52 protein-coding genes, 3 pseudogenes and 1 riboswitch (2 of these 56 only partly in view) are annotated in these 56,843 nt (G+C 57.2%); of the genes and pseudogenes, 30 read left to right on the plus strand and 25 right to left on the minus strand.

What is annotated here, in order from left to right; all coding sequences use genetic code 11:
* The 3 genes in view from IM313_RS03815 to hldE are tightly spaced (at most 40 nt apart) and all read left to right on the plus strand, a layout consistent with a single transcriptional unit that may run on beyond the window.
* Positions 1-469 carry the 3' end of an inorganic triphosphatase gene (locus tag IM313_RS03815; protein WP_192971903.1) on the plus strand. The gene continues 833 nt to the left of window position 1, outside the view, so the window shows 469 of its 1,302 coding nt (coding positions 834-1,302); the start codon falls outside the window, past its left edge; the stop codon is at positions 467-469.
* A gap of 21 nt (positions 470-490) precedes the next feature.
* Positions 491-3,346, plus strand: coding sequence for a bifunctional [glutamate--ammonia ligase]-adenylyl-L-tyrosine phosphorylase/[glutamate--ammonia-ligase] adenylyltransferase (gene glnE, locus IM313_RS03820; RefSeq protein WP_192971902.1), 2,856 nt, complete (start codon positions 491-493; stop codon positions 3,344-3,346).
* A 40-nt stretch (positions 3,347-3,386) separates the two neighbouring features.
* Positions 3,387-4,817, plus strand: coding sequence for a bifunctional D-glycero-beta-D-manno-heptose-7-phosphate kinase/D-glycero-beta-D-manno-heptose 1-phosphate adenylyltransferase HldE (gene hldE, locus IM313_RS03825; protein WP_003862540.1), 1,431 nt, complete (start codon positions 3,387-3,389; stop codon positions 4,815-4,817).
* Between the two features lie 64 nt (positions 4,818-4,881).
* Here the strand turns inward: hldE and ubiK are convergent, their stop codons facing one another.
* Positions 4,882-5,178: a ubiquinone biosynthesis accessory factor UbiK gene (ubiK, locus tag IM313_RS03830; RefSeq protein ID WP_028014454.1), complete on the minus strand. Its 297-nt coding sequence runs from the start codon at positions 5,176-5,178 to the stop codon at positions 4,882-4,884.
* A 121-nt stretch (positions 5,179-5,299) separates the two neighbouring features.
* Positions 5,300-5,450: riboswitch (FMN riboswitch) on the plus strand.
* Positions 5,451-5,556: 106 nt separating this feature from the next.
* On the opposite strand from ubiK, the gene ribB reads away from it, so the two are divergent.
* Positions 5,557-6,210 carry a 3,4-dihydroxy-2-butanone-4-phosphate synthase gene (gene ribB / locus IM313_RS03835; protein ID WP_028017147.1) on the plus strand — a complete coding sequence of 218 codons (654 nt, stop codon included), beginning with the start codon at positions 5,557-5,559 and terminating at the stop codon, positions 6,208-6,210.
* 44 nt (positions 6,211-6,254) lie between these two features.
* On the opposite strand, the gene IM313_RS03840 is transcribed toward ribB, so the two are convergent.
* The 4 genes and pseudogenes from IM313_RS03840 to IM313_RS03850 form a co-directional block, all read right to left on the minus strand.
* Entirely contained in the window at positions 6,255-7,316 is a 1,062-nt protein-coding gene (locus IM313_RS03840; protein ID WP_063155327.1) for a fimbrial protein, read from the minus strand.
* Positions 7,300-8,061, minus strand: coding sequence for a molecular chaperone (locus IM313_RS03845; protein WP_048959459.1), 762 nt, complete (start codon positions 8,059-8,061; stop codon positions 7,300-7,302). The genes IM313_RS03840 and IM313_RS03845 overlap by 17 nt, the downstream gene beginning before the upstream one ends.
* 9 nt (positions 8,062-8,070) lie before the next feature.
* Positions 8,071-8,340, minus strand: a complete 270-nt coding sequence (locus tag IM313_RS22750) for a FimD/PapC C-terminal domain-containing protein (protein ID WP_369334934.1) — start codon at positions 8,338-8,340, stop codon at positions 8,071-8,073.
* Positions 8,338-9,954 (minus strand): annotated as a pseudogene (locus IM313_RS03850) (fimbria/pilus outer membrane usher protein); the annotation flags it as partial. The pseudogene IM313_RS03850 and the gene IM313_RS22750, both read right to left, overlap by 3 nt.
* On the opposite strand from IM313_RS03850, the pseudogene IM313_RS22755 reads away from it, so the two are divergent.
* Positions 9,904-10,011 (plus strand): annotated as a pseudogene (locus IM313_RS22755) (hypothetical protein); the annotation flags it as partial. The pseudogenes IM313_RS03850 and IM313_RS22755 overlap by 51 nt on opposite strands.
* Before the next feature lie 21 nt (positions 10,012-10,032).
* On the opposite strand, the pseudogene IM313_RS22760 reads toward IM313_RS22755, so the two are convergent.
* The 3 genes and pseudogenes from IM313_RS22760 to zupT form a co-directional block, all read right to left on the minus strand.
* A pseudogene (locus IM313_RS22760) lies at positions 10,033-10,512 on the minus strand (FimD/PapC N-terminal domain-containing protein); the annotation flags it as partial.
* Positions 10,513-10,582: 70 nt separating this feature from the next.
* The gene (locus tag IM313_RS03855; protein ID WP_045261131.1) at positions 10,583-11,143 is read right to left on the minus strand and encodes a fimbrial protein; all 561 of its coding nucleotides are present in this window, start codon (positions 11,141-11,143) and stop codon (positions 10,583-10,585) included.
* A 333-nt stretch (positions 11,144-11,476) separates the two neighbouring features.
* Positions 11,477-12,250, minus strand: a complete 774-nt coding sequence (zupT, locus tag IM313_RS03860) for a zinc transporter ZupT (protein ID WP_028014448.1) — start codon at positions 12,248-12,250, stop codon at positions 11,477-11,479.
* Positions 12,251-12,380: 130 nt separating this feature from the next.
* On the opposite strand from zupT, the gene ygiD reads away from it, so the two are divergent.
* Positions 12,381-13,169 carry a 4,5-DOPA dioxygenase extradiol gene (gene ygiD, locus IM313_RS03865; RefSeq protein ID WP_063943071.1) on the plus strand — a complete coding sequence of 263 codons (789 nt, stop codon included), beginning with the start codon at positions 12,381-12,383 and terminating at the stop codon, positions 13,167-13,169.
* 37 nt (positions 13,170-13,206) lie between these two features.
* Here ygiD and IM313_RS03870 read toward each other — a convergent pair whose 3' ends face one another.
* The 3 genes from IM313_RS03870 to tolC all read right to left on the minus strand — a co-directional run bounded on the left by IM313_RS03870 (position 13,207) and on the right by tolC (position 16,675).
* Positions 13,207-14,367, minus strand: coding sequence for a glutathionylspermidine synthase family protein (locus tag IM313_RS03870; RefSeq protein ID WP_192971901.1), 1,161 nt, complete (start codon positions 14,365-14,367; stop codon positions 13,207-13,209).
* 2 nt (positions 14,368-14,369) lie between these two features.
* Positions 14,370-15,035: a DUF1190 family protein gene (locus IM313_RS03875; RefSeq protein WP_028014445.1), complete on the minus strand. Its 666-nt coding sequence runs from the start codon at positions 15,033-15,035 to the stop codon at positions 14,370-14,372.
* 161 nt (positions 15,036-15,196) lie between these two features.
* Positions 15,197-16,675 (minus strand): outer membrane channel protein TolC, encoded by a 1,479-nt coding sequence (tolC, locus tag IM313_RS03880; protein ID WP_028014444.1) that lies wholly within the window; start codon positions 16,673-16,675, stop codon positions 15,197-15,199.
* A gap of 204 nt (positions 16,676-16,879) precedes the next feature.
* Between tolC and nudF the strand changes: the two genes are divergently transcribed.
* The 5 genes from nudF to parE are packed head-to-tail and all read left to right on the plus strand — an operon-like array spanning position 16,880 to position 21,288.
* Positions 16,880-17,512 carry an ADP-ribose diphosphatase gene (nudF, locus tag IM313_RS03885; RefSeq protein ID WP_028014443.1) on the plus strand — a complete coding sequence of 211 codons (633 nt, stop codon included), beginning with the start codon at positions 16,880-16,882 and terminating at the stop codon, positions 17,510-17,512.
* Complete coding sequence (locus tag IM313_RS03890) at positions 17,509-17,931, plus strand: DUF1249 family protein (protein WP_003862516.1); 423 nt, start codon at positions 17,509-17,511, stop codon at positions 17,929-17,931. The genes nudF and IM313_RS03890 overlap by 4 nt, the downstream gene beginning before the upstream one ends.
* Before the next feature lie 27 nt (positions 17,932-17,958).
* Positions 17,959-18,786, plus strand: coding sequence for a 3',5'-cyclic-AMP phosphodiesterase (gene cpdA, locus IM313_RS03895; RefSeq protein WP_028014441.1), 828 nt, complete (start codon positions 17,959-17,961; stop codon positions 18,784-18,786).
* Entirely contained in the window at positions 18,786-19,367 is a 582-nt protein-coding gene (gene yqiA, locus IM313_RS03900) for an esterase YqiA (RefSeq protein WP_041908103.1), read from the plus strand. Before cpdA ends, yqiA begins: the two co-directional genes overlap by 1 nt.
* Positions 19,368-19,395: 28 nt before the next feature.
* Complete coding sequence (gene parE / locus IM313_RS03905) at positions 19,396-21,288, plus strand: DNA topoisomerase IV subunit B (protein ID WP_192971900.1); 1,893 nt, start codon at positions 19,396-19,398, stop codon at positions 21,286-21,288.
* 83 nt (positions 21,289-21,371) lie between these two features.
* Here the strand turns inward: parE and IM313_RS03910 are convergent, their stop codons facing one another.
* Positions 21,372-23,510: a TonB-dependent siderophore receptor gene (locus IM313_RS03910; RefSeq protein ID WP_047367385.1), complete on the minus strand. Its 2,139-nt coding sequence runs from the start codon at positions 23,508-23,510 to the stop codon at positions 21,372-21,374.
* A 384-nt stretch (positions 23,511-23,894) separates the two neighbouring features.
* Between IM313_RS03910 and IM313_RS03915 the strand changes: the two genes are divergently transcribed.
* From IM313_RS03915 to IM313_RS03935, 5 genes are read left to right on the plus strand one after another with little or no spacing between them, the layout of a single operon-like run.
* On the plus strand, positions 23,895-24,707 hold the full coding sequence (locus tag IM313_RS03915; RefSeq protein WP_126817121.1) for an ABC transporter ATP-binding protein: 813 nt from the start codon (positions 23,895-23,897) through the stop codon (positions 24,705-24,707).
* Positions 24,704-25,687, plus strand: a complete 984-nt coding sequence (locus IM313_RS03920; RefSeq protein ID WP_192971899.1) for an iron ABC transporter permease — start codon at positions 24,704-24,706, stop codon at positions 25,685-25,687. Before IM313_RS03915 ends, IM313_RS03920 begins: the two co-directional genes overlap by 4 nt.
* Positions 25,684-26,724 carry an iron ABC transporter permease gene (locus IM313_RS03925; protein ID WP_192971898.1) on the plus strand — a complete coding sequence of 347 codons (1,041 nt, stop codon included), beginning with the start codon at positions 25,684-25,686 and terminating at the stop codon, positions 26,722-26,724. The genes IM313_RS03920 and IM313_RS03925 overlap by 4 nt, the downstream gene beginning before the upstream one ends.
* 9 nt (positions 26,725-26,733) lie before the next feature.
* Complete coding sequence (locus IM313_RS03930; RefSeq protein ID WP_192971897.1) at positions 26,734-27,684, plus strand: iron-siderophore ABC transporter substrate-binding protein; 951 nt, start codon at positions 26,734-26,736, stop codon at positions 27,682-27,684.
* Entirely contained in the window at positions 27,681-28,556 is an 876-nt protein-coding gene (locus IM313_RS03935) for a MurR/RpiR family transcriptional regulator (RefSeq protein WP_028014433.1), read from the plus strand. Before IM313_RS03930 ends, IM313_RS03935 begins: the two co-directional genes overlap by 4 nt.
* Before the next feature lie 41 nt (positions 28,557-28,597).
* Here IM313_RS03935 and IM313_RS03940 read toward each other — a convergent pair whose 3' ends face one another.
* Positions 28,598-29,437 (minus strand): AraC family transcriptional regulator, encoded by an 840-nt coding sequence (locus IM313_RS03940; protein WP_049138341.1) that lies wholly within the window; start codon positions 29,435-29,437, stop codon positions 28,598-28,600.
* A 166-nt stretch (positions 29,438-29,603) separates the two neighbouring features.
* Here IM313_RS03940 and IM313_RS03945 point away from each other — a divergent pair, with 166 nt between their 5' ends.
* The 3 genes from IM313_RS03945 to IM313_RS03955 are packed head-to-tail and all read left to right on the plus strand — an operon-like array spanning position 29,604 to position 33,921.
* Positions 29,604-31,418, plus strand: coding sequence for a DUF2264 domain-containing protein (locus IM313_RS03945; RefSeq protein WP_192971896.1), 1,815 nt, complete (start codon positions 29,604-29,606; stop codon positions 31,416-31,418).
* A gap of 32 nt (positions 31,419-31,450) precedes the next feature.
* On the plus strand, positions 31,451-32,716 hold the full coding sequence (locus IM313_RS03950; protein WP_028014430.1) for an oligosaccharide MFS transporter: 1,266 nt from the start codon (positions 31,451-31,453) through the stop codon (positions 32,714-32,716).
* Positions 32,717-32,733: 17 nt separating this feature from the next.
* Positions 32,734-33,921: a glycoside hydrolase family 88 protein gene (locus tag IM313_RS03955; RefSeq protein WP_192971895.1), complete on the plus strand. Its 1,188-nt coding sequence runs from the start codon at positions 32,734-32,736 to the stop codon at positions 33,919-33,921.
* A gap of 32 nt (positions 33,922-33,953) precedes the next feature.
* Here IM313_RS03955 and lysM read toward each other — a convergent pair whose 3' ends face one another.
* From lysM to qseB, 5 genes are all read right to left on the minus strand, one after another.
* Entirely contained in the window at positions 33,954-34,394 is a 441-nt protein-coding gene (gene lysM, locus IM313_RS03960) for a peptidoglycan-binding protein LysM (RefSeq protein WP_028014428.1), read from the minus strand.
* A gap of 85 nt (positions 34,395-34,479) precedes the next feature.
* Positions 34,480-34,794: a putative quinol monooxygenase gene (locus IM313_RS03965; protein ID WP_008502984.1), complete on the minus strand. Its 315-nt coding sequence runs from the start codon at positions 34,792-34,794 to the stop codon at positions 34,480-34,482.
* Between the two features lie 31 nt (positions 34,795-34,825).
* Positions 34,826-35,407, minus strand: coding sequence for an NAD(P)H-dependent oxidoreductase (locus IM313_RS03970; protein ID WP_024906501.1), 582 nt, complete (start codon positions 35,405-35,407; stop codon positions 34,826-34,828).
* Between the two features lie 104 nt (positions 35,408-35,511).
* Positions 35,512-36,849, minus strand: coding sequence for a quorum sensing histidine kinase QseC (gene qseC, locus IM313_RS03975; RefSeq protein WP_192971894.1), 1,338 nt, complete (start codon positions 36,847-36,849; stop codon positions 35,512-35,514).
* Positions 36,846-37,505: a quorum sensing response regulator transcription factor QseB gene (qseB, locus tag IM313_RS03980; protein WP_047364588.1), complete on the minus strand. Its 660-nt coding sequence runs from the start codon at positions 37,503-37,505 to the stop codon at positions 36,846-36,848. The genes qseC and qseB overlap by 4 nt, the downstream gene beginning before the upstream one ends.
* A 139-nt stretch (positions 37,506-37,644) precedes the next feature.
* On the opposite strand from qseB, the gene IM313_RS03985 reads away from it, so the two are divergent.
* From IM313_RS03985 to IM313_RS04005, 5 genes are all read left to right on the plus strand, one after another.
* On the plus strand, positions 37,645-38,046 hold the full coding sequence (locus IM313_RS03985) for a YgiW/YdeI family stress tolerance OB fold protein (protein ID WP_023309189.1): 402 nt from the start codon (positions 37,645-37,647) through the stop codon (positions 38,044-38,046).
* Between the two features lie 118 nt (positions 38,047-38,164).
* A complete protein-coding gene (gene parC / locus IM313_RS03990) occupies positions 38,165-40,423 on the plus strand; it encodes a DNA topoisomerase IV subunit A (RefSeq protein WP_192971893.1) in 2,259 nt (752 codons plus the stop codon).
* Positions 40,424-40,585: 162 nt separating this feature from the next.
* On the plus strand, positions 40,586-41,323 hold the full coding sequence (plsC, locus tag IM313_RS03995) for a 1-acylglycerol-3-phosphate O-acyltransferase (RefSeq protein ID WP_028014424.1): 738 nt from the start codon (positions 40,586-40,588) through the stop codon (positions 41,321-41,323).
* Between the two features lie 58 nt (positions 41,324-41,381).
* Positions 41,382-42,794 carry a cell division protein FtsP gene (gene ftsP / locus IM313_RS04000; RefSeq protein ID WP_028014423.1) on the plus strand — a complete coding sequence of 471 codons (1,413 nt, stop codon included), beginning with the start codon at positions 41,382-41,384 and terminating at the stop codon, positions 42,792-42,794.
* A gap of 566 nt (positions 42,795-43,360) precedes the next feature.
* The gene (locus IM313_RS04005; protein ID WP_028014422.1) at positions 43,361-45,532 is read left to right on the plus strand and encodes a YgiQ family radical SAM protein; all 2,172 of its coding nucleotides are present in this window, start codon (positions 43,361-43,363) and stop codon (positions 45,530-45,532) included.
* A gap of 73 nt (positions 45,533-45,605) precedes the next feature.
* On the opposite strand, the gene dkgA is transcribed toward IM313_RS04005, so the two are convergent.
* Complete coding sequence (gene dkgA, locus IM313_RS04010) at positions 45,606-46,433, minus strand: 2,5-didehydrogluconate reductase DkgA (RefSeq protein WP_021242117.1); 828 nt, start codon at positions 46,431-46,433, stop codon at positions 45,606-45,608.
* A 105-nt stretch (positions 46,434-46,538) separates the two neighbouring features.
* On the minus strand, positions 46,539-47,702 hold the full coding sequence (yqhD, locus tag IM313_RS04015; RefSeq protein WP_192971892.1) for an alcohol dehydrogenase: 1,164 nt from the start codon (positions 47,700-47,702) through the stop codon (positions 46,539-46,541).
* Between the two features lie 195 nt (positions 47,703-47,897).
* Here yqhD and IM313_RS04020 point away from each other — a divergent pair, with 195 nt between their 5' ends.
* Positions 47,898-48,797, plus strand: a complete 900-nt coding sequence (locus IM313_RS04020; protein ID WP_192971891.1) for an AraC family transcriptional regulator — start codon at positions 47,898-47,900, stop codon at positions 48,795-48,797.
* 45 nt (positions 48,798-48,842) lie between these two features.
* Here IM313_RS04020 and yghB read toward each other — a convergent pair whose 3' ends face one another.
* Together yghB and metC are read right to left on the minus strand one after the other, a co-directional pair.
* Complete coding sequence (gene yghB, locus IM313_RS04025; RefSeq protein ID WP_028014419.1) at positions 48,843-49,502, minus strand: DedA family general envelope maintenance protein YghB; 660 nt, start codon at positions 49,500-49,502, stop codon at positions 48,843-48,845.
* A gap of 143 nt (positions 49,503-49,645) precedes the next feature.
* The gene (gene metC / locus IM313_RS04030; RefSeq protein ID WP_192971890.1) at positions 49,646-50,833 is read right to left on the minus strand and encodes a cystathionine beta-lyase; all 1,188 of its coding nucleotides are present in this window, start codon (positions 50,831-50,833) and stop codon (positions 49,646-49,648) included.
* A 251-nt stretch (positions 50,834-51,084) separates the two neighbouring features.
* Between metC and exbB the strand changes: the two genes are divergently transcribed.
* Together exbB and exbD are read left to right on the plus strand one after the other, a co-directional pair.
* Positions 51,085-51,816 (plus strand): tol-pal system-associated acyl-CoA thioesterase, encoded by a 732-nt coding sequence (gene exbB / locus IM313_RS04035; RefSeq protein WP_028014417.1) that lies wholly within the window; start codon positions 51,085-51,087, stop codon positions 51,814-51,816.
* A gap of 4 nt (positions 51,817-51,820) precedes the next feature.
* Positions 51,821-52,246: a TonB system transport protein ExbD gene (gene exbD, locus IM313_RS04040; RefSeq protein ID WP_032643392.1), complete on the plus strand. Its 426-nt coding sequence runs from the start codon at positions 51,821-51,823 to the stop codon at positions 52,244-52,246.
* Between the two features lie 42 nt (positions 52,247-52,288).
* Here the strand turns inward: exbD and IM313_RS04045 are convergent, their stop codons facing one another.
* Together IM313_RS04045 and IM313_RS04050 are read right to left on the minus strand one after the other, a co-directional pair.
* Entirely contained in the window at positions 52,289-52,741 is a 453-nt protein-coding gene (locus IM313_RS04045) for a cytoplasmic protein (protein WP_192971889.1), read from the minus strand.
* A 1-nt stretch (position 52,742) separates the two neighbouring features.
* Complete coding sequence (locus IM313_RS04050; RefSeq protein ID WP_100170865.1) at positions 52,743-53,147, minus strand: hypothetical protein; 405 nt, start codon at positions 53,145-53,147, stop codon at positions 52,743-52,745.
* A 103-nt stretch (positions 53,148-53,250) separates the two neighbouring features.
* Between IM313_RS04050 and IM313_RS04055 the strand changes: the two genes are divergently transcribed.
* Complete coding sequence (locus IM313_RS04055) at positions 53,251-53,754, plus strand: ESA_00282 family adhesion-associated protein (RefSeq protein ID WP_041908140.1); 504 nt, start codon at positions 53,251-53,253, stop codon at positions 53,752-53,754.
* Between the two features lie 81 nt (positions 53,755-53,835).
* Positions 53,836-54,324 (plus strand): TIGR00645 family protein, encoded by a 489-nt coding sequence (locus IM313_RS04060; RefSeq protein ID WP_003862473.1) that lies wholly within the window; start codon positions 53,836-53,838, stop codon positions 54,322-54,324.
* Between the two features lie 76 nt (positions 54,325-54,400).
* Here the strand turns inward: IM313_RS04060 and IM313_RS04065 are convergent, their stop codons facing one another.
* A complete protein-coding gene (locus IM313_RS04065) occupies positions 54,401-55,441 on the minus strand; it encodes an aldo/keto reductase (RefSeq protein WP_192971888.1) in 1,041 nt (346 codons plus the stop codon).
* Positions 55,442-55,660: 219 nt separating this feature from the next.
* Here IM313_RS04065 and IM313_RS04070 point away from each other — a divergent pair, with 219 nt between their 5' ends.
* A protein-coding gene (locus IM313_RS04070; RefSeq protein ID WP_048957265.1) for a methyl-accepting chemotaxis protein crosses the window boundary here: on the plus strand, positions 55,661-56,843 show its 5' portion. 365 nt of this gene lie beyond the right edge of the window; only the first 1,183 of its 1,548 coding nucleotides appear in the window; it begins with the start codon at positions 55,661-55,663; the stop codon falls past the right edge of the window.

Below are 56,843 nucleotides of genomic sequence, written 5' to 3' on the forward strand. Positions count from 1 at the left end.
TCACTTACGCGATCTGCTGACCCAGACCGAAACGCTGCTGCTTTCCGACGTGTCGGCGCAAACCGCGCTTTATAGCCCGCAAAATGCCGCGGCAAAACTGGCGCTGACCGAGTTTCTGGTGACGCGCGGCTGGCGCGTCTTCCTCGATGCAAAAGCGCAGACCAAAATCGCAGACAACTTTAAACGCTTCGCGGATATCCATCTTTCCCGCCACGCCGCCGAGCTGAGAACCACCTTCGCGCATCCGCTGGGCGACCAGTATGCCGACCAGCTTCCCCGCCTGGCGCGTAATATCGACAGCATATTGCTTCTGTCGGGAGCGTACGAGGGCGTGAAGGCGCAGGCCTGGCTGGAGAACTGGCAGGGGCTTAAGCATGCCATTGAGACCCGTCAGCAGATTGAGATCGAGCATTTCCGCAACGAAGCCATTTCGCAGGATCCATACTGGCTGCACAGCGGAAAACGTTAATTCTGGCAAGGAACCCCTGATATGCCGCTTTCTTCGCAGTTACAGCAGCACTGGCAAACCGTTTGCGAACGTCTGCCCGAGTCGTTACCCGCGTCATCGTTAAGCGAGCAGGCGAAAAGCGTGCTCACGTTCAGTGATTTTGTGCAGGAGAGCGTCAGCGCCAATCCTGACTGGCTGGCAGAGCTGGAAAGCGCGCCGCCGCAGGCTGACGAGTGGCGGCACTATGCTGGCTGGCTGCAAACCGCGCTGGCAGAGGTGGCGGATGAAGCCACGCTGATGCGCGTTCTGCGTCAGTTCCGCCGCCGGGTGATGGTGCGCATTGCCTGGGCGCAGGCGCTGGAGCTGGTGAGTGAAGAGAGCACCTTGCAGCAGTTGAGCGAGCTGGCGCAGACGCTGATTGTCGCCGCGCGGGACTGGCTCTACGCCGCCTGCTGTAAAGAGTGGGGCACGCCGTGCAGCGAAGAAGGGGTTCCGCAGCCGCTGTTGATTCTGGGGATGGGCAAGCTGGGCGGCTGCGAGCTGAACTTCTCCTCGGATATCGACCTGATCTTTGCCTGGCCGGAGAATGGCGCCACGCGAGGCGGTCGTCGCGAGCTGGATAACGCCCAGTTCTTTACCCGACTCGGGCAGCGTCTGATTAAGGCGCTGGACCAGCCTACGCAGGACGGCTTTGTTTACCGCGTGGACATGCGCCTGCGCCCGTTTGGCGACAGTGGCCCGCTGGTGCTGAGCTTCGCCGCGCTGGAAGATTATTACCAGGAGCAGGGGCGCGACTGGGAGCGTTACGCGATGGTCAAAGCGCGGATCATGGGCGACAGCGACGACGCCTACGCCAATGAGCTGCGTGCCATGCTGCGCCCGTTCGTGTTCCGCCGTTACATCGACTTTAGCGTGATCCAGTCCCTGCGCAATATGAAAGGGATGATCGCCCGCGAGGTGCGCCGTCGCGGTCTGAAGGACAACATCAAGCTTGGCGCGGGCGGCATCCGCGAAATCGAATTTATCGTTCAGGTCTTCCAGCTGATCCGCGGCGGGCGCGAGCCGTCGCTGCAGTCCCGCTCGCTACTGCCGACGCTGAGCGCCATTGAGCAACTGCATTTGCTTCCGTACGGCGACGCGCAAACCCTGCGCGAGGCCTATCTGTTCCTGCGCCGTCTGGAAAACCTGCTGCAAAGCATTAACGACGAACAGACCCAGACCCTGCCGGGCGATGACCTTAACCGGGCGCGCCTGGCCTGGGGCATGCGGGCGGATGACTGGTCAACGTTGACCGAACGGCTGGATGCCCATATGGCAGGCGTGCGCCGCATCTTTAACGATCTTATTGGTGACGACGAAAGTGAATCGCCGGACGATGCGCTCTCCGAGCACTGGCGCGAACTGTGGCAGGACGCGCTCCAGGAAGATGACACCACGCCGGTGCTGGCGCACTTAAGCGACGATGCCCGCCATCGCGTGGTGGCCTTGATTGCCGATTTCCGCCTTGAGCTGAACAAGCGCGCCATTGGCCCGCGCGGTCGGCAGGTGCTGGATCATCTGATGCCGCATCTGCTGAGCGACGTCTGCTCCCGCGAGGATGCGCCGGTGCCGCTGTCGCGCATGATGCCGCTGCTGAGCGGGATTATCACGCGTACCACCTATCTTGAACTGCTGAGCGAGTTTCCGGGGGCGCTGAAACACCTGATTTCCCTCTGCGCCGCGTCGCCGATGGTGGCCAACAAGCTGGCGCGATACCCACTGCTGCTGGACGAACTGCTTGACCCGAACACGCTCTATCAGCCGACGGCGACGGACGCTTACCGCGACGAGCTGCGCCAGTATCTGCTGCGCGTGCCGGAAGAGGACGAAGAGCAGCAGCTGGAGGCGCTGCGTCAGTTTAAGCAGGCGCAGATGCTGCGCGTAGCGGCGGCGGATATCGCGGGTACGCTGCCGGTAATGAAAGTGAGCGATCACTTAACCTGGCTGGCGGAGGCGATCATCGACGCGGTAGTCCACCAGGCGTGGGTGCAGATGGTGGCCCGCTATGGCCAGCCGAAGCATCTTGCTGACCGCGAGGGGCGAGGGTTTGCCGTGGTCGGTTACGGCAAGCTGGGCGGCTGGGAGCTGGGCTACAGCTCCGATCTGGATCTGATTTTCCTGCACGACTGCCCGGTTGACGTGATGACCGACGGCGAACGTGAGATTGACGGGCGGCAGTTCTACCTGCGCCTGGCCCAGCGCATAATGCACCTGTTCAGCACCCGCACTTCGTCGGGCATTCTGTACGAGGTGGACGCGCGTCTGCGCCCGTCCGGCGCGGCAGGCATGCTGGTCACCTCGACGGACGCTTTTGCTGACTATCAGAAGAACGAAGCCTGGACGTGGGAACATCAGGCGTTAGTGCGCGCCCGCGTGGTGTACGGCGATCCGCAGCTCAAAACGCAGTTCGATGCGGTCCGCAAGTCAGTCATGACGACCCCGCGCGAGGGCAGCACCCTGCAAACTGAAGTGCGCGAAATGCGTGAGAAAATGCGCGCGCATTTGGGTAACAAACATCGCGATCGCTTTGATATTAAAGCCGATGAGGGCGGGATTACCGATATTGAGTTCATCACTCAGTACCTGGTGCTACTGCATGCCCACGACAAGCCGAAGTTAACCCGCTGGTCCGATAACGTGCGCATTCTGGAACTGCTGGCGCAAAACGACATTATGGACGAGCAGGAGGCGCAGGCCTTAACCCGCGCCTACACCACGCTGCGCGATGAACTTCATCACCTGGCGTTGCAGGAACAGCCGGGCCACGTGGCGCTGGACTGTTTTACCGCAGAGCGCGCCCAGGTGACGGCAAGCTGGCAGAAATGGCTGGTGGAGCCGTGCGTAACAAAACAAGTGTGATATTATCGCGCGCAAATTGTGAATCTTTCTGGAGTCAGGAATGAAAGTAACACTGCCAGAGTTTGAACGTGCTGGAGTAATGGTTGTCGGGGATGTGATGCTGGATCGCTACTGGTATGGGCCGACCAGCCGCATCTCTCCTGAAGCGCCGGTACCGGTGGTTAAGGTCGACACCATTGAAGAGCGTCCAGGTGGCGCGGCAAACGTGGCGATGAATATAGCCTCGCTGGGCGCGCACTCGCGTCTGGTGGGCCTGACCGGTATCGACGATGCGGCGCGTGCGCTGAGCAAGTCGCTGGCGGACGTGAACGTGAAGTGCGACTTCGTTTCTGTTCCGACACACCCAACCATCACCAAGCTGCGCGTGCTGTCGCGTAACCAGCAGCTGATCCGCCTCGATTTTGAAGAAGGGTTCGAAGGCGTTGATCCCGAGCCGCTGCACGAGCGCATTAACCAGGCGCTGGGCAACATCGGTGCGCTGGTGCTGTCTGACTACGCCAAAGGCGCGCTGGCGAGCGTGCAAACGATGATTCAGCTGGCGCGTAAAGCCAGCGTACCGGTGCTGATCGACCCGAAAGGCACCGATTTTGAGCGCTATCGCGGCGCAACCCTGCTGACGCCAAACCTTTCTGAGTTCGAAGCGGTGGCGGGCAAGTGCAAAACCGAGGAAGAACTGGTTGAGCGCGGCATGAAGATCATTGCTGACTTCGAGCTGTCCGCGCTGCTGGTCACCCGCTCCGAGCAGGGGATGACGCTGCTGCAGCCGGGCAAGGCGCCGCTGCATATGCCAACCCAGGCGCAGGAAGTGTACGACGTGACCGGTGCCGGTGATACGGTGATCGGCGTGCTGGCGGCAACGCTGGCGGCGGGTAACTCCCTGGAAGAGGCGTGCTACTTCGCGAACGCCGCGGCGGGCGTGGTCGTCGGTAAATTGGGTACTTCAACCGTTTCGCCAATCGAGCTGGAAAACGCGGTGCGCGGGCGTGCGGATACCGGTTTTGGCGTCATGACCGAAGACGAGCTGAAGGTGGCCGTTGCCGCCGCGCGCAAGCGCGGTGAAAAGGTGGTGATGACCAACGGCGTGTTCGACATCCTGCACGCGGGCCACGTGTCGTATCTGGCGAATGCGCGCAAGCTGGGCGATCGCCTCATTGTGGCAGTGAACAGCGATGCGTCGACCAAACGTCTGAAGGGCGAAACGCGCCCGGTGAACCCGCTCGAGCAACGTATGATTGTGCTTGGCGCGCTGGAAGCGGTGGACTGGGTGGTGTCGTTTGAAGAAGATACCCCGCAGCGCCTGATTGCCGGGATCCTGCCAGACCTGCTGGTGAAGGGCGGCGATTACAAGCCAGAGCAAATCGCAGGTAGCGAAGAGGTCTGGGCCAACGGCGGTGAGGTGATGGTGCTCAATTTTGAGGACGGGTGTTCAACCACCAACATCATCAAGAAGATCCAGAAAGACAGTCAGTAAAAAACGGGCCAGTTGGCCCGTTTTTTTTCACCCTCTCCCTGTGGGAGAGGGCATCAGGCCGCACTTACTCCTGATCGTCCACCGGTGGAATGGCCGGTGCCGGCTTCACTTCTTCCGGCGCATTGCGGTTTTCCAGCTCGCTCAGACGCTGTTCCAGCAGCGCCAGCTTCTCGCGGGTGCGCAGCAGAACCTGGGTCTGCACGTCAAACTCTTCGCGGCTGACTAAATCAAGGCGAACCAACTGCGCCTGCAGCGTCTGGCGGATTTTCTTCTCAACGTCATCACCAAATTCACGAATGCCCTTTGGCATGGACTCATGAACCTGACGCGCGATCTGCTCAATTTTTTTCGGGTCAATCATAATGGCTTCCCTTGATAAGTCGGTGTTGATGAACATTGTAGCGCGTCATGACCCAGGATAAAGCAGATTTGTTTGAAGCTTATGCATTGCCCAGGTTAATCAATAGCGTTATAGTTATCTCGCTTATTCTCAGGGCGGGGCGAAATTCCCCACCGGCGGTAAATCAGCTTAGCGCTGAAAGCCCGCGAGCGCTTTGGGTGAATTCTCAAAGGTCAGCAGATCCGGTGTAATTCCGGGGCCGACGGTTAGAGTCCGGATGGGAGAGAGTAACGATCCAGTCGGGCATGGGCCCGCTCACGTTATCTTTTTGCCGCTTATACGGCGCTCCTAAGACTGCCCTGATTCTGGTAACCATAATGTTAATGAGGTTTTTTTACCATGAATCAGACGCTACTTTCCTCTTTTGGCACTTCAACTCAACGTGTTGAACATGCACTGGATGCACTGCGCGAAGGCCGCGGTGTGATGGTGCTTGACGATGAAAACCGTGAAAACGAAGGCGACATGATTTTTGCCGCCGAAAACATGACCGTTGAACAGATGGCGCTGACCATCCGTCACGGCAGCGGCATCGTATGCCTGTGTATTACCGAAGATCGTCGTAAGCAGCTCGAGCTGCCGATGATGGTTGAGAACAACACCAGCGCCTTTGGTACCGGCTTTACCGTGACCATTGAAGCGGCGCATGGCGTGACTACCGGTGTATCGGCGGCTGACCGCCTGACCACCGTGCGTGCCGCCATTGCTGACGATGCGAAACCCTCCGATCTGCATCGTCCAGGCCACGTCTTCCCGCTGCGCGCGCAGGCGGGCGGCGTTTTGACCCGCGGTGGTCACACCGAAGCGACGATCGACCTGGTGACACTGGCGGGCTTTAAGCCTGCGGGCGTGCTGTGTGAACTGACCAACGATGACGGCACCATGGCCCGCGCGCCAGAGTGCATCACCTTTGCGCGTCTGCACAACATGCCGGTTGTCACAATTGAAGATCTGGTGGAGTACCGCCAGGCGCACGAGCGCAAGGCCAGCTGAGACAGCTGATGTGAAAAAGCCGGGGAAACCCGGCTTTTTTGTCGCTAGTGGTAGTTAATTTTAAACAGCACTACGGTTTCAAACGGTCCGGACTGGATCGCTTTTCCCTCATCCCACGACAGCTCTGCCGTGTACTTTTGCTCATACTGCAACGTACTCCCGGTGAAATCGGCATACTCCTGGTAGTGGTTGAAGGTAAACGGATCCGTTCCGTTCAGAATACGCAGTTTTAGCCCATTCCCAATCAATAGCGCCGTATCGTCAGCGCTCAGTTTTTCGTTCGTGTAGAATGACGAGTCCATTTTGAATCCATCAGAGCACTGCGCGTCCTGCACCTTGGTGGTTTTGACCGTAAATTCGCGAACGCGCGTTTTCTGGTTCACGATGTCGCGAGCGCTGAAGGTGCCAAAATCGATCTCCTGGTTTTCAGGGTAGATGCTGAAGGTTGCCCCGCAGTCCAGAACGGTAATGTTTTGCAAGCCGTTGATGTGATACTTCAGGTTTTTCGCGTCGGCCATCTGGTTGACCCCGCCTTTACCGTCAAACTGCACCACGATGTAATCGCCGAGGGAACTCACGTAGCCGTGAGGCGGAATCGCCTTAATTTTTACAAACAGGCGAAAGCGGGCAATAAACGTGCGTGTCGGATGAATGTCATCCGGGTTTCCTGAGCAGATCAGGTTTTCCCAGCCCATCTGCCGTATCTGATCCGGGGTATAGATGAGGATATTCTTGTTATCAAGACACTGGCGGGTGTCCACGCCATTCGGCTGGCCCGTGGCATCGTAATCCACCCCTTCGTAGGTTACGCCAAGCTCATAGTAAGGGTCCGTTGCGGCAGGATAAGGGTTAACCCAGGCGAATACGTCTTCCGGCTCAAAGCCGCCGTTGACGTTGTGATCGCAGGTGACCGGGATTTTAATGTCATCTGATTCCCAGATTTTCTGCCCCACCTGCGCGTTGCTGGGGATAGCAAAGGGCGAGATGGTTTTTGTCTCTTCAACCGGCCCGCCTGAAGTACCAAGATAGCAGTCCAGCGCCAGCGCTTCTCTTACGGGCAGAGCGGATATCAGCAGCAGGAACAGCAGATTAGCGAGCTTGCGCATCTTTATCGACCTTATGCTCGCTGAGTGTACATTTCGCCGTACCTGAACATTGCGCGTCGACCTTTTTCAGCGCACCGTAATCATCGATGTAGCCAATGCTGTAGTAGTTGCCGTGATAGTCACCGGTAGAGGTTGTCGCCGTCGCAAACGGGGCGATCATCAGGCTGTCAAAACCGGGCAGCATGGTTTTCGCATTTTTGCTCAGCCACGCCAGCGTGATGTAATAAGGCGTAGGGTTATGCACGGTGAGCCCTTTCGCGTTTGCGGTGACTTCCATACGCATTTCTGCCTGATCGCCTGCCTTTTTGGCGATCGCTTTGGGACGCCAGAACAGTTTGATCCTGCTCTGCATCGCGACCTGCATGACGCTGCGTTCCTCGCTCGCGCTGGAACTTTTCGGCGGCACCTCGCGCAGGTTGAAATAAAACAGCGATTCCCGGTCTTTCGGCAACCGGGCGGTCGCAGCCTGCTTCACAATCCGGACCTGAGACGAGGCGCCCGCTTCAAGACGTTGAATCGGCGGAAGCGCCATAAAATGGCTGTCCTCCTTGCGTCCGTTTTCATCTTCTATCCAGGAGAGCGCCAGATAAGGCAATGTTTTGCTCTGGTTATCAATCTTGAGGCTGCTGGCCTTATCGCTTTCCGGAAACACAATGCGGGTGCGGTCCAGGTTAACGGCGGCGTGGGTGGTAAATGCGGTGCCGATTAACATCAGGCACAGGCTAGTGAATGAGGTCAGTTTCATCATGGTTTCTTACTGGCATGGCAGTATCAACTGCATACTGTTTTCAAGGTGTGAAGGCAGCGAGAAGCGACACTGCTGATTGTCACCCCACGTTACCCGGAATTGTTGTTCAGGCTCTACCGCACCCAGCCAGACGTGGCCTTCGTCGGCGACCATGCCGATTTGCTGGTCACTTTCCAGTAGATGAACAATCGCGCCCAGCGGCGGGGTGCCGGCTGGCGTACGTAGAATGCCGGCAATATCGTTGCCTGCGCGCGTCGCAATCTGGCGATAGCCAATCGCCCCCTCGGTCCAGGTGGTGGTCGTAATGCGGTTGTCCACATCGACGCCGTCAGGCAGGTTATCCAGATTGACCTGTACGCTGGCGGGAGAGTAACTGGAAACCGACGGTAAAACGCCGATACCAAAGCGGTTGGTTTCATCCCGCGACATGTTCAGCGGAATGTTGCCGACGCCGTCGGTGCTGACCATCACGCGCGGTTCGTTACCGTAGCTGCGACGGTGCAGCGCCGCGCCTTTGGCCGTTGAGGTAAACGAGCCATTCCAGCTGGCGCTCAGGGAGTTATATTCATCAGCTTTATAACTTCCGGAGATATTCAGATCGCCAAACGGTGAATAATGCTGATAGTTACCGCTCATCTGTGCGCCCGCGTCCGCGTGTTCACTCTCCGTCCCCGCGGAGACGCCCCAGGTATTATTGCGATCGGACGTGTCGTACCAGGAGACATTTTGGCTCAGGCTATCGCTGTTGTGCAGATCGTAGCTGAGACGATGATCCGGATCGATCGGTACGCTCAGGGAAAGATAAAACTGCGTATCGTCGTCTTCATCTTCGTAATGCGTTTTGCTCCAGGAGAGGGTGACGCCGAGGTTTTTCCAGCGTCCCAGATCAAAGTTATAGCCTGCGGTAATGCTTCCCGTCGTGGACGGGGCTTCATTCCACCAGGTCTGACGCAGTACGTTGACGTAGAGGTTGAGCGATAACGGGCTGATGTACTGGCTGGCCGTTACGCTCAACGTCTGCTTTTCTGTCTGACGATCGTTGTCGTCATAATCAAGGAAGCGGGCATAGCTCAGGAACTTCCGATCGGAGTAGCGGTAGCTGGCAAGCGTAAGCTGGCTGCCGGTGGTATCGAAACGCTTACTGTAGTTAAAACGATAGCTGTAACCCGTCTGGCTATCCTGGAAGGGGAGCTGGCTGGTGGCCTGCGTGACGTCAAAAGAGAGGGCACCCAGATGCGCCATATTTTGCCCGATCCCGGCGGCAACGGAACGGTAATGATCCCCGTCGGCAAGCGTCCCGCCATAGAGCGAGGTGTTTGACAGCATTCCCCATGAGAATTCACCGCTCATAAAACCGGTGTCTTCGACGTCATGAGAGGCGTCTTTACGCGCTTTACCCGCCGCCAGCTTGTAGCGAACCTGCCCTTTACGCGTTAAAAAAGGCACCGATTCCGCCGAGACCTGGAAGGTGCTGACGCGCCCGTCTTCCTCCGTCACTTTTACGTCCAGCGTCCCCTGAACGGACTGGTTAAGATCCTGAATAACAAAGGGGCCAGGCGGAACTTTACTTTGATAAATTACGCGATCGGCCAGGCTGACGGTGACGGTCGCGTTGGTTTGCGCGATACCGGTAATTTGTGGCGCATAGCCACGCAGCGACCAGGGGAGCATGCGCTCATCGCTGATCAGGGAGGCGCCGGTATAGGTAAAAGCGTCAAAGATTGAGGACTGGAAGTCCGTTTCACCCAGCGTCAGCTTAGCACCAAGTGAAGGAAGAGGGCGGAACATGTAGACGCGCGAAAAGCGTCCGTCATGATCCGAACCTGCATCGGTATGCGTTTGGCTGTACTGATAATCACTGCGCAGGCGCCATGCGCCCATATTCGCGCCCGCCGTGCCATAGGTGTTGGCGTTGTTGGTGCTGCTGCCGTCGCTGGGCTGATAGTGGCTGGCGAACAGGTTGTAATCCAGAATCACGCCCGGTACGCCATTGTCCCACGTTGCGGGTGGCATCCAGTCGGCGGCGCGGTACTGCAACCATGCCTGGGGTACGGTGACCTTCAGCGTCTGGGTCGCTTGTTCAAAATTAAAGGTGATATCCGGTCTGGAGGAAAAGTCGACGCATCCCTCTTTTTCGGGTAAGGCGTCGCGGACTTCCTCTTTCAGGGCAAACGTATCCGCCAGTTCAGGAGGAATACACACCTGTACCGTGTTATTTACCTCTTTCCAGCTAAGCTGCCAGCCGTTAGCCAGCGGTGTGTCGTTAATGGATACGGTAACAAAATAGCTGCCAGGGGTAACCGCTATTTCATTTTTAAAAAGGGAGAGATCAACGCTACTCCGCTGGTCTTTATCAATGGCATTGATATTAAACTCGGTGGCAGAGGCAATCTTCGTCATTAACAGGGACGCAATGATGATTTTAGATTGTAATTTATATGTCATCATCCTGTTACCAAAATAATATCACATACCGGCTGGCAAATAATGCCAGCCGGTTTTATCGTGATGCATTGCCTTATTTGTACATCAGCACATAGTTGGCAGTCGCTTCAACCTGACCCGCTGTGGCAGTTTTACCCTGAGCAACTTCCATTAATGCTTTGAAGTGCAGAGTCTGAGTGGTGGAACCCGCCAGCAGATCGACCGTTTGAGCCGAACCCAGGGTGATGTTGGCTTCGTTGTTGTCCAGCAGACGAACACCGACGTTCTGAGCACCGCTTGCATAGGTGTTGCTCATCAGGCTGGTGTCAGTAGCGTCAGTTGCTGCGCTGGTGAAGGTCACGTCAACTTTGGTCACTGGCGTATCCGTTTCGTCCGCCGGATCGTCAAGCTGGCAGTTCTCCAGATTGATATCAACCGGAACAGCGGTAGACTTTTTGTTAGCGTTGATCACGGCAGTGGTAACTTCACCGAGGTCCACTTCTTTATCAACGCTGTCTGGTGCAATGCTGCACGGTGCATCAATGACCACGCCTTTGAATTTGATTTTGCCGGAACCCTGGTCATCAGCAAAAGCAGAACCCGAAACGATGGCAGCCATCGCAACCGCTAACAATACTTTTTTACCCATATACATGAAAATATCCTTTTTCAATTGAATTCATAATCTGAATATTAATTTTCAGAATACTCGCAAAGTATAACGGGATGAGGGAGGCTTTTACGATTAATGAGGCTTAAAGATATTTTTAGAGAAGGTTAATATATAATTTATTACTATCGTAACCGGTTAATATTTCATGCAGCAGCGGTTTTTTAAGCGCAATTTAATTGGAAAATATTGCGCTTAAAAATATCCATAAAAACTCTTGATTTTCCAATTGTAAATACAGAGCCGCAGACAGTGTAAAATGCAACGACTGCGCTGGGGCGCATCAAAGAATTGCCCTCATCGATGAGGGCATCCGTGTCAGCCTATACCTGCCGTTTGCAGCAGCACCAGGCTTAACCCCATCACCGACATGCCGCACAGCACGCCGTAGCTGGGATTATTGTTAGGATCGATCTCTTTCGCCAGCGGCATCAGCTCATCGACAGAGAGCGCAACCATAATCCCGGCCACGGCAGCCATAATCGCCGCCATCACGACAGGGGAGACGAGGCTTCCAAGGATCAGCCACGCCAGCACGCCGCCGAGAATTTCGGCCATCCCGGAAATCCCCGCCCAGAAGACGGCAGTACGTTTTGAACCCGTTGCGGCATAAACCGGCCCGGCCACGGCAAGTCCTTCAGGAATATTGTGTAAGGCTACCGCCAGCGCGACACCAAATCCCATTTCCAGATTGCTGCTGGCCGTGACATACGTGGCGACACCTTCCGGGAAGTTGTGCAGGCTGATACCCAGCGTCAGCAGGATCGCCGTGCGCTTGATGTTGCCGGGGATTGGAGTAACGCTTTTTTGCATCAAATCCTGAGGGTGGGCGTGGGGCAGCATACGGTCGAGCGCAAAATAGCCCAGCAGACCAACGATGAACATGCCGTAGCCCAGAACCGGAGACATTCCCTCGGTGTGAAGCGCTGCTGGCAGCATCTCCATCAGCGAGATAAGCAGCATGATCCCAGCGGCGAAGCCCAGCGAGAACGCCAGAAGACGATTAGACGGTTTTTGCCCGAGCACGCCGAGGAACGCACCGATAAAGGTCGCGGCACCCGCAAGCACGGTCAAAATTAAGGGTACTGACATGCACTCTCCTTAAGGGATATCTTACGTTCAAATTTCCTGATGATGATCTTCACGGTTATCTGCGTTTATCTTCACCTGAATGCGCGTAATGTAGAACCATCAAATTGACACCTTCTCTAAGGATACCACCATGTCTTCTTCTCGTATGCCTGCACTGTTTTTAGGCCACGGCAGCCCAATGAACGTTCTGGAAGACAACGTTTATACCCGCGCCTGGCGTCATCTGGGGGAGACATTGCCGCGTCCGAAGGCGATTGTGGTGGTGTCTGCGCACTGGTTTACCCGTGGTACCGGCGTGACGGCCATGGAAACGCCTAAAACCATTCATGATTTCGGCGGCTTCCCGCAGGCGCTGTATGATACGCATTATCCGGCTCCCGGCTCGCCTGCGCTGGCACAGCGGCTGGTAGAGTTGCTCGCACCTGTTCCAGTGACGCTGGATAAAGAAGCCTGGGGATTTGACCACGGCTCGTGGGGCGTACTGATTAAGATGTACCCTGATGCAGATATTCCGATGGTGCAGTTAAGCATCGACAGCACTAAACCGGCGGCCTGGCATCTGGAAATGGGCCGCAAACTGGCGACCCTGCGTGATGAGGGCATCATGCTGGTGGCAAGCGGCAACGTGGTGCATAACCTGCGTACGGCGCGCTGGCACGGTGAGAACACGCCATACCCGTGGGCGAGCGCTTTTAACGCCTACGTCAAAGCGAACCTGACCTGGCAAGGCCCGGTTGAGAAGCATCCGTTAGTGAACTATCTGGATCACGAAGGCGGTTCGCTCTCTAACCCGACGCCGGAACACTTCCTGCCGCTGCTGTATGTGTTAGGTGCATGGGACGGTCAGGAGCCGGTTACCATTCCGGTTGACGGCATTGAGATGGGCAGTTTGAGTATGCTGTCGGTGCAGGTGGGGTAAAAACATGCCCGGTAAGCGTAGCGCCACCGGGCAAGTTTTATTCAACAAAAATATGCGGATAGAACCGTGACAGATCCTGCGTAATCAACGCGCGATCTTCGCGAATACCAATCCCGGCAGGTTGATCATTAATAAGCCAGCTGCCGATCAGCGTATAGCTGTCGCCAAATTTCGGCAGTTGATAAAACTCCTGGACGATCATCCCTTCTTCACCGTATGGACCTTCAACCGCTTCCAGCGTTTTACCGTTTTCGATAATGGAGACGTTCGCGCCTTCGCGGGAAAAGATAGGCTTAACGACGTATTTCTCCATCGGTGGGAACTCATCTTCGGCAAAGTAAGCTGGCAACAGGTTAGGGTGGTTCGGGAACATCTCCCACAGCATCGGCAGCAGGGCTTTGTTGGAGATAATGCTCTTCCACGCCGGTTCCAGCCAGCGCACGCCCGCGTCTTCCAGCTTGGTGGAGAACATTTCACGCAGCATATATTCCCACGGATAGAGCTTGAACAGGTTGCTGATCACCTGATCCTGCATATCCGTAAACTGACCTTTTTCCCCCAGGCCGATATCCTCGATATAGAGGAATTCATTCGCCACTTCCGCTTCGGCCGCGCAGTCCTGCAGATACTGAACCGTGCCCCTGTCTTCTTCCGTGTCGCGACAGCAGGCAAGATGCAGCAGATTGAAGCCGAACTGCTCCCGCAGTTCGGCGAAACGCTCAATCAGCTTTTCCTGCAGGCTGTTGAACTGGTCGCTACCTTCCGGCAGGTTTCCGGCGTTCATCTGATCTTCCAGCCAAATCCACTGGAAGAATGCCGCTTCGTAAAGAGAGGTCGGCGTATCCGCGTTGTTTTCTAAAAGCTTCGGCTCACCCACGCCATCCCACGCCAGATCGAGGCGAGAGTAAAGCGAAGGCTGATTCGTTTTCCACGACTGACGGACGAAACTCCAGGTGTGCTTCGGAATACGGAATTTAGTCATCAGCTCGTCGCTGTCGATGACTTTATCCACCACCTTCAGGCACATCTGGTGCAGCTCGGCCGTCACCTCTTCCAGTTTTTCCACCTGGTCGAGCGTCAGTTTGTAGTAAGCATCTTCACACCAGTACGGCTCGCCGTACATGGTGTGGAAGTTAAAACCGTATTCAGTGGCTTTTTCGCGCCAGTCCGGGCGCTCGGTAATACCGACTCGTTCCATGATCAGCCGCCCATTGAGCGAGTGGAAGTGCCTGTTGCACTACGCTGCATGCTGGTCTGTTTCGCCACAGACTCACCGAACCCACCGCGGGTGATGGTGCTGGTGGTCGCAGGCTTCGGCGCCATCGCGGTTTTCGGGACGGTCACGGTGCGGCCCGGGGTCGCTGCGCCATAGCCTTTGCCGCTGGCATCGGTATATTGACCATAAGCCGGGCTGGCCGGGTTTTTTGAGCTAAACAGCGGTTGCTGCTGATAGCCCGCACCGCCGCCCATCAGGCGGCCCATCATGTAGCCTGCCATTAATGGCATCCAGAAGCTGCCGCTGGACTGCGCCTGCGCCTGATTTTCCGGCGCAGTACCTGCCTGAGCTGGCGTTTGCTGACACTGTCCTTCACCAAATTCCGCCACGCAGTCTTCGCGTGAGGCGTATTTCGGCGCGGTGCGTTCCGCTTCTTTCAGGGCGTTGGTGTAGGCGGTTTTACATTCTGCTGCCTGGCCGGTTGCGGCGGAGCAGTCGTCCGCGTTTTGATACAGCGAAACCGTTTCGTCGTTTTTCTCACAGCCTGCCAGCATAAAGACAGCGGTTACTGCCAGCGCAACAGGGGTGAGATGACGTGCGTTCCAGCTTTTGCGGAACGACGCGTGGTTAATCGTTTTTGTCCGTTTCATGTTTGTCTTCCAGGACCCAGTGGTAATAACGCTCAGGATAGTGGATGAGTGGTTGAAAATGAAGCGAAGAGGGGCGGAATCAGGGGGATCTTTACGTTGGCTTACGTTCGGGTGTGATTCAGCTGCGCCCTCTCCCGGTGAGAGAGGGCGTGATAACACTCTTAGTTACGGAACGGGTTAGAACCGCTGCTTGCAGGTGCCGTGCTACGCGCGGCCGCTGGCTGTGCGGCAGGGGCGCTGCCGTTAGCGTTGAAGTTATCAACGGCGGCAACCTGCTCCGGGTTCTCCGGTGCAACGCTGTCCGGCGAGGTAGAGACCGGTTTGCCCAGCGCGCTGTTCAGCATCTGCAGATCCTGCTCGTTCAGCGTACCCAGAGCCTGCTTAATGTTCAGCTGGTTAATCAGGTACTGATAACGCGCGCTGGAGAGCTGCTGTTTCGCGTTGTACAGCGTGGTGGTCGCGTCGAGCACGTCAACGATAGTACGTGTACCGACCGAGTAACCCGCTTCCATCGCGTCCAGGGAGCTCTGTGCAGACACAACGGCCTGTTTATAGGCGTTGATGCTACTGATAGACGCGTTCACGTTGTTGAAGGACGAACGCACGGTCTGCACCACGTTGCGGTGCGCGCTTTCCAGCTGCTCGCTCGCGCCAACAAAGTTGTACTGCGCCTGTTTCACCTGAGAGTTTACCTGACCGCCCTGGTACAGTGGCAGAGAGAAGCTCAGGCCCACTTTGTTCTGACCCATATTGCTGTCGTCATACTGGGCAGAATTGGTTTTAGAGCCGCTGTAGGTCGTGTCAGAAACGCCGGTGGACGCGCTCAGGCTCAGGGTTGGCAGATGGCCGTCCTGCGCCTGACGAATTTGCTCGCGGGCCAGGTCCTGGCTCAGACGCGCCTGCAGCAACGTCAGGTTGCGGTTTTCCGCCTCTTTCAGCAGGGCGTTAACGGCCTGCGGCTTATCCGTTTTGAAGCTGTCGACGTTCAGGGAAGCCAGCTCAGGATAGTAATTCCCGGTCACCTGGCGCAGGGATTCCAGCGCGTTGTCGAGGTTGTTACGCGCGGTCACTTCGTTGGCCAGCACGGTGTCGTACTGTGAACGGGCGTTCTGCACGTCGGTGATCGCCACCAGACCCACGTTGAAGCGCTGGGTGGTTTGATCTAACTGACGGTAGATCGCCTGTTTCTGCGCTTCGGTGTAGGAGAGCGCGTCAATGGCGCTCAGCACGTTGAAGTACGCGGTGGCAGTATTCAGGATCAGCGTTTGCTGGTCGGTCTGATAGGTCACATCCTGGATGCCCGCGCTCTTTTCCTGCAGGGTCAGGGCGCGCCATTTGGACATATCAAACAGCGTCTGTGTTAATTGCAGTGAGGCGCTGGTAGCATTGGAGTTAACGCCGTTAGCGTCGCGGAAACCGTTGCTGTAGGTATAATCTGCACCTAAACCTAACTGCGGCAGCAGTGGGCTACGCGCTTCGTTAATCTTTTCAAACGCAGCATCACGATCGGCCGCTGATTTACGTAAATCAGGGTTGCCCAGACGTGCCTGCTGGTAGACCTGTAACAGGTTTTCCGCCTGGCTCATTGCACTGAAGCCCGTCAGGCTCAGGCCGATAAGGATGGGGAGCAATTTCTTCATTTGCATTCCTTGTTGTGAAGCAGTATTAGCGCTGATCTAATTAAAAAATAATTGCCGATTCTAACAGAATCATCCACACCAAAAGGTTGGCGTTACGTGCCATCTGGCGGTAATTTGCACCAATCTACCATATAGCCTTACAAACGGCAGCCAAACAGCCTTGAAATTCACAATTTCATCACCATTGCTACCAGGACTCGACTCATGCAAAAACCAGAAAAGTTGCCCGTGACATTCGCCAAAAACGATGTAGAAATTATTGCACGAGAAACGCTTTATAGCGGTTTTTTTTCGATGGATCTTTACCGTTTCAGGCATCGCCTGTTCAACGGTGAAATGAGCGGCGAAATCAGACGTGAAATTTTTGAGCGCGGGCATGCGGCTGTCTTGCTACCCTTTGACCCAGTGCGTGACGAAGTCGTGCTGGTGGAGCAGATCCGCATTGCCGCGTATGACACCAGTGAAAGCCCGTGGCTGCTGGAGATGGTGGCAGGGATGATCGAAGAGGGCGAGTCGGTTGAAGACGTCGCCCGTCGCGAGGCGCTGGAAGAGGCCGGGCTGGTGGTAGGCCGCACTAAACCGGTGTTGAGCTATCTGGCGAGTCCGGGTGGCACCAGCGAACGCTTATCCATTATGGTGGGCGAAGTGGACGCCACGACCGCAGAAGGTATTCACGGTCTGGCTGATGAAAACGAAGATATTCGGGTTCATGTGGTGAGCCGGGAACAGGCTTATCAGTGGGTAGAAGAGGGGAAAATCGACAACGCAGCGTCTGTCATCGCCCTGCAATGGCTGCAGCTGCATTATCAGACATTACGAAACGAGTGGAAAAAATGAAGCGCTATACCCCTGACTTCCCAGAAATGATGCGCCTGTGCGAAACCAATTTCGCACAGCTGCGCCGCCTGCTGCCGAGAAACGACGCACCCGGCGAAACGGTAAGCTATCAGGTGAGCAACGCGCAGTATCGGTTAACGATAACAGAATCAACGCGCTACACTACGCTGGTGGAAATAGAACAAACAGCGCCCAGCATCAGCTACTGGAGCCTGCCGTCAATGACGGTGCGTCTCTATCATGACGCGATGGTCGCTGAAGTGTGTTCAAGTCAGCAGATCTTTCGCTTCAAGGCGCGGTATGATTATCCGAATAAAAAGTTGCATCAACGCGACGAAAAGCATCAAATTAACCAGTTTTTAGCCGACTGGCTAAGATATTGTTTAGCACATGGAGCAATGGCGATTCCGGTTTGTTAGCGTCATAAACCTACCTAAGGACACCATTTGGAAAGCCTGTTGAACCTGACTGTTGCTGGTGGGGCGCCAGTCAGGATATTACAAATCACCGATACCCACCTTTTTGCCGAAAAGCATGAAACTTTGCTGGGGGTTAATACCTGGGAGAGTTATCAGGCGGTACTGAGCGCCATTCACGCTGAACATCGCGACTGCGACCTGATTGTCGCAACGGGCGATCTGGCGCAGGACCAGTCCTCCGCGGCCTACCAGCATTTTGCTGAAGGCATCGCGAGCTTTAGCGTGCCTTGCGTCTGGCTGCCCGGAAACCACGATTTCCAGCCCGCAATGTACAGCTCCCTTCAGGATGCGGGGATTTCTCCGGCGAAGTGCGTATTTGCGGGTGAACAGTGGCAGATCCTGCTGCTGGACAGCCAGGTATTTGGCGTCCCGCACGGTGAATTAAGCGAGTTTCAACTCGACTGGCTGGAGACCAAACTGGCTGCCGAACCTGAACGTCATACGCTGCTGTTGCTCCATCATCATCCGCTGCCGGCGGGCTGCAGCTGGCTGGATCAGCACAGCCTGCGTAACTCCGCGGCGCTGGATAGTGTGCTGGCGAAATACCCGCGCGTGAAACACCTGCTGTGCGGACACATCCATCAGGAACAGGATCTCGACTGGAACGGACGCCGCATGCTGGCGACGCCGTCAACCTGTGTGCAGTTTAAGCCGCACTGCGCCAACTTTACGCTGGATACCATTGCGCCAGGCTGGCGCTGGCTGGAACTGCATGCCGACGGCACGCTGACCACGGAAGTCTGCCGTCTGGCAGGCGCAGAGTTCCGCCCGGATACCGCTTCAGAAGGCTACTGATGTCTACGCTCCTTTATCTGCACGGATTCAACAGCTCGCCGCGCTCCGCAAAAGCGACGCAGTTTCGCCAGTGGCTGAGCGAGCATCACCCCCACGTTGAGATGATTATCCCGCAGCTGCCGCCGTACCCGGCGGAGGCGGCGGAAATGCTCGAATCGATCGTGCTTGAACACGGCGGTGAATCCTTTGGCGTAGTCGGCTCATCGCTGGGCGGGTACTATGCCACCTGGCTCTCACAATGCTTTATGCTGCCCGCCGTTGTGGTTAATCCGGCGGTACGGCCATTTGAGCTGCTGAGGGACTTTCTTGGCGAAAACGAGAACCCCTACACCGGGCAGCAATATGTGCTAGAGTCACGCCATATTTACGATCTCAAAGTTATGCAGGTCGACCCGCTTGAAGCGCCGGATCTCATCTGGCTGCTGCAGCAGACGGGTGATGAAGTGCTGGATTACCGCCAGGCAGTGGCGTATTACGCCTCCTGCCGCCAGACTATAGAAGAGGGCGGAAACCATGCTTTCACGGGCTTTGAGGATCATTTCACCCAGATTGTCGATTTTCTTGGACTGCACAGCCACTGACAATCAATGCGAATTGCTAGTTTAAATCATGACGCAAACCTATAACGCTGATGCCATTGAGGTACTCACCGGGCTTGAGCCGGTTCGCCGCCGCCCGGGGATGTATACCGATACGACGCGCCCGAACCATCTGGGCCAGGAAGTTATTGATAACAGTGTGGACGAAGCGCTGGCGGGCCATGCCAAACGCGTTGACGTCATCCTGCACGCCGATCAGTCGCTGGAGGTCATCGACGACGGTCGCGGCATGCCGGTGGACATCCACCCGGAAGAGGGCGTGCCTGCCGTTGAGCTGATTCTCTGCCGACTGCACGCGGGCGGTAAGTTCTCCAACAAGAACTATCAGTTCTCCGGTGGTCTGCACGGCGTGGGGATTTCCGTGGTGAACGCCCTGTCCAAACGCGTGGAAGTGAACGTCCGTCGCGACGGCCAGGTCTACAACATCGCGTTTGAAAACGGCGAGAAGGTGCAGGATCTGCAGGTTGTCGGCACGTGCGCTAAACGCAACACCGGCACAACCGTCCACTTCTGGCCTGACGAAAGCTTCTTCGACAGCCCGCGTTTTTCCGTTTCTCGCCTGACGCACCTGCTGAAAGCCAAAGCGGTACTGTGCCCGGGCGTGGAAATTACCTTTAAAGATCACGTCAACAACACCGAGCAGACCTGGTGCTACGCCGATGGCCTGAACGACTACCTGTGCGAAGCGGTAAACGGCCTGCCAACGCTGCCGGAAAAACCGTTCGTCGGTAACTTTAGCGGTGATACCGAAGCGGTGGACTGGGCGCTGCTGTGGCTGCCGGAAGGCGGTGAGCTGCTGACCGAAAGCTACGTCAACCTGATCCCAACCATGCTCGGCGGTACCCACGTCAACGGCCTGCGTCAGGGACTGCTGGACGCGATGCGTGAGTTCTGCGAATACCGCAACATTCTGCCGCGCGGCGTGAAGCTCTCGGCGGAAGATATCTGGGACCGCTGCGCCTACGTGCTCTCCGTGAAGATGCAGGATCCGCAGTTTGCCGGTCAGACCAAAGAACGTCTGTCATCGCGCCAGTGCGCGGCGTTCGTCTCCGGCGTGGTGAAAGATGCGTTTACCCTGTGGCTGAACCAGAACGTTCAGGCGGCTGAGATGCTGGCTGAAATGGCCATCTCCAGCGCCCAGCGTCGTCTGCGTGCCGCGAAGAAAGTGGTGCGTAAAAAGCTGACCAGCGGCCCTGCGCTGCCGGGCAAGCTGGCGGACTGCACCGCGCAGGATCTCAACCGCACCGAGCTGTTCCTCGTGGAAGGGGATTCGGCGGGTGGGTCGGCCAAACAGGCGCGCGATCGTGAATATCAGGCGATCATGCCACTCAAGGGTAAGATCCTGAACACCTGGGAAGTCTCTTCAGACGAAGTGCTGGCCTCGCAGGAAGTGCACGACATCTCCGTTGCGATCGGCATCGATCCGGACAGCGAGGATCTGAGCCAGCTGCGCTACGGCAAGATCTGCATTCTCGCGGATGCGGACTCCGATGGTCTGCACATCGCCACGCTGCTGTGCGCGCTGTTTGTGAAGCACTTCCGCACGCTGGTGAAAAACGGTCACGTCCACGTGGCGCTGCCGCCGCTCTACCGTATCGACCTCGGCAAAGAGGTGTACTACGCGCTGACGGAAGAAGAGAAGGCGGGCGTGCTGGAGCAGCTTAAGCGTAAGAAGGGCAAACCAAATGTGCAGCGCTTTAAAGGGCTGGGCGAAATGAACCCGATGCAACTGCGCGAAACGACGCTGGATCCGAACACGCGCCGCCTGGTGCAGCTGACGATCAGCGACGAAGACGAACAGCAAACCAACGCCGTGATGGATATGCTCCTCGCCAAGAAACGTTCGGAAGACCGACGTAACTGGCTGCAGGAGAAAGGGGATATGGCGGATATTGAGGCCTGATACCCTCACCCTAACCCTCTCCCACAGGGAGAGGGAATGGATCGTAGGCCCGGTAAGCATTAGCGCCACCGGGCTTTTTTACATCAAAACTCCATCTTCACCGTAAACTGCACTTCGCGCGGGTCGCCAATCTGGTTGCCCAGGTTGTTGGTCGCAATCGACGACGTGTAGTAGGTCTTATCAAACAGGTTCTTCACGTTCACCTGCAGCGTCACCGGATACTGCAGCTTCATCTTATACGCCGCAAACGCATCCGCCACGAAATAGCCCGGCAGATAATAATCCGCACCGTTGGTCGCCGAGCGGCGGCTTACGCCGTGCCCGCCGCCGCCGAGCGTCAGGGTATTCCCGGCAAACGCATTATGAATGTCGTACGTCAGGAACAGGGAGCCGGTGTGGCGCGGCACGTTCGGCAGCGGTTTGCCCGCGTAGTCCGGGTCCTCCAGTACCTTCGCGTCGGTATAGCCGTAGCTGGCGATAATATTGGTGTTCTCGGTCAGCGAGCCTGCGAGATCCACCTCCACGCCCTGAGAGCGCACGCGGCCCGCGGTTTTGGCGATGGTTTCGCCCCCGATGCTTTCGGTATACAGCACGTTGCGCTTGTGAATATCAAACAGCGCGATATTGGCGGTTATGCCGTCGAACAGATCGAACTTTGCCCCTACTTCGTACGCGTTTGAGGTTTCCGGCGGCAGGTCGCCAATGTAGCTCGCAATGGACGACTGCGGCATAAACGTCTGCGAATAGTTGGCAAACAGCGAGACTGCTGGCGTCAGTTTGTAAACCAGCCCCAGCTTCGGCGTCCACTGCTCGTCGCGGCTATCGGTATTGACGTTAAAGGGACGACCTTTGCCCGCGTACTGGGTGTAATACTGGTAGCGCAGCCCGGCGACGGCGATCCATTTATCCGTCAGGTACAGGGCATCCTGGGCGTAGGCCGAGTAGCTCTCCTGCTTGAGCGTCTGGTCGCTGTCAGCGGCGGAGACGGTTGTACACTCGTCGAGTTTGCCGTAAACCGGATTATAGATATTGAAACCTTTGACGTTCTTACAGCGCATCATGTCCGTGCGCAGCAGATCGTAATTTTCATACGACACGCCGGTGAGGATCTCATTATAAAAGCCCGCGATATCCACGTTGCCCTGCAGATCCGCACGGGTGCTGTGCATGCGCTGGGTTGAGCCCTGGGTTGCATCCACCCGGCGGGTCAGGGTGCCGGTTTTTGAATCGTAGGCCATTACGCGGGCCTGGTTGTCGCTGTATTTATCCTGGCTGTAGCTGTAGTCGAACTTCGCGGTCCACTGGCTGTTGAGGCGGTATTCCGCGTTAAGCTGAGCGAGATCGGACTGCCCGTCAGTCACGTTGAAGGGCTCGTCAAAGCGGGTTTTGCGATCGACGTCGACGGCCTTTTTAGTGTTGAGATCGAAGATCGTTCCGCGATCGAACGGCGTCTTATAGTCGCGATGCGAATAGAGCACGGTCACGGTGGCATCGTCGCCGAACCAGGTGAGCGACGGGGCGATAAAGGTGCTGCGTTCGTTGCCGAAGTTGCGCCAGTAATCCTCGTCCTGATACTCGCCCGTGAGGCGATACGCCAGGCGCGTGCCCTCAATCGGACCAGTGACATCGACCTGTCCGGTGCCGCCGCCAAAGCTGGAAGAGGTGGCAGAAATCGAGCCACCGAAGATTTTCTCCGGGCGCTTCGTGACGACGTTAATCAGGCCGCCCGGATCGAGAATGCCGTACAGCGTTGAGGCCGGGCCTTTCAGCACTTCCACGCGTTCGGTTGCGGCGTTAAAGCTGCGCGGCAGCACGGTGCGCAGGCCGTTGGTCATGATCGAGCCGTCGCGGTTTGCGCCAAACCCGCGGCGCACGAAGGCATCCTGCGTACCGCCCAGGGTGTTGGTCTGCACCACGTTGCTGACGTTATAGAGCGCTTCATCGAGCGTGGTGGCGTGCTGATCCGCCAGCACCTTATCGCTGACGGTATTCACCACCTGCGGGATATCCAGCATCGGCATGTTGGTCAGCGTGGCGGTGGAGGTATTCAGCGGCTGGTAGCCGTTGGTGGCCTCCGCCGTAGCATTTGGATCGGCGGTGACGGTAAGCGTTTCGCCGTCTTTAGCCGTGGTGTCTGCTGCCTGCGACAGCGGCGCCATAAACAGCAGTGAAAAGAGCGCGCGCCCTTTTATCCCAGAGAGTGAAGGTGTGAACGTAGCCATTACAACTGTTATCCCAAAATATCCGTGAAGGTGCTTTACGGAAGAACCTGTGAGTCATTGCCCTTTATGGTCTGCCCGTTAGCCAGAACTGGCATCGAACATGTAATTGAGAATCATTCAATCATGCGGAAATGTAGTAGTAAATGAAAAAAGCCAAAAATCGACTACATCTCTGAAACGCAACGGAAAAGCGCAGTGGTAGCCTGTTAATTAATTGAAAATTAAGTCTTTATTGTTTTACCGACCAGTGTAGTAGCACACCGTTATCCCTGGTTTTTTCAGGGTGTTTCTTCCCTTGACTACTACATTGCGCGGCCTCAAACTCTCAAAAGAGAATGATTTTTATTTATATTTGTTTCCCTTTTTTATTACGTTGGCATGCACGTGGCTCACAACACGACAAAACCGGGTCTGGTTCTGGAGAATCTTTCTGCCGGTTATCAGAAAAAAATCATCGTTGATGATATTTCCCTTGCGGTCCCCCAGCAGAAAATCACCGTTCTGGTGGGGGCGAACGGCTGCGGAAAATCCACGCTGCTGAGTACCATCGCGCGTTTGCTTCAGCCGCTTGGCGGCGCGGCGGTTCTCGACGGCAAGGCGATCCACGCGCAGCCGACGAAAGCCGTCGCCCGCCAGCTTGGCATCCTGCCGCAGTCTCCGCTGCTGCCGGAAGGGTTAACCGTCTTTGAGCTGGTCTCGCGCGGGCGTTTTCCCTGGCAGAACGTTATGCGCCAGTGGAGCGACGAGGATGAGCAGGCGGTGGAGGAGGCCCTGCGCCTGACCGGCACGGCCGAGTTTGCCCACATGCCCGTCGAAAGCCTGTCCGGCGGCCAGCGTCAGCGCTGCTGGATCGCCATGGCGCTGGCGCAGCAAACGCCCTATATCCTGCTGGATGAACCCACCACGTTCCTCGATCTCCGGTATCAGGTGGAGATCCTCGAACTGCTGCATACGCTGACGCGCGAGCACGGACGTACCGTGGTGGTGGTGCTGCACGATCTCAACTTCGCCGTGAGCTACGGCGATTCGCTGGTCTTTTTACGCCAGGGAAAAGTCGAGGGCGTACTGCATGAAGGGGACGCCTGCACGCCGGAGCTGATTAAAGCGGTGTTTGATGTCGACGTGCATATGTCCATCAATCCGCTGACCGGTAAACCGTTCTTTATGCCGTTTCGCCAGGTCGCAAAACAGCCATGATGCGCACCTCTCTGGCTTTCCTGATGTTCGCCGTGCTGCTGGCAACGGGTGCGATTGCCCATCTGGGGATCGGTGCCCGCTTTATCGCCCCGCAAACGGTGGTGGAGGCCATCCTCCACTTCGATCCGCGCAATTTCGACCATAACATCATCATCAAGCTCAGACTGCTGCGCCTCTGCGCCGCGATGGTGGCGGGGGCCGCGCTCGGCGTGGCGGGCGTGCTGCTGCAATCCACGATCCGCAACCCGCTCGGCGAACCGCATATTCTGGGGCTCAACGCCGGGGCGGCGCTCGCGGTGGTGCTGACGAGCGCGCTGGGGATGACGCTGCCGTTTGGGCGCCCGCTGATTGCCGCCGCCGGAGCCGCGGCGCTGTTTCTGCTGGTGCTCACGTTCTCCTCGTCCGGACGCACCGGGCTTACACCGATGAAGGTCACGCTGTGCGGCGTGGCGATGTCGGCGTTTGCCTCGTCGATTACCGCCACGGTGCTCATCCTCGATGAACAGACGCTGCTCGCCATGCGCACCTGGCTGGCGGGGGATTTAGCGGGGGTCAGCGGTGAAACGATTGCCGCCGCCCTGTGGGTGGCTGGCGTGGGCTTTGCGCTGGCGCTCTGGCTGTCGCCCTCGCTCAACATGCTGGCGCTGGGCGACAGAATGGCGCAGGGGCTTGGCGTATCGCTGCTGAAAACCCGGCTGCTTGCCCTGATGGCCATCGCGCTGCTCTGCGGTGCGGCGGTCTCCCTCGCCGGGCCGATCGGCTTTATTGGGCTCGTGGTGCCTCAGCTCGTTCGCCGTCTGGTGTCGGTCGATCTGCGCGTGATGGTGCCGCTGTCCGCCCTGTGCGGGGCGCTGGTTCTGCTGCTGGCGGATATCGCTGCCCGCACGCTGTTTTCGCCCTGGGAGCTGGCAACCGGCATTATGACCGCGCTGGTTGGCGCCCTGGTCTTTATCTTCATGGCCTCGAGGATGTTTAAATGAACCGCGCCGGACTGCGTGCGCTACGCGTTGGCACCTTCTCGGCGCTGGTCCGCCCAAAGACGCTGGTATGTCTGGTCATCCTGACGCTGGCCGCCTGCCTGCTGACGGGGTTTGGCCTGACGCACGGCTCTCTGCCCATCCCCACTTCCGCCATCGGGCGCGCGCTGTTTTATCCAGAAACCCTGACGTCAGAGACGCGCTACATCGTGATGGATATCCGCCTGCCGCGCCTGCTGATGGCGGCGCTGTGCGGTGGGATGCTCGGCATGGCGGGGGCAGCAATGCAGTCCATTACCCGCAATGGCCTGGCCGATCCGGGGCTTATCGGGGTGAAAGAGGGCTGTAGCGCGGCGGTACTGCTGCTGATATTTCAGTTCCCGGCGCTGGGCCTGGCCTGGCGGCCGCTGGTTGGCATGGCCGGGGGGCTGCTCACCGCGCTGCTGGTGGTGGCCCTGGCGCGCGATATCTCACGTCCGCGATTCATCCTGATCGGCATCGGCGTGTCGTGGGTCTTTGCCGCCGCAATGGGCGTCTTTATGACCACGGCGGACGTGCGCGACGTGCAGACGGCGATGCTATGGCTGGCGGGCAGCCTCCACGCGGCAAACTGGACGCTGGTCTGCATTGCCGCAGCCTGGGCGCTTCCGGCGTTTGCGCTGCTGCTGGTTACCGCCCGCGCTGCGGACGTGGCGCTGCTTGGTAACCACACCGCAGCGGGCCTTGGCGTGCGCACAAACCGGCTGGCGCTTCTAAGGGTTCTCGCCCCGGTAGTGCTGACGGCGGCCTGCGTCTCCTGCGTGGGCAGCATTGGTTTTGTCGGGCTGATTGCGCCGCACATGGCGCGCCTGCTGCTCCGCGGCGGGCAAACGGCGCTCCTGACGGGTAGCGCCGTGCTGGGGGCGCTGCTTGTGCTACTGGCGGATAACGTCGGGCGGCTGGCATTCCTCCCGCTGCAGCTGCCGGCGGGAATTGTGATTTCACTGATTGGCGGACCGTTTTTCCTGCTGCTGCTCTGGCAGCGTCGGGACAGATTTTAGGGGATTAACATGCGCATACTGTTTTCATTGCTGTTGCTGGTGGGGTTTGCGGCGAGCGCGACCGAGCCGACGCAGATGTTTACTGACGATCTGAACCGTAAGGTGGCGGTGCCGGTGCATCCGAAACGGATCGTCTCGCTACACGACCTGGACATTACTATTCCGCTGATTGAGCTTGGCGTGCCGCCGGTGGCGAGCCATGGCCGCACCCGGCCGGACGGCAGCCATTTTCTGCGCTCCAGCGGCATGTTGACCGGCGTCGATTTCGATAATTCCGACATCAAGTTTATCGGCACTGCGGATATCGACATTGAAGCCATCGCCGCCGCAAAGCCTGACCTGATCATTACCGAGCCGACGCGAAATACCCCGGTGGAACAGCTGGAGAAAATTGCCCCGACGGTGAGTATCGATCATCTCGACGGCGGCGCGCCGGAGATCTACCGCAAGCTGGCGCAGCTGACGGGCACACAGGCGCGGCTCAAGATTCTGGAGCGGCGCTATCAGGAGCAAATTAAGGCGCTGAAAGCGACTATTGATACCCGCAAAGTGAGCGTGTCGGTGATTCAGGCCAATCAGGGGAAAATCAACGCCATGCACAGCTATCACTCGCTGGGCCGCGTGCTGCGTGATGCCGGGTTCACCTTCCCGCCGCTGATTGAGTCCATCCCGGAAGGGGGACGCATTGACGTCAGCGCCGAGCGGCTGCCGGAGCTGGATGCGGATTTCGTTTTCGCCACCTGGCGCGGGGATACGGGCGGCAAACCGCAGGATGAGCTGGCGGCGATGGATGCGGTTATGCCGGGCTGGTGTCAGTTCCTGAATGCCTGTCGGACCGGACATTACGTGCTTATCTCGCGTGAAGAGGCCATCTCGAACTCGTTCGCCTCTTTAGGGCTGATGGCCGCGCAGGTCCAGTCGCAGATTGCCGGACGTCCGCTGCCGGAGGCGTCACGATGAGCCGTAAAGTTGATCTCTTCGGCGACCGCCTCCGCTCCCGGTCGCACCAGCTCACGCCGCGCCTGCTGCAGGTGGCGCGCTATATCAATGAAAATCGTGAAGCGGTGATGGAGCAGACGGCAATGGAGATCGCGACGCTGCTGAAAACGTCGGACGCTACCGTCGTTCGCGCCATCCAGGCGCTGGGTTTCGCCGGGCTGCGCGATCTCAAGCAGACGCTGGAGCAGTGGTTTGGCCCGGTCGTGACCTCCAGCGAAAAGATCTCCACCACGGTGAATACGCTGACCAGCGACGTCAATGCGAGCATTGATTTCGTGCTGGAGGGGCATCAGCATACGTGTGAAGTGTTGTCTGAACCCCACAACCGCTTCGCGATGGCGCAGGCGGTCTCGCTGCTGGCGCAGGCGAGGCAGGTTGCCATATTTGGGATTGGCGCGTCCGGGATTTTGGCCGACTACACCGCCAGGCTGTTCAGCCGGATGGGGCTACCCGCCACGCCGCTTAACCGCACGGGAATAGGGCTGGCCGAGCAGTTGATAGGTCTCCAGCGCGGGGATGTGCTGATCATGATGGCGCAAAAATCCGCGCATCGGGAAGGGCAGACCACGCTGCGCGAAGCGAAACGGCTGGGGATCCCCACCATTTTGCTCACCAATGCCACCGACTCGCGATTCAGCAAAGAGGCCAGCGTGGTGATCCACGTTCCGCGCGGCGGCGAGAAGGGCAAAATCCCCCTCCACGGCACGGTGCTGCTGTGCCTGGAGATGATTGTTTTATCCGTCGCCTCCACCGAGCCGCAGCGCACCATCAAGTCAATGAAGCGCATCAACGAGCTTCACCGTGGGCTAAAGCCGGGCAAGAAAAGCAGTTGATTGTCTCCCTCTCCTTTGAAGGAGAGGGGCGGGTGAGGGTGTCATACCGCACGATGGTTCTTCCGGTACTGCAGCGGCGTCTCGCCAATCCCCTTCTTAAATGCGCTGATAAACCAGGTCACGTCAGAAAATCCCACCCGCGCGGCAATCTCCCGCACGCTCGCGTCACTGTGCAGCAGGCATTCGCACGCCTTACGCAGGCGGAGCGTGTTCAGGTAGTGGTGGATTTTCTCCCCCGTCTCCACATGAAATTTTCGCGACACGTAGCTGCGCGATCTGCCCAGTTCCGCTGCCAGCGCGTCGAGGCGGAATTTCTCCTGATAATGCTCGTCCAGCCAGAACATCACCTGGCTGGCGATCCCCGTGCTGCTGCCCGGTGCGCCGGTACGATCGTCAGGCAACATAGCAAACAGGCTAATCAGCAGCCCGGCGATGCTTTCGCTGCTCATCGGCGGCGGATAACAGCTGAACAGATGATCGACATGGCTGTGGCAGTGTGCCAGGTCAACCACCCACGCCTCTGAGCCGCGACGCGAGAGTTTCTCCAGCCGCTGCTGCGTGTGCGGAAAATCACGCAGGCACTTCAGCACCGCATGGTGGTCGAGGTGAATAATCGTGCGCCGGTAAATTGCTTCCGCCTGTTCGTCTACCCTGACTTTATGCAGGGTAAACGGCGGAAAGAAAAACAGGCGTCCGGGGCGCATGGTGTAGTGACGGTTATCGACAATCGCGACGCCAAACCCTTCTTCCACATAGAGAATTTCAAGACACTGATGCCAGTGGTGGTAACGCACCGTGTTAGCAAACAGGCGGCTGAACGACGCTACGGTGTCGTTTAAGGTAATGAGCTCAAGACGATCGGTTATGGGCGCGTCATGCATAGTGCAATAAAACTCAACTTTTCCCCGTCAGAAGAGATTTATAAACCACCTTTTTAAATTTTATCAACCGCAGGTTTATCGAACGTTCTCACCTGTGACGTGGCTAACATTTCTCCACCTTACGCATTCACTATGCTTGGCCGCAGTTGATGACGAGGGTGGAACTATGCGGGCGGAAAGCGAAGAAAAATCAAATCTGTTGTCTTCACGCCAGGACGTCGTGGCGTCTCTGAATACTTTACTTGGCGCGCTGGATAAGCAGTTTCCGGTAAATCATTCGCGGTTCTCGCTGGGTGATACCTGCGCGCACTACGCGACGGATATCGCGCAGATGGAGGGTCTCTCCCGCGCGCTATGGGGGCTGTTTCCGCTGTTGGCTTCGGGCGATGCTTCGCCGTTTAGCGAGAAGTACATGCAGGCCATCAGGATCGGCACCGATCCGCAAAGTCCGGGCTACTGGGGCGAAACCGGTCCGTACGATCAGCGTCTGGTTGAGATGGCATCCTACGGTCTGGGGCTTTCCCTGCTGGGGAATAAACTCACCGATTGCTTCAGCGAGCGCGAGGTGATGAACCTGCACGCGTGGCTGAATCAGATTGCCGACGCGCAGATGCCCGACAGCAACTGGAACTACTTTGCCATTATGGTCCAGCTGGGCTTCAAACGCGCCGGGCTGCCGTACGACCAGGCCGCCATCGACCATCGGTTTGCGCTGATGGAGGCCTATTACCTGGGTGACGGCTGGTATTCCGACGGCGCGGGTCGCCCGAAAGATTATTACATCTCCATGGCGTTCCACTTCTACGGCCTGATTTACGCCACTTTAAGCGGCGATGAGGCGAGGGCAGAAGTGCTGCGCGAGCGCTCGCGTCTGTTTGCGGAGGACTTTATCTACTGGTCCGCCGCGGACGGCGCGTCGGTACCGTTTGGCCGCAGCCTGACCTACCGCTTTGCGATGGTCGCCTTCTGGAGCGCGGTTGCCTTCTCTGAACTTGACGTGTTCACGCCGGGTATTGTGAAAGGCATTATTCTGCGCCATCTCCGCTGGTGGCAGCAGCGGACAATTACCGACCGGGACGGCATTCTGACCCTCGGTTTTGCCTGTCCGAACCTCGCCATGTGTGAGGACTATAACTCTCCCGGCTCGCCCTACTGGGCGCTAAAAAGCTACCTGATTCTGGCGCTGCCGGAGACGCATCCGTTCTGGCAGGCAGAAGAACTGCCGCTGCCCACGCTGGCGGAGAAGCACGTCATCCCGCACGCGCAGCAGATCCTGATGCATTCGACGAACTCTCAACACGTCACCATGCTCACCGCCGGTCAGCTAGAGCTGAACAACTACGTCAACACCGAAGCGAAATACACCAAATTTGCCTACTCCAGCCGCTTTGGCTTCACCATTGAGCGCGGGCGCTTTGGCCTGAAGCATGCGGCCTGTGATTCCATGCTGCTGCTGGCGGACGGGGATAACTATTTCCGCGGACGTCGCGAGTGCGACGCGGTGCGGGTGGATGAAAACTACATCTATTCAGGCTGGTCGCCTTGGCACGACGTGCACATCGAGACCTGGCAAATCCCCTTCGGCGAGTGGCATTTGCGCCTGCACCGCATCAACAGCGCGCGCACGCTGCAAACGGCGGAGGGCGGTTTCGCCGTGATGAAAACGGATCACCAAATCCGCGCGCGCGGCAGCTATCTGGCGGTAGAGAACGGCAGCAGTGCGATTGTCGATCTGTCGCCTTTCATTGAACGCACCCCGGACAGCATCGTCACGCCGCCGAACAGCAGCATCATGTTCCCGGAGTGCGCCTCCATTCCGCTTTTAAAAACCGATCTCCATCCGGGAGAGCGCTGGCTCTGCTGCGCCGTCATTGCCAGTGAAAAACAGAACGTTGCGGCCGCGCCGCATCTGGATATGAACCATAACCGGGTCGTAATCCGCGACCCTGGAGGCGAACGTCTGCTGTCGTTCACGTTATAAAAATTCTGACCCTACACCTCGGCGAGGATGGTATGAAAAATACATCGACAACCAACAGAACCGAATATTACAAAATCAGCAGCTTTATTTTTCTCTATTTCTTTACCTGGTCCGCGAGTATTGGCCTGCTGGCGATCTGGCTGGGTCAAAAAGCGAATCTCAGCGGGACGGTAATTGGAACCGTGTTCGCGGTGAACGGAATATTTTCCGTTATTCTCAAACCCATCTACGGCTATATTCTCGATAAAATCGGCATGAGCAAATATCTGCTCTATTTTGTGGTCGCCATGTCGGCCCTGATGGCGCCGTTTTTTATTTACGTCTATCAGCCGCTGTTAATGTCCAGCACCTTGCTGGGGATTATTATCGGCGCGCTCTATTTAAGCTTTGCCTGGTATGCGGGCGTGGCGGCGTGTGAATCCTATTCCGACCGCTTCAGCCGCTTAAACGGCATGGAGTTCGGGCAAATTCGTATGTGGGGCTCGCTCGGCTGGGCGGTGGCATCGTCCTTCTCCGGCCTGCTGTTCAACCTCTCACCGACCTATAACTTCATTATGGGCAGCGTGACGTCGATCGTGATGCTGGTTGTCCTGCTCAGCCTGAAAGTGAACACTAACTCCGTTCATGCCGATGCGGTACTGACCAAAGAGAAAATCGCCCCGGCAGATGTGTACGCCCTGCTGCGTAACCGTAAGTTCTGGGCTTTTTGCCTGTACGTGGCGGGCGTGGCGTGGATGATGTTTATCGCCGAGCAGCAGTTCTCGCGCTATTTCGTTACCTTCTTTGACGATATTCATGAGGGCAACGCAGTGTTTGGCTATCTCGGCACCGTGCAGTCGGGCATAGAATTCGTCATGTATATGGTTGTCCCGCTGTTCGTTAACTTTATTGGCGCCAGGCGCGGGCTATTAATTGTCGGGCTGATCGTCGGGGCGCGTTTGATTATTTCCGGGATGTGCGACTCGCATCTGTTAATTTCCGTGCTCAAGCCGCTATACGGTATAGAAATTTGCCTGCTGCTGGTGTCGGTCTTTAAATATATTGCGGAGCATTTCGACAAGCGCGTGAACGCCACCATGTATTTACTGGGCTATCAGGCGATGCTGTACGTGGGGAACGTGGTGGTTTCCTCGCCTGCCGGATATATGTATGACCGCATCGGCTTTGAACAGACCTATATCATCATGGGGGCGACGGCGCTGATCTTTACCCTTATTTCTGCTTTTACGTTATCCGCCTGCCAGAGTAAATGGCGCGGCCCCCGCCCGCTGAACGTAGCAGAACCTTCATCACGCTGACCACAAGGAACCGAAATATGTTAAGTCGTATCAGAGAGGAACGCCTGTCTGCCATTCCTGCTCCCGTAGACTCGCGCCTGTTTAGCGATGAACTGATCTCTGCGCGTAGCCACGTCCTCGAATTGATTAGCCGTCATTTAACGGCATTCGGAGAGCAGTTCCCGGCGGAAACCTGCCGGAACGGTTATTACCCGCTGACCGACAACGTAGAGTGGACAACCAGTTTCTGGACCGGCCAGCTGTGGCTGGCGTGGGAGATGAGCGGCGAGGAGAAATTCCGCTCGATGGCGGAAAAACACGTGCGCTCCTTCGGCCTGCGCATCGCCGGGCGCAGCGACACCAACACTCACGATCTGGGCTTCCTGTACACGCTCTCCTGTGTGGCGGCCTGGAGACTTACCGGCAGCCGCGAGGCGCGCGGTTTCTCCCTGCTGGCGGCTGAAGCCCTGCTGGAGCGCTTTCATGAGAAGGCGAAAATCATTCAGGCGTGGGGCGATCTTTCAGACCCGGAGCAGGCCGGACGGATGATCATCGACTGCAACATGAACCTGCCGCTGCTCTACTGGGCGACGGAGCAGACGGGGGATCCGCGCTTTGCTGACGCCGCAAAAGCGCACGTCATGCAGGCGGCAAACTATCTCATCCGCGACGATGCCTCCACGTTCCACACCTATTATATGGACGTACAAACCGGCGCGCCGCGCTACGGCAATACCCAGCAGGGCTATGCCGATGACTCCTGCTGGTCGCGCGGGCAGGCGTGGGGGATTTACGGCTTCCTGCTGAGTTATATCTATACCGGCGACGAGACGATGATCGCCCTGTCGAAGCGGCTGGCGAACTACTTCCTCAACCGCCTCCCGGAAGACTACGTCTGCCACTGGGATCTGGCGCTGGTGGGGACCGACGCGCTGCGCGATTCGTCCTCGGCGGCGATTGCGGTGTGCGGGCTGCTGGAGCTGGTGAAGCAACTGCCCGTGACGGATCCGGACCGGGAGCGTTATCTGGAATGGGCCAAAGGCATTATGTCGTCACTGACGAAGCACTACCTGATGGGCAAAGAGGAGAAGGGCACCGGGCTGCTGAAGCACTCGGTCTATCACCTGGCGAACAACAAAGGGGTGGACGAGTGTGCGAGCTGGGGAGATTACTTCTACGTGGAGGCGCTGGTGCGCTTTACGCAGAGCTGGAAACTGTACTGGTAAAAACGGTCGGGGGGCGACCCCCGACTCGCGGATCACGCTTTAGGAATACGTAGCGTCTGGCCGGGGTAGATTTTATCCGGGCTGGAGAGCATCGGGCGGTTAGCCTCAAAAATCTTATTGTACTGGTTGGCATCGCCGTACACGGTTTTGGAGATAGCGCTCAGGGTGTCGCCGGATTTTACCGTGTAGTAGGTGGCTTCATCTTTGGCATCGGTCGTGGTGATGTTGTTCTCCACCTCGCTGACGCCGGCGATGTTGCCGACGGCGACCTGGATTTTTTCTTTCTGCTCCTGGGTCAGCCCGTCACCCGTCACGCTGGCCTTGCCGTCGGTAACGTTAACCTGAACTTTGTCTGAACCGGGAATGTTGAGTTTCTTGAGGTGCTCGGTGATTTTGTCGCTCTGACCTTTGTGGTCGGTCAGGTTATCCCATAGCTTTTCGCCTGCTTCTTTCACGAAGTTAAAAAGACCCATTCCATCCTCCTGTTAATCATGAAGTCAGAATAAGCATAGCAGGTCAGAGAGAATTCCCTCCCCGGAAGGAGAGGGAAGGCAGGTTTTAAACCCCTTGCTCCAGAATACGGATGTGGGTCTCCAGCACGTCACCCTTCACCGCATCGCTCCACGCTTTCATGTGCGCGGTCTGCAGGTGTGCTTCGAGGTGCGCGACGGTTTCCCACTGCTCAACCATGATAATGGAGTCTGGCGCAGTGGCCTGGAAGCTTGCGTCGGTAGCGGCGTCCACCATCGGCGCGTAGCCGTGGCAGCCTTCTTCTTTCAGTACGGTTGGGATGATTTTCGCGAACTGATCCAGCACCGCCTGGCGGTGATGTTGACCTGGACGAGTACGGATTTCTGCGATTACTGTAAGCATGGTTACTACTCCTTTAATTCCAGGCTACCAGTTAAGCAAAAATTTTCGCGAGATGCTTGCGATATTCTGCGATATAGCTCGGGACGTCAGGCATTTTAATCACGTCGTTGACGATAAACGTCGGCAGCGGATCCATCCCCAGGAACTGGTTCGCCTTGTGGAACGGCAGATACGCGCCGTCTACGCCCACGCCTTCGAAGAACTGATCTTTTTCGGTGAAGGCCTCCAGAGGGGCGTTCCAGGTCAGGGAGAGCATATATTTTTTGCCCTGAATCAGACCGCCGGAGCCGTATTTTTTAGAGGCGTCTGAGCGGGTGCGTCCGTCGCTGGCATACAGCGAACCGTGACCTTCGGTGAAGACGTCGTCCATGTATTTTTTCACGGTCCACGGCGCGCCCATCCACCAGCCCGGCATCTGCCAGATAACCACATCGGCCCACAGGAAGTTCTGCACTTCGGCCTTCACGTCATAGTTGCTGTCCGCGCGCACGACCTTAACATCATGCCCGGCGTCGCGCAGGAAACCGTCCGCGACCTCGGTCAGGGTGTCATTCAACTGGCCTTTAGAGTGCGCGAACTCTTTCGCGCCGTTGATAATCAGAATATTGCTCATTATTTGTCCTCGTGATGAGAGTATGCCGGGTATTCTACGCGCGAGGACGGAGCGGAAAAATAAGCAAAATGTGCAAAGTCTTTTGCGCTAAATGCAATAATCCCTTACCAGTTAACCTTCACTTCAAAGCCGCCTTCTGGCGCATTGCCCAGCGAGACGCGCATGCCGTGCAGCGCGGCAATGCGTTTCACAATGGATAGCCCCAGCCCGCTGCCCGTGGCGTCCTGACCCGGTGGACGATAAAAGCGCTCGCCGAGACGCGCCAGCGCATCGGGCGAAATGCCCGGGCCATTGTCGCGCACGGTCACGCTACGGGTGTTCAACGTCACGTCTACCACGCTGCCGCGCGGGCTGTAGCGGGTGGCGTTATCCAGCAGGTTACGCGCCAGCAGGCTCAGAAGCAGCTGCTGACCCGTGCGGGTCACCTCCGGCGCGTTGATGTGCAGGCGTATATCAATACCCGCCTGCTGTGCAGAAGGATAAATATCCATTACCGCAGACTGCAGCAGGTCGGCCATCGGTATCTGTTCTACGCCGTCCAGGCTGTCCAGCGAGTCCAGGCGCGACAGGGTGAGGAGCTGATCCACCAGCCGGGAGGCGCGGTCGATACCCGCGTGCAGCTGCGCCAGCGCTTTTTCCTGCGCCTGCGGATCGTCCTGAGAAAGCTGCGCCACGTCAGTTTGTACCTTCAGCGCCGCCAGCGGGCTGCGCAGCTCGTGGGCGGCGTCGGAGGTAAAGCGGCGCTCGCGGGTCATCATCTCCTGGGTACGGGTAAAGAGATGGTTCAGCGAGTCGAGCAGGGGGCGCACTTCCGCCGGCACGCCCTGAGTGGGCAGGGCGTCGGTGGCGTCCGGCGAGCGGGAGCGCAGGGTCTGGGCCAGCTTTTTCAGGGGCTTCAGCTCCCGGCTCAGCAGGACGATCAGCAACAGTAGCATCACCGGCAGCGCCACCAGCCACGGCGTCAGCTGCGAGCTGACCACGTCCAGCGCCATATCCTGCCGGTACTCCCACTCCTGGCCGACCACCACGCGGTATTTTCCGTCTGGCGACGTCAGCCATAAAAAGCGCCATTCATCGTTGTCATCCTGAAGCCGTCCGTCATCAAAGCCGTCACGACGATAGTGATACGGGATATCGCGCCCGTTTTCGCCGTCGTTAAGGATCATCGTGCCGTCTGCAGCGTAAATAGCGAAGGCCAGCGCGTCATCGTCCAGATGCCCGTGTTTGGCCTTTTTCGGCACCTCGCGCATGCGCTGTGGCGCGCGGATCTCGTCCAGATCCATCGTCAGCAGCCGTTTGGCAAACAGCATCTGCTGGGTGTCGAACAGCTTATCGAGCTTGTGGGTGGTCTGCTGCCACGCCACCAGGCTGGCGGCAAACCAGGCCGTCAGAGACAGCGCTAAAAAGAGGAGCGTCAGGCGCAGCTTAAGGCTCAGCTTCATGCGTCACCCAGGGTGTAGCCGATGCCGTGCACGGTGCGGATAAACTCGCTCCCGAGCTTGCGGCGTAAATGATGGACATGGACTTCGACGGCGTTGCTGGAGACGTCATCGTCCCAGGTATAAAGCTTTTCCTCGATCAGCTTGCGCGGCAGCACCCGGCCCGCGTTGCGCATCAGCAGCTCCAGCAGGGCGAACTCTTTCGGTTTAAGCGTCAGCGTTTCGCCCTCCAGCGTGGCGACGAGGCTTGCCGGATCGAGCGTCACCTTGCCGTGGCGCAGCTCGCTGCGGGTCTGACCGTGGCTGCGGCGCACCAGCGCTTCCAGACGGGCGGCCACTTCTATCAGCGCGAACGGCTTACAGAGATAATCGTCCGCACCGAGGCGCAGCCCTTCAACGCGCTGGTTCAGCGCATCCCGCGCGGTCAGGATCAGTACCGGCTCGCTGCGGCCGCTTTCGCGCCAGGCGCGCAGGATCTCCAGACCGTCAATTCCCGGTAGGGTCAGGTCAAGCACCACGGCATCATAGGGCGCTGAGGCGAGCGCGGCCTGCCCGGTTTTCCCGTCGGTAAACCAGTCCACGCTAAAGCCCAGTTTGCTTAAGCCTGCTTTGATGCCATCGCCGATTAACCTGTCGTCTTCTACCAGTAAAATGCGCATGTTCCCTCCTTGATGCCGTCAGTAAACCCTCTGCAAGCGCCTGCTGTACAGTAAAAATAAATAAATTTTCCCCTTAAGAAGTTGTTAAGGTTTACCCTGTTTAATGGACTGCGAAACGACATTAAAGGGAGAGATGAAGATGAAAAAATTCGCTGCAATTGCTGCCATCATGATGATGACCACCGCGCCGGTCTTTGCTGCACAGGGCGGTTTTACTGGCCCATCAGCGACACAGACCCAGACGCAAACCCAGCAGGGCGGTTTTGTCGATAACAACGCCAACCTCACCACCGCGGCTAAAGTGAAAGACCTGAAGGACGATGCCTGGGTGAAGCTGCGCGGGAACATTACCGAGCGCCTGTCCGATGACCGCTACACCTTCCGCGACGAGTCCGGTACGGTGGTGGTTGAGATTGACCACAAGCGCTGGAACGGCGTGACCGTCACCCCGCAGGATAAAGTAGAGCTGCAGGGTAAAGTCGACAAAGACTGGAACGAGTTTGAAATCGACGTGAAGCAGGTTATCAAGCTGAACAAATAACCCGAAAAGGGCCGCTTATGCGGCCCTTTTTCTTTGTGACTCAATTCGTCAGATGAGGTAGTATCTGCGGCAATATTGCCTGAAACCCTTCGGTTTCTGAGTTGAGGAATCACACGTAATGAGCGATATGGCAGAGCGCCTCGCGCTACATGAATTCACGGAAAACGCCTACCTGAACTACTCCATGTACGTCATCATGGACAGGGCGTTGCCGTTTATCGGGGATGGCCTGAAGCCCGTTCAGCGCCGCATCGTCTATGCGATGTCCGAACTGGGGCTGAACGCCACCGCCAAGTTCAAGAAATCCGCCCGTACCGTCGGTGACGTACTGGGTAAATACCATCCGCACGGCGACAGTGCCTGCTATGAAGCGATGGTGCTGATGGCCCAGCCGTTCTCTTACCGATATCCGCTGGTGGACGGGCAGGGGAACTGGGGTGCGCCGGACGATCCGAAATCCTTCGCAGCGATGCGTTATACCGAATCCCGCCTGTCCAAATACGCCGAAGTGCTGCTGGGCGAGCTGGGTCAGGGAACCGTTGACTGGGTGCCAAACTTCGACGGTACGCTGCAGGAGCCGAAGATGCTGCCTGCGCGTCTGCCGAACATCCTGCTGAACGGCACCACCGGTATCGCCGTGGGCATGGCGACGGACATTCCGCCGCACAACCTGCGTGAAGTGGCGAAAGCCGCCATCACCCTGATCGAGCAGCCAAAAACCTCGCTGGAGGAGCTGCTGGATATCGTGCAGGGGCCGGATTACCCGACCGAAGCCGAGATCATCACCTCGCGTGCAGAAATCCGCAAAATCTACCAGAACGGTCGCGGTTCCGTGCGCATGCGCGCGGTGTGGAATAAAGAGGACGGCGCCGTGGTGATCACCGCGCTGCCGCACCAGGTGTCCGGTGCGAAGGTGCTGGAGCAGATCGCCGCCCAGATGCGCAATAAAAAGCTGCCGATGGTGGACGATCTGCGCGACGAATCCGACCACGAGAACCCGACTCGTCTGGTGATCGTGCCGCGCTCTAACCGCGTGGACATGGAGCAGGTGATGAACCACCTGTTCGCCACTACCGATCTGGAAAAAAGCTACCGCATCAACCTGAATATGATTGGCCTCGACGGTCGTCCGGCGGTGAAAAACCTGCTGGAGATCCTCAGCGAGTGGCTGACATTCCGCCGCGATACGGTGCGCCGTCGTCTGAACCATCGTCTGGAGAAAGTGCTTAAGCGCCTGCATATCCTCGAAGGTTTGCTGGTGGCATTCCTCAATATCGATGAAGTGATTGAGATCATCCGTACCGAGGACGAGCCGAAGCCTGCGCTGATGTCACGCTTTGGCATCAGCGAAACCCAGGCCGAAGCGATCCTCGAACTGAAGCTGCGTCATCTCGCTAAGCTGGAAGAGATGAAGATCCGCGGCGAGCAAAGCGAGCTGGAAAAAGAGCGCGATCAGCTGCAGGCGATCCTCGCGTCCGAGCGCAAGATGAACACCCTGCTGAAGAAAGAGCTGCAGGCGGATGCCGATGCCTTCGGCGACGACCGTCGTTCTCCGCTGCACGAGCGCGAAGAAGCGAAGGCGATGAACGAGCACGACATGCAGCCGTCCGAGCCGGTGACCATTGTCCTGTCGCAGAGCGGCTGGGTGCGCAGCGCCAAAGGCCACGATATCGACGCGCCGGGTCTGAGCTACAAAGCGGGCGACAGCTTTAAGGCGGCGGTGAAAGGCAAGAGCAACCAGCCGGTGGCGTTTATCGACTCCACGGGCCGCAGCTACGCTATCGACCCGATCACGCTGCCTTCCGCGCGCGGCCAGGGCGAACCGCTCACCGGTAAGCTGACGCTGCCGCCGGGCGCAACGGTTGACCACATGCTGATGGAGGCCGACGACCAGAAGCTGCTGATGGCGTCCGATGCGGGCTACGGCTTTATCTGTACCTTTAACGACCTCGTGTCGCGTAACCGTGCCGGTAAAGCGCTGATCAGCCTGCCGGACAATGCCCGCGTGATGACACCGCTGGTGATTGAGAACGAGAGCGACATGCTGCTGGCGATCACCTCTGCCGGACGCATGCTGATGTTCCCGGTCAGCGATCTGCCGGAGCTGTCGAAAGGTAAGGGCAACAAGATCATCAACATCCCGTCGGCGGAAGCCGCGAAAGGTGAAGATGGCCTGGCGCACCTCTTCCTGCTGCCGCCGCAGAGCACGCTGACCATCCACGTTGGCAAGCGTAAAATCAAGCTTCGCCCGGAAGAGCTGCAGAAAGTGGTGGGCGAGCGCGGTCGCCGCGGTTCGCTGATGCGCGGCCTGCAGCGTATCGACCGCGTGGATATTGATTCGCCTGCGCGCAGCAGCGCGGGCGACAGCGAAGAGTAATGTCATAACACCCCCTCTGTCCGGAGGGGGTATTTCAATAAAATTTCCCGTAAAATCGTTGTTAATTCGTGCGTTGCGATTAACAATACGCGCTCGTAATAAAGTCCTTACCTGGCCACAGGTGAAGTATAATTGTCAGCTGTCAGGGCTTCAGAGGTCGCTATGCTATACATTGTTCGTCTCATTCTTACCGTTATTTACTGCATTCTGGTCTGTATTTTCGGCTCTATTTACTGCCTGTTCAGCCCGCGTAATCCGAAGCATGTTGCCACCTTTGGCCATATGTTCGGTCGCCTTGCGCCGCTGTTTGGTCTGAAGGTTGAAAAACGCCTGCCTGAAGGAGCGGAAAACTTCGGTAACGCCATCTATATCGCCAACCATCAGAACAACTACGATATGGTGACGGCCTCCAATATTGTTCTGCCTCCGACCGTGACGGTGGGGAAAAAAAGCCTGCTGTGGATCCCGTTTTTTGGCCAGCTGTATTGGCTGACCGGTAACCTGCTGATCGACCGTAACAACCGTGCAAAAGCGCACGGCACCATTGCAGAAGTGGTGAATCATTTTAAAAAGCGCCGGATCTCAATCTGGATGTTCCCGGAAGGGACGCGTAGCCGCGGCCGCGGCCTGCTGCCGTTTAAAACCGGCGCGTTTCATGCCGCAATTGCGGCAGGTGTTCCAATTATTCCCGTGTGCGTTTCCAATACTTCTAATAAGATTAATCTTAACCGCCTGAATAATGGTCTGGTGATTGTCGAAATGCTGCCACCCGTCGATACCAGCAAATACGGTAAAGACCAGGTGCGCGAACTGGCAGCACACTGCCGCGAGCTCATGGCTCAGCATATTGCGCTGCTGGATAAAGAAGTCGCAGAAAGAGAAGCCGCCGGTAAGGTTTAATTCGGCGTTAAAGGGAAAAAGAATTCCCGCGTTGTTAGTCGTTTCAGATGGAGCTTATATGTCACTCAGTCGGCGTCAGTTTATTCAGGCTTCGGGGATTGCCCTTTGTGCGGGTGCGATGCCGCTGACAGCCAGCGCCGCCGGGCAGCAGCAGCCGCTGCCCATTCCGCCGTTGATTGAATCCCGTCGCGGGCAGCCGCTTTTCCTCACGCTTCAGCGCAGCCACTGGTCCTTTACCCAGGGCACGCGCGCGCCGGTGTGGGGCATTAACGGGCGCTACCTCGGGCCGACCATCCGCGTGTGGAACGGCGATGACGTTAAGCTCATTTACAGCAACCGTACGGCGGAAAATGTCGCCATGACCATCAGCGGCTTACAGGTTCCTGGCCCTTTGATTGGCGGCGCGGCGCGAATGATGTCCCCCAACGCCGACTGGGCGCCCGTCCTGCCGATTCGCCAGAGCGCGGCAACCCTGTGGTATCACGCCAATACCCCTAACCGTACGGCGCAGCAGGTCTATAACGGTCTGGCCGGCATGTGGCTGGTGGAAGATGAGGTCAGTAAATCTCTGCCGATCCCGAACCACTACGGCGTGGACGATTTCCCGGTCATTATTCAGGACAAACGTCTGGATAACTTCGGCACGCCGGAGTACAGCGAGCCGGGCAGCGGTGGCTTTGTCGGCGATACCTTGCTGGTTAACGGCGCGCAGAGCCCATACGTGGAAGTGTCCCGCGGCTGGGTGCGCCTGCGCCTGCTCAACGCCTCTAACTCGCGTCGCTATCAGCTGCAGATGAGTGATGGCCGCCCGCTGCACGTGATCTCCGGCGACCAGGGCTTTTTACCTGCGCCGGTCTCCGTTAAACAGCTGGCGCTGGCGCCGGGTGAACGTCGTGAAATTCTGGTGGATATGACCAACGGGGACGAAGTCTCCGTCACCTGTGGTGAAGCCGCGAGCATCGTTGACCGTATTCGCGGGTTCTTTGAGCCGTCGAGCATTCTGGTCTCCACGTTGGTGCTTACTCTGCGTCCAACCGGCCTGCTGCCGCTGGTCACCGATAGCCTGCCGATGCGCCTGCTGCCGCAGGAGATCATGAGCGGCTCGCCGGTGCGCAGCCGTGATATCAGCCTGGGCGACGATCCGGGCATTAACGGCGCGCTGTGGGATGTAAATCGCATTGATATCACCGCTCAGCAGGGCACCTGGGAGCGCTGGACGGTCCGGTCAGACATGCCGCAGTCGTTCCATATTGAAGGTGTGTCATTCCTGATCCGCAACGTTAATGGCGCGATGCCGTTCCCGGAAGATCGCGGCTGGAAAGATACCGTGTGGGTGGACGGCCAGGTTGAACTGCTCGTCTACTACGGTCAGCCTTCGTGGCCGCACTTCCCGTTCCTGTTCCACAGCCAGACGCTGGAGATGATGGACAGGGGTTCCGTGGGGCAGATGCTGGTGAATCCGGCGCCGTAACGTGCTTTTCTCCCTCTCCCTGTGGGCTGAGGGTTCCCCACAAATTAATGCGAGCACTGAACAATCCCCTCGCCCCTTTGGGGAGAGGGTTAGGGTGAGGGGAACATACGACAGTGGTGGTCATTCCGTTCACTTTATGTTCCTTGCTACTCTGTAAATGCTGTTTCGGTGAACGTGCCTGGGCGGCTCAATCGCCGCCGCCCTGGCGACCCGGGCTCCCGGCGGTAAATCGCCGCTACGCGGTACCTTCGGCTAATTCCTTTCGGCTTATCGGGGACGGGCGGAGGTAACATCCCTGTAAAGCCCGCCCTCTCGGCGCATCCATGCGCCTCGCCCCGGCCTGCAGGAAACGCCTCAGCGATTTACAGCCGGACCAGAGCATCGCTGAAAGCCTTAAATCGTTCTGAAACAACGTTAATGCTTCTGCTTAAAAATTACTGGGGATCCCTCAGCCCTGTGGGAGAGGGTTGGGGTGAGGGCAACAGCCCGCACAATACCCCTTCATTTCCCACAATGTTCCAGCGTATAATCCCCGCCCTTTTGTCTATTTTTTCTTCGGAAGCACTATGAGCGCAATTTCCCTGATCCAGCCGGATCGTGACCTCTTCTCCTGGCCCCAGTACTGGGCGGCCTGCTTTGGACCGGCGCCGTTCCTGCCGATGTCCCGGGAAGAGATGGACCAACTGGGCTGGGACAGCTGCGATATCATTCTGGTCACGGGCGATGCCTACGTTGACCACCCGAGCTTCGGCATGGCCATCTGTGGCCGTATGCTCGAAGCGCAGGGCTTCCGCGTGGGGATCATCTCCCAGCCCGACTGGAACAGCAAAGACGACTTCATGCGTCTGGGGAAACCAAACCTGTTCTTCGGCGTGACCGCCGGCAACATGGACTCGATGATCAACCGCTATACCGCCGACCGTAAGCTGCGCCATGACGACGCCTACACGCCGGATAACGTGGCGGGCAAACGTCCGGACCGCGCGACCCTGGTTTATACCCAGCGCTGCAAAGAAGCCTGGAAAGACGTGCCGGTGATCCTCGGCGGCATCGAGGCGAGCCTGCGCCGCACCGCGCACTACGACTACTGGTCAGATACCGTGCGCCGCTCGGTGCTGGTGGACTCCAAGGCCGACATGCTGATTTACGGTAACGGCGAGCGTCCGCTGGTGGAAGTGGCGCACCGTCTGTCGCAGGGCGAGCCGGTGAGCAGCATCCGCGACGTGCGCAATACTGCGATCATGGTGAAAGAGGCGCTGCCGGGCTGGAGCGGGGTGGATTCCCGCATTATTGATATGCCGGGCAAAATCGACCCGATCCCGCACCCGTACGGTGAAGATCTGCCGTGTGCCGATAACAAGCCGGTTGAGCCGAAGAAAGCGGAAGCGAAGGCTATCGTTGTGCAGCCGCCGCGCCCGAAGCCGTGGGAAAAGACCTACGTGCTGCTGCCGTCCTACGAGAAGGTGAAAGCCGACAAGGTGCTCTACGCGCACGCGTCCCGTATTCTGCACCATGAAACCAACCCGGGCTGCGCCCGCGCGCTAATGCAGAAGCACGGCGAGCGCTTCATCTGGATCAACCCGCCGGCGATCCCGCTCTCCACCGAAGAGATGGACAGCGTCTTTGCGCTGCCGTACAAGCGCGTGCCGCACCCGGCGTACGGCAACGCCCGTATTCCGGCGTATGAGATGATCCGCTTCTCGATCAACATCATGCGCGGCTGCTTCGGCGGCTGCTCCTTTTGCTCCATTACCGAACACGAAGGCCGTATTATCCAGAGCCGCTCTGAGGATTCGATCATCAATGAGATCGAAGCCATTCGCGACTCGGTGCCGGGCTTTACCGGCGTGATCTCCGATCTCGGCGGCCCAACCGCGAACATGTATATGCTGCGCTGCAAGTCGCCGCGCGCGGAGCAGACCTGCCGTCGTCTCTCCTGCGTCTACCCGAGCATTTGCGAGCACATGGATACTAACCACGAGCCGACGATCAACCTCTACCGCCGCGCGCGCGACCTGAAGGGCATCAAAAAGATCCTCATCGCCTCCGGGGTGCGTTACGACATCGCCGTGGAAGATCCTCGCTATATCAAAGAGTTGGCGACGCACCACGTCGGCGGTTATCTGAAGATTGCGCCGGAGCACACCGAAGAAGGCCCACTGTCGAAGATGATGAAGCCGGGCATGGGCAGCTACGATCGCTTTAAGCAGCTGTTCGACACCTACTCGAAGCAGGCGGGCAAAGAGCAGTATCTGATCCCGTACTTCATCTCCGCGCACCCTGGCACGCGCGATGAAGACATGGTGAACCTGGCGCTGTGGCTGAAGCAGCGTCGCTTCCGTCTGGATCAGGTGCAGAACTTCTATCCTTCACCGCTCGCCAACTCGACGACCATGTATTACACCGGCAAAAACCCGCTGAGTAAGATTGGCTACAAGAGTGAAGAGGTGGTGGTGCCGAAAGGGGATAAACAGCGTCGTCTGCATAAGGCGCTGCTGCGTTACCACGACCCGAAAAACTGGCCGCTGATCCGCCAGGCGCTGGAAGAGATGGGTAAAAAACACCTTATTGGCTCGCGCCGCGACTGCCTGGTTCCGGCTCCTACGCTGGATGAGATGCGCGAAGCGCGTCGCCAGAACCGCAATACGCGCCCGGCGCTGACCAAACATACGCCGATTGTGCATCAGCGTTCGAACGGTAATTCCAGTGTAAAGAAACCTGTGAAGCGTAAAGCGTAAAAGAAAACCCCGGCTTGCCGGGGTTTTTTGTAGGTCGGGTAAGGCGAAGCCGCCACCCGGCGTTTTAACGCGATTAACCGCCAAACTGATCCGGGTCCGGCCCAAGCCGCTTACCTTTATCCAGCTTCGCAATTTCACCCAGCTCGTCTTTGTCCAGTCGGAAATCCCAGACGTCGAAGTTCTCGGCAATGCGCGACGGCGTGACCGATTTCGGGATCACCACCAGGCCGTTGTCCAGATGCCAGCGAATGACGATCTGCGCCGGGGTTTTGCCGTATTTATCCGCCAGGTCGCGGATGATTTTCTGATCGAACACGCCTTCACCACCCTGCGCCAGCGGGCTCCAGGACTCGGTCTGGATCTTGTGGGTGGCGTTCCAGGCGTGAAGCTGACGCTGCTGCAGCAGCGGGTGCAGCTCGATCTGGTTAATCACCGGAGCGACGCCCGTTTCGTCAATCAGGCGCTGCAGGTGATGCACCTGGAAGTTACAGACGCCGATGCTTTTCACCAGCCCCTCTTTCTGCAGTTCAATCATCCCTTTCCAGGCGTCAACGTAATGGTCGATGGCCGGAACCGGCCAGTGCATCAGGTACAGATCGACGAAATCAAGCTGGAGTTTCTCCAGGCTCTCCTGCAACGCTTCGCGGGGGCGCTTTTGATCGTCGTTCCACAGTTTAGTGGTGATGAACAGCTCATCGCGAGGGACGCCGGCGCTGGCCAGCGCGGTCCCCACGCCGTCCTCGTTTTTGTACGCGGCGGCGGTATCAATCGACCGATAGCCGACTTCGAGTGCTTTATGAATGGCGGAGACGACCTCGTCGTTACCGGCTTTCCATACACCTAGCCCCAGCTGGGGCATCACGTTGCCGTCCTGCAGCTTGATTACGGTTTGGTTTGCCATTTTTCCTCCTTCAGGTGCGCATCGCCGGAGGGGGACTCCGGCGATGGGGTGTGCATTAAGTCTGGACGAAATGTCAAAAAACGAAAGTCAGGATGCCAAAAACGCTTAGCGTGCCGCTTCGTAGATTCGACGGCTGACGTCCAGCGTAATGTCTCCATGCTCGCCCAGATGGGTCATGCCGTGCTCTTCGAGTTTTACCAGCAGGGCAGGGATGGAGCTGCCGTCCAGGCCGTAGCCGGACAGACGCGTTGGCACGCCCAGGCTTTCAAAGAAGTTACGGGTCGCTGCAATGGCGGCATCAATACGCGCATCGTCAGAACCCTCGGTGATGTTCCACACGCGCTCGGCGTACTGCAGCAGTTTGGCGCGCTTGGTATCCCGTTTTTCGTTCCACAGCGCAGGCAGCACAACGGCCAGCGTCTGGGCGTGGTCCAGGCCGTGCATCGCCGTCAGCTCGTGGCCCAGCATATGGGTTGCCCAGTCCTGCGGCACGCCAGCGCCGATCAGGCCGTTCAGCGCCTGCGTCGCGGCCCACATGACGTTGGCACGCACGTCGTAGTTTTCCGGCTCTTTCAGCGCTTTCGGGCCGTCTTCAATCAGCGTGAGCAGAATGCCTTCCGCGAAGCGATCCTGAATTTTGGCATTAACAGGGTAGGTCACGTACTGCTCGACGGTGTGTACAAAGGCGTCGACCACGCCGTTCGCCACCTGACGTGCGGGCAGGGTGTAGGTGTAAACCGGATCCAAAATGGCGAAGACAGGCTGAACGTGTTCGTTCATGAAGGCCTGCTTATCACCGGTAGTTTTACGGGAGATCACCGCGCCCTTGTTGGATTCAGAACCCGTCGCTGGCAGGGTCAATACGGATCCCATCGGGATCGCGCTTTTAATGTCGCTGCCGCGGGTTTCGAGGATGTGCCACGGATCGATGCCATCAGCGTAGTGCGCTGCCGCCGCGATGAATTTAGTGCCGTCCAGCACGGAGCCGCCGCCGACCGCCAGCAGGAAGGTGATGTTTTCTTCGCGGGCGATTTTCACCGCGTTCATCAGCGTTTCGTAAGACGGGTTTGGCTCAATGCCGCCGAACTCACGCACGTCCAGTCCGTCCAGAGCGCTGTAAACTTGATCCAGCACGCCGGTTTTTTTCACGCTGCCGCCACCGTAGGTGATCAGCACGCGGGCGTCAGCAGGGATCTGCGCGCGCAGGTCGGCGATAGCGTCTTTACCAAACAGAATGCGGGTTGGGGTGTGAAGATTAAAGTTGTTCATTGCTCGTTCCCTTTAGTGGGTGAAAAACCGTGGTGGCGCTGATGGCTACCTGATGCTGCTCATTGTGGCCGTCCGGGGCCAGGCTCTCAATGCACATTCCTGCCGATGTCTTGCCTATTTCTACAGAGCGCTGGAGAAACTTCGTAAAAATGCGCAGACTGTGAGGGTCGGAAACCGTACCCGGAGTAACGTAAAATGAACCGTGAAGCGATCTGCCTTCAGCTTACCTCGCAGATTAAACGCATGATAGATAAGCAAAATAATGTTTACGATCTGCTGCCGGATATTCGCCTGCTCTACGGCACGCAGCCCGGGACGCGCACGCCGGTGATGTACCAGCCGGGCATCGTTTTTCTCTTTTCGGGCCATAAGATTGGCTATATCAATGAGCGGGTGTTCCGCTACGACACCAATGAATATCTGCTCCTGACGGTACCTTTACCCTTCGAATGTGAAACCTTCGCGACAGAGGCGGTCCCGCTGGCGGGTATTCGCGTCAACGTCGATATTTTTCAGCTGCAGGAGCTGCTGATGGAGATTGGCGAAGACGAGCTTTTCCAGCCATCGATGGCCTCCAGCGGGATTAACTCGGCGACGCTGTCGGAAGAGATCCTCTGCGCCATTGAGCGCCTGCTGGACGTCATGAAAAGGCCGCTGGACGCGCGTATTCTCGGCAAGCAGATTATCCGCGAAATTCTTTATCACGTGCTGCTGGGGCCGGGCGGCGGGGCGTTACTCGCGCTGGTGAGCCGACAGACCCACTTCAGCCTGATCAGCCGCGTGCTCAAGCGTATTGAAAGCCAGTACACGGAGAACCTCAGCGTTGACCAGCTGGCGGCGGAAGCGAACATGAGCGTTTCGGCGTTTCACCACAACTTTAAGTCGGTGACCAGTACCTCGCCGCTGCAGTACCTCAAAACCTACCGTTTGCATAAGGCACGGATGTTGATGATCCACGACGGCATGAAGGCCAGCGCGGCGGCCATGCGCGTCGGCTATGAAAGTGCGTCGCAGTTCAGTCGGGAGTTTAAGCGCTATTTCGGCGTCACGCCGGGAGAGGATGCGTCACGTATAAGAACGATGCAGGGCGCCTGAGGGGAAACGTAGGCCGGGAAAGCGGTAGCGCCACCCGGCTTTTGTTTATGCACTGCAATACTTTTTCTTAATCACCACCGCAATGGTACCCACCAGCCCAGCAACCAGCAGGAATATTGGCAGGATCATCAGGAAGGTCATCACCTGATCTTCATGGTGCTTCACAAAGGGGATCATGTTCAGCGCGTAGCCGAGGGTGGTTACCACGCCAACCCACAGCAGGGCGCTCAGCCAGTTGAAGAACTGGAAGCGGCGGTTAGACAGCCCGGAAATACCCGCCATGGTGGGCAGAAGGGTGCGAACAAACGCCAGGAAACGCCCGGCGAGCAGCGCCAGCAGGCCGTGGCGGTCAAACATGCAGGTCGCACGCTGGTGGTATTTATGCGGTAACTGCGCCAGCCAGCCCTTCACCACGCGCGTGTTCCCCAGCCAGCGGCCCTGCAGATAGCTCAGCCAGCAGCCCAGGCTCGCGGCGGAGGTAAGGATAACCATCGTTGGCGTAAAGTCCATGACGCCTTTGCCGATCAGCGCCCCGGCAAGCAAAAGCAAACTGTCACCGGGTAAAAACGAGGCTGGCAGTAATCCATTTTCCAGAAACAGCGTCGCGAACATCACGAAATAGACGACGCCTACAACGTGGGGATCCGCCAGGGCGGCAAAATCATGTTGCCAGAGCGCCGCGATAATATCTTGAATAACAGCCATGGACTTTCCTGTGGAACAGCAGAGATAACGCTATTGTACTCCCAATTTCACCTGTCGGGATTGATCGCAGGCGCAACTCATGCAGACTTTTCTGCATGCAGTGTTCACAAAAGCGTCCGGGGAGTACATTTTCAGCCCGCACTCTACACGATACGTTCAAAGCCTGCAGATAAATCCGCAATTAAATCGTCCACATTTTCTAAACCGATATGCAATCTAATGAGGGTGCCGCTGAAGTCCACTTCTCCGCCGGGGCGCAGAGCCGCTATCTGCTCCGGCTGATTCGGCAGGATCAGGGATTCAAAACCGCCCCAGGAGTAGGCCATGCTGAAGAGGGTAAAATTATCCAGATAGCTTGCCAGCTCGTCATTACTTAGCCGTTTTTTAAGCACAAACGAGAACAGCCCGCTGCTGCCCGTAAAGTCACGTTGCCAGAACTCATGGCCTTTACTACCCGGCAGCGCCGGATGGTTCACGCGCTCAACCTGCGGATGCTGCGCCAGCCATTCAGCGATTTTCAGACTACTTTCATGATGTTGACGCAGACGCACGCCGAGCGTACGAATGCCCCGGCTGGTCATGTATGCCGTGTCTGCATCCACCATCTGGCCCATCAGGTAGGCATTTTCCCGCAGCTGGTCCCAGCAGCGCGCGTTGGAAACCGCGGTGCCAATCATCCCGTCAGAGTGCCCAATCAGGTATTTCGTTGCCGCCTGAATCGAGATATCAATATCGAATTCCAGCGCCTTAAACAGCACACCTGCCGCCCAGGTGTTGTCGATCATGATAATCGCCTCTGGCGCTTTGCTGCGCGCGGCCTTCACGATAGCCGGAACGTCGTGCACTTCCATGGTGATGGAGCCAGGAGATTCCAGGAACACAATGCGCGTGTTTGGCTGGATAAGTTCAGCAATGCCTTCACCAATCAGCGGGTCAAACCAGCTGGTGGTCACGCCGAGCTTGCTGAGAATTTTGGTGCAGAAATCCTGGCTGGGTTCATAGGCGGTGTTGGTCATCAGGATATGGTCGCCCTGTTCCACAAACGCCAGAATGGTGTTGGCGACCGCCGCCGCACCGCACGGGAACAACGCGCAGCCTGCGCCCCCCTCCAGCTCGCACATCGCTTCCTGCAGCGAAAAATGGGTTAGCGTGCCGCGGCGACCGTAGAACAGCCCACCTTTTGCGCGGTTACGCGTGGCGATTTTTTTCTCCTCAACGGTATCAAACACCAGCGAGGAGGCGCGTTGAATCACGCTGTTGACCGATCCCTGAGTGTATTTCTTGCTGCGTCCCGCCTGCACCAGCGTGGTATCAAGATGCTTCTTGGTCATGTTCGCTAACCCTGTTTTTATACGTCTGGACGTCCAGACTACCACGATTGTAAAAAACTGCACCCGCATGCTTATCGAATAAGCAGAAAATATTAGCAAAAAAGCGCATAAGAAATTTTTACTGCGTAAGCGCAAGGAAACTGAGCGAAAATTACGGCACCATGTAAATACTAATGAGAACGACTATCAATTCGACGGCTTTTTGATATTATTACGTTCAGATTTTGTGATTTGCGTCCTGGAGATACAGAGTGGGTAATAATTTGATGCAGACGGATCTCTCCGTTTGGGGCATGTATCATCATGCTGACATCGTGGTTAAGATTGTGATGATCGGCCTGATTCTGGCGTCCGTTGTCACCTGGGCTATCTTCTTCAGCAAAAGCGCCGAGCTGCTTTCGCAGAAGCGTCGCCTCAAGCGGGAACAGCAGCAGTTGGCAGAAGCCCGCTCTCTGGATCAGGCTTCTGAGATGACCTCATCCTTCCACCCGAAAAGCCTGACCACCCTGTTAGTGAATGAAGCTCAGAACGAGCTGGAACTCTCCGCCGGCAGTGAAGATAACGAAGGTATTAAAGAGCGTACCGGTTTCCGTCTGGAGCGTCGCGTTGCGGCCGTTGGCCGACACATGGGACGCGGCAATGGGTATCTGGCGACCATCGGCGCGATTTCACCGTTCATCGGTCTTTTCGGTACGGTCTGGGGCATCATGAACAGCTTTATCGGCATTGCTCAGACCCAAACCACCAACCTGGCGGTAGTGGCCCCGGGTATCGCGGAAGCGCTGCTAGCGACGGCAATCGGTCTGGTCGCGGCAATTCCGGCGGTGGTTATCTACAACATTTTCGCGCGTATGATCGGCAACTACAAAGCCACGCTCGGCGACGTTGCCGCTCAGGTTCTGCTGCTGCAAAGCCGCGATCTCGACCTGAATGCCAGCGCCGTGAAGCCGGTGCATGCGGCGTCTAAACTGCGCGTAGGTTGATTGTATGGCAATGCGTCTAAACGAAAATCTGGACGATAACGGCGAAATGCACGAAATCAACGTGACGCCGTTTATCGACGTCATGCTGGTGCTGCTGATTATCTTCATGGTGGCAGCACCCCTGGCGACGGTCGACGTGAAGGTGAATCTGCCTGCCTCCTCCAGCCAGCCGCAGCCGCGTCCGGAAAAGCCAATTTATTTGTCGGTGAAAGCGGATAAATCCATGTTCCTGGGGAACGACCCTGTGACGGATGCCTCCGTTATTCCGGCGCTGGACCAGCTGACCGGCGGCAAGAAGGACACCACCGTCTTCTTCCGGGCGGACAAAACCGTCGACTATGAAACCATGATGAAGGTAATGGACACGCTGCATCAGGCGGGTTATCTGAAGATTGGGCTGGTCGGGGAAGAGAAAGCGGCCTCGAAGTGATAAAGAAGCTGGCGAAAGCCGGCTTTTTTTATGCCTGTCGGTTTATGCGTTTTTGCTGTCCGTCGGTGCGGTAGAGGGGGTGGTGGTCAGCGCGTCCTCATCGAGCGCAACGCAGGTGACGTTTGACGTACGGTACTCACCGGCTGACAGTTTGCGCGTCAGGCGCAGGGTGGCGACTTCTCTGGCAAGCAGATACTGATAGTTGGCCTCAAGACGTCCCAGCAGTTTCTCTTTCAGTTCTGGAAGCTGCTCGATGATGGCGTTCATCACGGCGCCGTAAATTTCTTCTTTAACCTGTAACGGATAAATCTCGCGGCGATTCTGCCATTTCAGACGCACCAGCGTTGCCGGGATCGATACCAGGTCTTGTGTAATACGCGTCATCTCGGCATTTTTTGCATTTCTTAGCGCCTCGATATTTTGCTTTAAGATAAATTCATCACTTTTTTTATCATCTAAAGTCAAATAAACGTTATTGTCTTTAACTTCTTTCACGTTAATCTTCCCCCAGGGTATAAAAAATAGGGTTGTTTGTTTCTCGTGTAATTAGATTAAGCCAAATTTCATTGCCGGCCTCATTTATTTCTTTCGTTTTTTCAGCCATTATTTGACTTAGTTTCTGGGCATCTATTTCGCCTTCTGCCTGCAGGTCATTCAGCAGGTGGACGAAGGCTTCAATTTTTATAGCGCGAAATAAGCGGTCTTTTATATGGCGATCGTGCTCTTCCAGCAGCATATTACGGGATTTGCCAGTGTGAGAAACGCCAATTAATATATCAGGCTCGAAATCAGAGAGCTTTCTTTTCCCCTGAGTGAAACTGGCCTTTTTTTCTTCTTCCGTCGGTTGCTGTTCCACAGGCGTAATGTGGTACTTAGCCGGGACGAGATAGTCGGGCAGCATTTTTAATTTCCTTTAATTTCAACAGGGTGGGGTTGGTAAAGGCGTGAGATTCGTTGACAATATCATGAGGCAATTTTAAAATCAAAAAAAATGGAGCCAACCCATGAACAGCATCTTTTTTACGGTCATCACATTACTATTACTGACCGCTGGTGTGCTTTTATTGATGCAGGAGTTCAATAAAACGAAAGTGTCGAAAGACACCAGTGAACCGCCACAACCTGAACTGATGACAAAAGAGGAAGGAGAAGATCATTTCTCTGTTTTGATGAACTCCGTTACGCCTGTCTGGTACTGGCGGGTGAATCATGAATATATCGACTTCTTACACGCGACAATTAAGCGCATGAAAATGTCGGAAATTAATGACACGCCCGGTCTGTTTGAGGCGCAGCGTCGCTGTAGCGATCTGAATTCAGCGGTTTATAAATATTACGACAACATCAAAAAGCGCTGTCTTAACGGTGAGAAGGTCTCGTATTCAGACCTGGACGTATTAAACCTTCGCCAGTGTTTTCGCGAGTTTAGCCTGGAAGCCTACCCGGAGCTGGTGGTGCTGGTCTGGCCGGAGTATGCGCGTCCTGAGGTTAACCCGGACGACGTCTGAGTGGCGTACTGGTTAGTTCTTGCAAACAGTCAGCGCCGTTGAGATATACTGAGCGCTGGTTTCGTTTGCAGACAGGATTTTATGGAACGCTTCTTTGAAAACGCAATGTATGCCTCTCGCTGGCTGCTCGCACCCGTCTATTTCGGTCTTTCCCTGGCGCTGGTCGCCCTGACGATCAAGTTCTTCCAGGAGATTTTCCACGTATTGCCTAACATTTTCTCCGTGGCGGAAGCCGATTTAATTCTGGTTCTGCTGTCGCTGGTGGATATGACGCTGGTGGGCGGCTTACTGGTGATGGTGATGTTCTCCGGTTATGAGAACTTCGTCTCTCAGCTTGATATCGCCGAGCATAAAGAAAAGCTCAGCTGGCTGGGGAAAATGGACGCCTCGTCGCTGAAGAATAAAGTTGCGGCATCTATAGTGGCAATCTCCTCTATCCACCTGTTACGCGTGTTTATGGACGCGAAAAACGTCCCGGATAATAAGCTGATGTGGTATGTGATTATCCACCTGACGTTTGTGCTGTCGGCGTTTGTGATGGGGTATCTGGATAAGATCAGCAAGAAATAAGGTACACATTTCTCCCTTCACCCTAACCCTCTCCTGGGGAGAGGGTTAGGGTGAAGGGAGAAAGCATCGAACCACACTATTTATCCGACGACGCCTGCCACAAATTCAGTTCCCCGTCCGCCACGTGCTGGTCAATCCGCGTCAGTTCATCTTCCGTAAAGCGCAGATTACCCAGCGCCTGAACGTTCTCCTCCAGCTGTTCCGGGCGGCTCGCGCCAATCAGCACTGACGTCACGCGAGCATCTTTCAGCAGCCAGCTCAACGCCATCTGCGCCATTGTCTGCCCGCGCGCCTGCGCCATCTCATTAAGCAGACGAAGACTGTTCAGGTTAGCTTCCGTCAGCATTTTCTGCGTCAGGCCGCGCACTTTGTTCCCCTCGTGCTGCATACGAGAACCTTCCGGAATACCGTTCAGGTATTTTCCGGTCAGCAGACCCTGCGCCAGCGGGGTAAAGGCAATACACCCCGTGCCGTTTGCTTCCAGCGTATCCAGCAAGCCGGTTTTATCGACCCAGCGGTTAAGCAGGTTATAGGACGGCTGGTGGATCAGCAGCGGGATCTTCCACTCGTGCAGCAGCGCGGCCATTTTTTGTGTGCGCTCGGTAGAGTAGGAGGAAATGCCCACGTACAGCGCTTTCCCACTCTGAACAGCATGAGCCAGCGCGGAGGCCGTCTCTTCCATTGGCGTATTTTCATCCACGCGGTGGGAATAGAAAATATCCACGTATTCGACGCCCATACGTTTCAGGCTCTGGTCGAGACTGGCGAGCAGATACTTGCGTGAGCCGCCTGAACCGTACGGGCCTGGCCACATGTCGTAACCGGCTTTAGTGGAGATAATCAGCTCGTCGCGATACCGGGCAAAGTCCTCACGCAGCAGGCGGCCAAAGTTCTCTTCCGCGCTTCCCGCAGGCGGGCCGTAGTTGTTGGCAAGATCGAAATGGGTAATACCGAGATCGAAGGCTTTACGCAGCAGCGCGCGCTGGGAGTCAAGGGGCTGAACGTGGCCGAAGCTATGCCACAGGCCCAGCGACAGCGCGGGCAGGCGCAGGCCGCTCTTGCCACAGTAGCGGTACTGCATATTCTCGTAGCGGGTAGCGTCAGGGTACCAGGACATGATGTCTCCTTTTCTTATAGATGATTTTTTGAAACGTCGTTTTCATTCTGAACTTATCACATCATGTCGTGCGAAGATAAGGGTTAACGGTGGCTGTGCGACCTGTGAAGCCACGCTAACTAAAAATAATCACAAAAGGTTATAATTTCCCTGCACCCTGCCGATAACGAGAGTAGCACTCGCCTCTGGGCGAATTCACCCTCACGGCAAGGAAGACTTATGAATATGCTCCGTAATTTCACGATCCGTTTCGTCATGCTGACGATCCTCGGGATTTTTTGTTTAATGTGGGCGGGCGTCGGGCTGTACAGCACCTGGTCCCTGTCACGGGTATCAGACGGCAATGAAGTCGATCGCCAGCTGGTTAAACAGATGATGGTGCTCAGCCAGGGCAACGATCAGTATTTCCGCTTTGTGACCCGTCTGAGCCGCGCCATGGAGGTCAAAGCCGCTGGCGGCACGCCGGATTTGTCCTCTGCCCAACAGGCGCTGGACAACATGGGTAAGAAACTGGCCGAAATGAAGGCGATCTCGCCTGGCCCAATGGATGAGCAGGTCTCTGCGCAGGTGATCGGTACCTGGCAGGCGCTGCTTGAACAGGGCGTGACGCCGCAAATGGAGCAGGCGAAGCAGGCGACCCTGGACGGCTACCGCCAGCAGGCCAACAACGTTACGCCGCCGCTAAGCCGTGCGTTCGGTGCCGCCGCCGAGAAGTTCAATAATGCCGCCGCGAAGACGCTCGACAGCACCCGCATGGTGGTCGACGGCCTGACCAGCATGACCCGCACGGTTATTATCGTCGCCACCATTATCGGCCTGCTGATCCTGCTCTTTACCGACCGCTACCTGGTGGCGATGCTGGTCAAACCGCTGGAGCGCATTCGCCAGCAGTTCCGCCAGATTGCCCAGGGCGATCTCAGCCAGCCCATTGCGCCTTTCGGCCGCAACTGCGTGGGACAGCTGGTGCCGCTGCTGAGCGCCATGCAGGACAGCCTGCGTGAAGCGGTCAGCACCATTCGCTCCGGCAGTGAGAATATCTGGCGCGGTGCGACGGAGATCTCCAGCGGCAACAACGATCTCTCTTCCCGTACCGAAGAGCAGGCTGCCGCGCTGGAAGAGACGGCGGCCAGCATGGAACAGCTGACCGCTACCGTGAAGCTGAACGCCGAAAGCGCGCGTCAGGCCAGCCAGCTTGCCGATGTGGCCTCAACCACCGCCAGCCGCGGCGGCTCGCTGGTGGAAGAGGTGGTCACCACCATGAGCGGTATTTCGGAAAGCTCGAAGAAAATTGCTGAAATCACCAACGTCATCAACAGCATTGCCTTCCAGACCAATATTCTGGCGCTCAATGCGGCCGTAGAAGCGGCGCGCGCGGGCGAGCAGGGGCGTGGGTTCGCCGTGG

Origin of the sequence: Enterobacter cloacae complex sp. P2B, from assembly GCF_014895985.1 — a bacterium.
GTDB classification, from domain to species: Bacteria; Pseudomonadota; Gammaproteobacteria; order Enterobacterales; family Enterobacteriaceae; genus Enterobacter; species Enterobacter bugandensis.

Coding starts and splice junctions, on each gene's coding strand:
- glnE (WP_192971902.1), top strand. CDS start 491: ATGCCGCTTTCTTCGCAGTTACAGCAGCACTGGCAAACCGTTTGCGAA.
- hldE (WP_003862540.1), top strand. CDS start 3,387: ATGAAAGTAACACTGCCAGAGTTTGAACGTGCTGGAGTAATGGTTGTC.
- ubiK (WP_028014454.1), bottom strand. CDS start 5,178: ATGATTGACCCGAAAAAAATTGAGCAGATCGCGCGTCAGGTTCATGAG.
- ribB (WP_028017147.1), top strand. CDS start 5,557: ATGAATCAGACGCTACTTTCCTCTTTTGGCACTTCAACTCAACGTGTT.
- IM313_RS03840 (WP_063155327.1), bottom strand. CDS start 7,316: ATGCGCAAGCTCGCTAATCTGCTGTTCCTGCTGCTGATATCCGCTCTG.
- IM313_RS03845 (WP_048959459.1), bottom strand. CDS start 8,061: ATGAAACTGACCTCATTCACTAGCCTGTGCCTGATGTTAATCGGCACC.
- IM313_RS03855 (WP_045261131.1), bottom strand. CDS start 11,143: ATGTATATGGGTAAAAAAGTATTGTTAGCGGTTGCGATGGCTGCCATC.
- zupT (WP_028014448.1), bottom strand. CDS start 12,250: ATGTCAGTACCCTTAATTTTGACCGTGCTTGCGGGTGCCGCGACCTTT.
- ygiD (WP_063943071.1), top strand. CDS start 12,381: ATGTCTTCTTCTCGTATGCCTGCACTGTTTTTAGGCCACGGCAGCCCA.
- IM313_RS03870 (WP_192971901.1), bottom strand. CDS start 14,367: ATGGAACGAGTCGGTATTACCGAGCGCCCGGACTGGCGCGAAAAAGCC.
- IM313_RS03875 (WP_028014445.1), bottom strand. CDS start 15,035: ATGAAACGGACAAAAACGATTAACCACGCGTCGTTCCGCAAAAGCTGG.
- tolC (WP_028014444.1), bottom strand. CDS start 16,675: ATGAAGAAATTGCTCCCCATCCTTATCGGCCTGAGCCTGACGGGCTTC.
- nudF (WP_028014443.1), top strand. CDS start 16,880: ATGCAAAAACCAGAAAAGTTGCCCGTGACATTCGCCAAAAACGATGTA.
- IM313_RS03890 (WP_003862516.1), top strand. CDS start 17,509: ATGAAGCGCTATACCCCTGACTTCCCAGAAATGATGCGCCTGTGCGAA.
- yqiA (WP_041908103.1), top strand. CDS start 18,786: ATGTCTACGCTCCTTTATCTGCACGGATTCAACAGCTCGCCGCGCTCC.
- parE (WP_192971900.1), top strand. CDS start 19,396: ATGACGCAAACCTATAACGCTGATGCCATTGAGGTACTCACCGGGCTT.
- IM313_RS03910 (WP_047367385.1), bottom strand. CDS start 23,510: ATGGCTACGTTCACACCTTCACTCTCTGGGATAAAAGGGCGCGCGCTC.
- IM313_RS03920 (WP_192971899.1), top strand. CDS start 24,704: ATGATGCGCACCTCTCTGGCTTTCCTGATGTTCGCCGTGCTGCTGGCA.
- IM313_RS03925 (WP_192971898.1), top strand. CDS start 25,684: ATGAACCGCGCCGGACTGCGTGCGCTACGCGTTGGCACCTTCTCGGCG.
- IM313_RS03930 (WP_192971897.1), top strand. CDS start 26,734: ATGCGCATACTGTTTTCATTGCTGTTGCTGGTGGGGTTTGCGGCGAGC.
- IM313_RS03935 (WP_028014433.1), top strand. CDS start 27,681: ATGAGCCGTAAAGTTGATCTCTTCGGCGACCGCCTCCGCTCCCGGTCG.
- IM313_RS03940 (WP_049138341.1), bottom strand. CDS start 29,437: ATGCATGACGCGCCCATAACCGATCGTCTTGAGCTCATTACCTTAAAC.
- IM313_RS03945 (WP_192971896.1), top strand. CDS start 29,604: ATGCGGGCGGAAAGCGAAGAAAAATCAAATCTGTTGTCTTCACGCCAG.
- IM313_RS03950 (WP_028014430.1), top strand. CDS start 31,451: ATGAAAAATACATCGACAACCAACAGAACCGAATATTACAAAATCAGC.
- IM313_RS03955 (WP_192971895.1), top strand. CDS start 32,734: ATGTTAAGTCGTATCAGAGAGGAACGCCTGTCTGCCATTCCTGCTCCC.
- lysM (WP_028014428.1), bottom strand. CDS start 34,394: ATGGGTCTTTTTAACTTCGTGAAAGAAGCAGGCGAAAAGCTATGGGAT.
- IM313_RS03965 (WP_008502984.1), bottom strand. CDS start 34,794: ATGCTTACAGTAATCGCAGAAATCCGTACTCGTCCAGGTCAACATCAC.
- IM313_RS03970 (WP_024906501.1), bottom strand. CDS start 35,407: ATGAGCAATATTCTGATTATCAACGGCGCGAAAGAGTTCGCGCACTCT.
- qseC (WP_192971894.1), bottom strand. CDS start 36,849: ATGAAGCTGAGCCTTAAGCTGCGCCTGACGCTCCTCTTTTTAGCGCTG.
- qseB (WP_047364588.1), bottom strand. CDS start 37,505: ATGCGCATTTTACTGGTAGAAGACGACAGGTTAATCGGCGATGGCATC.
- IM313_RS03985 (WP_023309189.1), top strand. CDS start 37,645: ATGAAAAAATTCGCTGCAATTGCTGCCATCATGATGATGACCACCGCG.
- parC (WP_192971893.1), top strand. CDS start 38,165: ATGAGCGATATGGCAGAGCGCCTCGCGCTACATGAATTCACGGAAAAC.
- plsC (WP_028014424.1), top strand. CDS start 40,586: ATGCTATACATTGTTCGTCTCATTCTTACCGTTATTTACTGCATTCTG.
- ftsP (WP_028014423.1), top strand. CDS start 41,382: ATGTCACTCAGTCGGCGTCAGTTTATTCAGGCTTCGGGGATTGCCCTT.
- IM313_RS04005 (WP_028014422.1), top strand. CDS start 43,361: ATGAGCGCAATTTCCCTGATCCAGCCGGATCGTGACCTCTTCTCCTGG.
- dkgA (WP_021242117.1), bottom strand. CDS start 46,433: ATGGCAAACCAAACCGTAATCAAGCTGCAGGACGGCAACGTGATGCCC.
- yqhD (WP_192971892.1), bottom strand. CDS start 47,702: ATGAACAACTTTAATCTTCACACCCCAACCCGCATTCTGTTTGGTAAA.
- IM313_RS04020 (WP_192971891.1), top strand. CDS start 47,898: ATGAACCGTGAAGCGATCTGCCTTCAGCTTACCTCGCAGATTAAACGC.
- yghB (WP_028014419.1), bottom strand. CDS start 49,502: ATGGCTGTTATTCAAGATATTATCGCGGCGCTCTGGCAACATGATTTT.
- metC (WP_192971890.1), bottom strand. CDS start 50,833: ATGACCAAGAAGCATCTTGATACCACGCTGGTGCAGGCGGGACGCAGC.
- exbD (WP_032643392.1), top strand. CDS start 51,821: ATGGCAATGCGTCTAAACGAAAATCTGGACGATAACGGCGAAATGCAC.
- IM313_RS04050 (WP_100170865.1), bottom strand. CDS start 53,147: ATGCTGCCCGACTATCTCGTCCCGGCTAAGTACCACATTACGCCTGTG.
- IM313_RS04055 (WP_041908140.1), top strand. CDS start 53,251: ATGAACAGCATCTTTTTTACGGTCATCACATTACTATTACTGACCGCT.
- IM313_RS04060 (WP_003862473.1), top strand. CDS start 53,836: ATGGAACGCTTCTTTGAAAACGCAATGTATGCCTCTCGCTGGCTGCTC.
- IM313_RS04065 (WP_192971888.1), bottom strand. CDS start 55,441: ATGTCCTGGTACCCTGACGCTACCCGCTACGAGAATATGCAGTACCGC.